This window comes from Arenibacter sp. S6351L, from assembly GCF_023016025.1.
In the GTDB taxonomy this organism is placed as follows: Bacteria; Bacteroidota; Bacteroidia; order Flavobacteriales; family Flavobacteriaceae; genus Arenibacter; species Arenibacter algicola_B.
In genome coordinates this window covers 1-57,671 of sequence record NZ_JALKBB010000018.1, presented here as the reverse complement: position 1 = coordinate 57,671, position 57,671 = coordinate 1, and the positions used below count along the sequence as shown (strand labels likewise).

56 protein-coding genes and 1 riboswitch (1 of these 57 running past the window's edge) are annotated in these 57,671 nt (G+C 37.8%); of the genes, 43 read left to right on the top strand and 13 right to left on the bottom strand.

Annotation, left to right across the window (positions count from 1 at the left end; genetic code table 11):
- Window positions 1-89, bottom strand: the 5' portion of a protein-coding gene (locus MWU82_RS14910; RefSeq protein ID WP_215946637.1) for a DUF4293 domain-containing protein. 322 nt of this gene lie to the left of the window's left edge; the window shows 89 of its 411 coding nt (coding positions 1-89); the start codon lies at window positions 87-89; its stop codon lies off the left edge, out of view.
- A 197-nt stretch (window positions 90-286) separates the two neighbouring features.
- Between MWU82_RS14910 and rho the strand changes: the two genes are divergently transcribed.
- The 4 genes from rho to MWU82_RS14890 all read left to right on the top strand — a co-directional run bounded on the left by rho (window position 287) and on the right by MWU82_RS14890 (window position 4,787).
- The gene (rho, locus tag MWU82_RS14905; RefSeq protein ID WP_247096995.1) at window positions 287-1,975 is read left to right on the top strand and encodes a transcription termination factor Rho; all 1,689 of its coding nucleotides are present in this window, start codon (window positions 287-289) and stop codon (window positions 1,973-1,975) included.
- A gap of 198 nt (window positions 1,976-2,173) precedes the next feature.
- Window positions 2,174-2,866: a hypothetical protein gene (locus tag MWU82_RS14900; protein ID WP_247096994.1), complete on the top strand. Its 693-nt coding sequence runs from the start codon at window positions 2,174-2,176 to the stop codon at window positions 2,864-2,866.
- 40 nt (window positions 2,867-2,906) lie between these two features.
- A complete protein-coding gene (locus MWU82_RS14895; RefSeq protein ID WP_247096993.1) occupies window positions 2,907-3,587 on the top strand; it encodes a hypothetical protein in 681 nt (226 codons plus the stop codon).
- A 582-nt stretch (window positions 3,588-4,169) separates the two neighbouring features.
- Window positions 4,170-4,787, top strand: a complete 618-nt coding sequence (locus tag MWU82_RS14890) for a nitroreductase family protein (RefSeq protein ID WP_247096992.1) — start codon at window positions 4,170-4,172, stop codon at window positions 4,785-4,787.
- 24 nt (window positions 4,788-4,811) lie between these two features.
- Here MWU82_RS14890 and MWU82_RS14885 read toward each other — a convergent pair whose 3' ends face one another.
- Window positions 4,812-6,173, bottom strand: a complete 1,362-nt coding sequence (locus MWU82_RS14885; protein ID WP_247096991.1) for an NAD-dependent succinate-semialdehyde dehydrogenase — start codon at window positions 6,171-6,173, stop codon at window positions 4,812-4,814.
- Window positions 6,174-6,278: 105 nt separating this feature from the next.
- Window positions 6,279-7,562 carry a DUF2254 domain-containing protein gene (locus MWU82_RS14880; protein ID WP_247096990.1) on the bottom strand — a complete coding sequence of 428 codons (1,284 nt, stop codon included), beginning with the start codon at window positions 7,560-7,562 and terminating at the stop codon, window positions 6,279-6,281.
- Between the two features lie 484 nt (window positions 7,563-8,046).
- On the opposite strand from MWU82_RS14880, the gene MWU82_RS14875 reads away from it, so the two are divergent.
- The 9 genes from MWU82_RS14875 (at window position 8,047) to MWU82_RS14835 (ending at window position 15,695) form a co-directional block, all read left to right on the top strand.
- Window positions 8,047-8,931: a mechanosensitive ion channel family protein gene (locus MWU82_RS14875; protein WP_215946630.1), complete on the top strand. Its 885-nt coding sequence runs from the start codon at window positions 8,047-8,049 to the stop codon at window positions 8,929-8,931.
- A gap of 140 nt (window positions 8,932-9,071) precedes the next feature.
- Complete coding sequence (locus MWU82_RS14870) at window positions 9,072-9,233, top strand: DUF1328 family protein (protein ID WP_072862602.1); 162 nt, start codon at window positions 9,072-9,074, stop codon at window positions 9,231-9,233.
- A 71-nt stretch (window positions 9,234-9,304) separates the two neighbouring features.
- Complete coding sequence (locus tag MWU82_RS14865; RefSeq protein WP_215946629.1) at window positions 9,305-9,496, top strand: hypothetical protein; 192 nt, start codon at window positions 9,305-9,307, stop codon at window positions 9,494-9,496.
- 211 nt (window positions 9,497-9,707) lie between these two features.
- Entirely contained in the window at window positions 9,708-10,028 is a 321-nt protein-coding gene (locus MWU82_RS14860) for a hypothetical protein (RefSeq protein ID WP_215946628.1), read from the top strand.
- A 250-nt stretch (window positions 10,029-10,278) separates the two neighbouring features.
- Window positions 10,279-10,842: an AraC family transcriptional regulator gene (locus tag MWU82_RS14855; protein WP_215946627.1), complete on the top strand. Its 564-nt coding sequence runs from the start codon at window positions 10,279-10,281 to the stop codon at window positions 10,840-10,842.
- 12 nt (window positions 10,843-10,854) lie between these two features.
- On the top strand, window positions 10,855-11,301 hold the full coding sequence (locus tag MWU82_RS14850) for a response regulator (RefSeq protein WP_215946626.1): 447 nt from the start codon (window positions 10,855-10,857) through the stop codon (window positions 11,299-11,301).
- Between the two features lie 13 nt (window positions 11,302-11,314).
- On the top strand, window positions 11,315-13,894 hold the full coding sequence (locus MWU82_RS14845; RefSeq protein WP_247096989.1) for an ATP-binding protein: 2,580 nt from the start codon (window positions 11,315-11,317) through the stop codon (window positions 13,892-13,894).
- 397 nt (window positions 13,895-14,291) lie between these two features.
- Window positions 14,292-14,432, top strand: coding sequence for a hypothetical protein (locus tag MWU82_RS14840; protein ID WP_247096988.1), 141 nt, complete (start codon window positions 14,292-14,294; stop codon window positions 14,430-14,432).
- Between the two features lie 231 nt (window positions 14,433-14,663).
- Entirely contained in the window at window positions 14,664-15,695 is a 1,032-nt protein-coding gene (locus MWU82_RS14835) for a helix-turn-helix transcriptional regulator (protein WP_215946622.1), read from the top strand.
- Between the two features lie 238 nt (window positions 15,696-15,933).
- Here MWU82_RS14835 and MWU82_RS14830 read toward each other — a convergent pair whose 3' ends face one another.
- Together MWU82_RS14830 and MWU82_RS14825 are read right to left on the bottom strand one after the other, a co-directional pair.
- On the bottom strand, window positions 15,934-16,422 hold the full coding sequence (locus tag MWU82_RS14830; protein WP_247096987.1) for a DNA starvation/stationary phase protection protein: 489 nt from the start codon (window positions 16,420-16,422) through the stop codon (window positions 15,934-15,936).
- 379 nt (window positions 16,423-16,801) lie between these two features.
- Window positions 16,802-18,373 (bottom strand): hypothetical protein, encoded by a 1,572-nt coding sequence (locus MWU82_RS14825; RefSeq protein WP_247096986.1) that lies wholly within the window; start codon window positions 18,371-18,373, stop codon window positions 16,802-16,804.
- Between the two features lie 196 nt (window positions 18,374-18,569).
- On the opposite strand from MWU82_RS14825, the gene MWU82_RS14820 reads away from it, so the two are divergent.
- The 7 genes from MWU82_RS14820 (at window position 18,570) to MWU82_RS14790 (ending at window position 26,111) form a co-directional block, all read left to right on the top strand.
- Window positions 18,570-19,040 (top strand): hypothetical protein, encoded by a 471-nt coding sequence (locus tag MWU82_RS14820; protein WP_247096985.1) that lies wholly within the window; start codon window positions 18,570-18,572, stop codon window positions 19,038-19,040.
- Between the two features lie 237 nt (window positions 19,041-19,277).
- The gene (fabG, locus tag MWU82_RS14815; protein WP_247096984.1) at window positions 19,278-20,021 is read left to right on the top strand and encodes a 3-oxoacyl-ACP reductase FabG; all 744 of its coding nucleotides are present in this window, start codon (window positions 19,278-19,280) and stop codon (window positions 20,019-20,021) included.
- Between the two features lie 59 nt (window positions 20,022-20,080).
- The gene (locus tag MWU82_RS14810) at window positions 20,081-20,869 is read left to right on the top strand and encodes a glucose 1-dehydrogenase (RefSeq protein WP_247096983.1); all 789 of its coding nucleotides are present in this window, start codon (window positions 20,081-20,083) and stop codon (window positions 20,867-20,869) included.
- A gap of 55 nt (window positions 20,870-20,924) precedes the next feature.
- Complete coding sequence (locus MWU82_RS14805; RefSeq protein WP_247096982.1) at window positions 20,925-22,259, top strand: enoyl-CoA hydratase-related protein; 1,335 nt, start codon at window positions 20,925-20,927, stop codon at window positions 22,257-22,259.
- A gap of 87 nt (window positions 22,260-22,346) precedes the next feature.
- The gene (locus MWU82_RS14800; RefSeq protein ID WP_247096981.1) at window positions 22,347-23,525 is read left to right on the top strand and encodes an acyl-CoA dehydrogenase family protein; all 1,179 of its coding nucleotides are present in this window, start codon (window positions 22,347-22,349) and stop codon (window positions 23,523-23,525) included.
- A 5-nt stretch (window positions 23,526-23,530) separates the two neighbouring features.
- Complete coding sequence (locus MWU82_RS14795) at window positions 23,531-24,613, top strand: phosphotransferase family protein (RefSeq protein ID WP_247096980.1); 1,083 nt, start codon at window positions 23,531-23,533, stop codon at window positions 24,611-24,613.
- A 76-nt stretch (window positions 24,614-24,689) separates the two neighbouring features.
- Window positions 24,690-26,111, top strand: coding sequence for a sulfatase (locus tag MWU82_RS14790; protein WP_247096979.1), 1,422 nt, complete (start codon window positions 24,690-24,692; stop codon window positions 26,109-26,111).
- A gap of 59 nt (window positions 26,112-26,170) precedes the next feature.
- On the opposite strand, the gene MWU82_RS14785 is transcribed toward MWU82_RS14790, so the two are convergent.
- The 3 genes from MWU82_RS14785 to MWU82_RS14775 all read right to left on the bottom strand — a co-directional run bounded on the left by MWU82_RS14785 (window position 26,171) and on the right by MWU82_RS14775 (window position 29,111).
- Window positions 26,171-27,160, bottom strand: a complete 990-nt coding sequence (locus MWU82_RS14785) for a bile acid:sodium symporter family protein (protein ID WP_247096978.1) — start codon at window positions 27,158-27,160, stop codon at window positions 26,171-26,173.
- 205 nt (window positions 27,161-27,365) lie between these two features.
- Window positions 27,366-28,457: a DUF2157 domain-containing protein gene (locus tag MWU82_RS14780; protein WP_247096977.1), complete on the bottom strand. Its 1,092-nt coding sequence runs from the start codon at window positions 28,455-28,457 to the stop codon at window positions 27,366-27,368.
- 204 nt (window positions 28,458-28,661) lie between these two features.
- Window positions 28,662-29,111 (bottom strand): hypothetical protein, encoded by a 450-nt coding sequence (locus tag MWU82_RS14775; RefSeq protein ID WP_247096976.1) that lies wholly within the window; start codon window positions 29,109-29,111, stop codon window positions 28,662-28,664.
- Window positions 29,112-29,269: 158 nt separating this feature from the next.
- On the opposite strand from MWU82_RS14775, the gene MWU82_RS14770 reads away from it, so the two are divergent.
- From MWU82_RS14770 to MWU82_RS14760, 3 genes are all read left to right on the top strand, one after another.
- Entirely contained in the window at window positions 29,270-30,112 is an 843-nt protein-coding gene (locus MWU82_RS14770; RefSeq protein ID WP_247096975.1) for a universal stress protein, read from the top strand.
- 343 nt (window positions 30,113-30,455) lie between these two features.
- Window positions 30,456-32,834 carry a TonB-dependent receptor gene (locus MWU82_RS14765; RefSeq protein ID WP_247096974.1) on the top strand — a complete coding sequence of 793 codons (2,379 nt, stop codon included), beginning with the start codon at window positions 30,456-30,458 and terminating at the stop codon, window positions 32,832-32,834.
- Between the two features lie 21 nt (window positions 32,835-32,855).
- Entirely contained in the window at window positions 32,856-34,010 is a 1,155-nt protein-coding gene (locus MWU82_RS14760) for a PepSY-associated TM helix domain-containing protein (RefSeq protein WP_247096973.1), read from the top strand.
- 46 nt (window positions 34,011-34,056) lie between these two features.
- Here the strand turns inward: MWU82_RS14760 and nhaA are convergent, their stop codons facing one another.
- Together nhaA and MWU82_RS14750 are read right to left on the bottom strand one after the other, a co-directional pair.
- Complete coding sequence (gene nhaA / locus MWU82_RS14755; protein ID WP_215946606.1) at window positions 34,057-35,364, bottom strand: Na+/H+ antiporter NhaA; 1,308 nt, start codon at window positions 35,362-35,364, stop codon at window positions 34,057-34,059.
- Between the two features lie 230 nt (window positions 35,365-35,594).
- The gene (locus MWU82_RS14750) at window positions 35,595-37,829 is read right to left on the bottom strand and encodes an FUSC family membrane protein (protein WP_247096972.1); all 2,235 of its coding nucleotides are present in this window, start codon (window positions 37,827-37,829) and stop codon (window positions 35,595-35,597) included.
- A gap of 201 nt (window positions 37,830-38,030) precedes the next feature.
- Between MWU82_RS14750 and MWU82_RS14745 the strand changes: the two genes are divergently transcribed.
- The 11 genes from MWU82_RS14745 (at window position 38,031) to MWU82_RS14695 (ending at window position 45,880) form a co-directional block, all read left to right on the top strand.
- Complete coding sequence (locus MWU82_RS14745; protein WP_247096971.1) at window positions 38,031-38,930, top strand: MerR family transcriptional regulator; 900 nt, start codon at window positions 38,031-38,033, stop codon at window positions 38,928-38,930.
- A gap of 286 nt (window positions 38,931-39,216) precedes the next feature.
- A complete protein-coding gene (locus MWU82_RS14740) occupies window positions 39,217-39,873 on the top strand; it encodes a TetR family transcriptional regulator C-terminal domain-containing protein (protein WP_247096970.1) in 657 nt (218 codons plus the stop codon).
- Window positions 39,874-39,882: 9 nt separating this feature from the next.
- A complete protein-coding gene (locus MWU82_RS14735; protein ID WP_215946602.1) occupies window positions 39,883-41,193 on the top strand; it encodes an AarF/UbiB family protein in 1,311 nt (436 codons plus the stop codon).
- Between the two features lie 43 nt (window positions 41,194-41,236).
- Entirely contained in the window at window positions 41,237-42,661 is a 1,425-nt protein-coding gene (locus tag MWU82_RS14730; protein ID WP_247096969.1) for an SDR family oxidoreductase, read from the top strand.
- A gap of 113 nt (window positions 42,662-42,774) precedes the next feature.
- Complete coding sequence (locus MWU82_RS14725) at window positions 42,775-43,206, top strand: hypothetical protein (RefSeq protein ID WP_247096968.1); 432 nt, start codon at window positions 42,775-42,777, stop codon at window positions 43,204-43,206.
- The gene (locus tag MWU82_RS14720; RefSeq protein WP_215946599.1) at window positions 43,203-43,475 is read left to right on the top strand and encodes a TIGR03643 family protein; all 273 of its coding nucleotides are present in this window, start codon (window positions 43,203-43,205) and stop codon (window positions 43,473-43,475) included. Before MWU82_RS14725 ends, MWU82_RS14720 begins: the two co-directional genes overlap by 4 nt.
- Window positions 43,476-43,529: 54 nt before the next feature.
- Complete coding sequence (gene folE / locus MWU82_RS14715; protein ID WP_247096967.1) at window positions 43,530-44,228, top strand: GTP cyclohydrolase I FolE; 699 nt, start codon at window positions 43,530-43,532, stop codon at window positions 44,226-44,228.
- A 4-nt stretch (window positions 44,229-44,232) separates the two neighbouring features.
- Window positions 44,233-44,463: a hypothetical protein gene (locus tag MWU82_RS14710; protein WP_215946597.1), complete on the top strand. Its 231-nt coding sequence runs from the start codon at window positions 44,233-44,235 to the stop codon at window positions 44,461-44,463.
- 14 nt (window positions 44,464-44,477) lie between these two features.
- The gene (locus MWU82_RS14705) at window positions 44,478-45,161 is read left to right on the top strand and encodes an SDR family oxidoreductase (RefSeq protein ID WP_247096966.1); all 684 of its coding nucleotides are present in this window, start codon (window positions 44,478-44,480) and stop codon (window positions 45,159-45,161) included.
- A gap of 3 nt (window positions 45,162-45,164) precedes the next feature.
- Window positions 45,165-45,707, top strand: a complete 543-nt coding sequence (locus tag MWU82_RS14700; RefSeq protein ID WP_247096965.1) for a glutathione peroxidase — start codon at window positions 45,165-45,167, stop codon at window positions 45,705-45,707.
- 2 nt (window positions 45,708-45,709) lie between these two features.
- Complete coding sequence (locus MWU82_RS14695; RefSeq protein WP_215946594.1) at window positions 45,710-45,880, top strand: Lacal_2735 family protein; 171 nt, start codon at window positions 45,710-45,712, stop codon at window positions 45,878-45,880.
- Window positions 45,881-45,976: 96 nt separating this feature from the next.
- Here MWU82_RS14695 and MWU82_RS14690 read toward each other — a convergent pair whose 3' ends face one another.
- The 3 genes from MWU82_RS14690 to MWU82_RS14680 all read right to left on the bottom strand — a co-directional run bounded on the left by MWU82_RS14690 (window position 45,977) and on the right by MWU82_RS14680 (window position 48,744).
- The gene (locus MWU82_RS14690) at window positions 45,977-46,993 is read right to left on the bottom strand and encodes an acyl-CoA dehydrogenase (protein ID WP_247096964.1); all 1,017 of its coding nucleotides are present in this window, start codon (window positions 46,991-46,993) and stop codon (window positions 45,977-45,979) included.
- Window positions 46,962-47,564 carry a nicotinamide riboside transporter PnuC gene (pnuC, locus tag MWU82_RS14685; protein ID WP_247096963.1) on the bottom strand — a complete coding sequence of 201 codons (603 nt, stop codon included), beginning with the start codon at window positions 47,562-47,564 and terminating at the stop codon, window positions 46,962-46,964. The genes MWU82_RS14690 and pnuC overlap by 32 nt, the downstream gene beginning before the upstream one ends.
- Window positions 47,565-47,623: 59 nt before the next feature.
- A riboswitch (TPP riboswitch) is annotated at window positions 47,624-47,735 on the bottom strand.
- A gap of 139 nt (window positions 47,736-47,874) precedes the next feature.
- Window positions 47,875-48,744 (bottom strand): DMT family transporter, encoded by an 870-nt coding sequence (locus tag MWU82_RS14680; protein ID WP_281502440.1) that lies wholly within the window; start codon window positions 48,742-48,744, stop codon window positions 47,875-47,877.
- Window positions 48,745-49,326: 582 nt separating this feature from the next.
- Here MWU82_RS14680 and MWU82_RS14675 point away from each other — a divergent pair.
- The 9 genes from MWU82_RS14675 to MWU82_RS14635 all read left to right on the top strand — a co-directional run bounded on the left by MWU82_RS14675 (window position 49,327) and on the right by MWU82_RS14635 (window position 56,858).
- The gene (locus MWU82_RS14675; protein WP_247096962.1) at window positions 49,327-49,785 is read left to right on the top strand and encodes a DinB family protein; all 459 of its coding nucleotides are present in this window, start codon (window positions 49,327-49,329) and stop codon (window positions 49,783-49,785) included.
- A 186-nt stretch (window positions 49,786-49,971) separates the two neighbouring features.
- The gene (locus MWU82_RS14670) at window positions 49,972-50,589 is read left to right on the top strand and encodes a hypothetical protein (protein WP_247096961.1); all 618 of its coding nucleotides are present in this window, start codon (window positions 49,972-49,974) and stop codon (window positions 50,587-50,589) included.
- Between the two features lie 294 nt (window positions 50,590-50,883).
- The gene (locus MWU82_RS14665) at window positions 50,884-51,456 is read left to right on the top strand and encodes a Crp/Fnr family transcriptional regulator (RefSeq protein WP_247096960.1); all 573 of its coding nucleotides are present in this window, start codon (window positions 50,884-50,886) and stop codon (window positions 51,454-51,456) included.
- 355 nt (window positions 51,457-51,811) lie between these two features.
- The gene (locus MWU82_RS14660; RefSeq protein WP_247096959.1) at window positions 51,812-52,963 is read left to right on the top strand and encodes an FAD-dependent monooxygenase; all 1,152 of its coding nucleotides are present in this window, start codon (window positions 51,812-51,814) and stop codon (window positions 52,961-52,963) included.
- Window positions 52,963-53,676 (top strand): CPBP family intramembrane glutamic endopeptidase, encoded by a 714-nt coding sequence (locus tag MWU82_RS14655; protein WP_247096958.1) that lies wholly within the window; start codon window positions 52,963-52,965, stop codon window positions 53,674-53,676. Before MWU82_RS14660 ends, MWU82_RS14655 begins: the two co-directional genes overlap by 1 nt.
- Before the next feature lie 28 nt (window positions 53,677-53,704).
- Window positions 53,705-54,871, top strand: a complete 1,167-nt coding sequence (locus MWU82_RS14650; protein WP_247096957.1) for a hypothetical protein — start codon at window positions 53,705-53,707, stop codon at window positions 54,869-54,871.
- Window positions 54,872-55,002: 131 nt separating this feature from the next.
- Complete coding sequence (locus MWU82_RS14645) at window positions 55,003-55,434, top strand: ester cyclase (RefSeq protein ID WP_247096956.1); 432 nt, start codon at window positions 55,003-55,005, stop codon at window positions 55,432-55,434.
- Window positions 55,435-55,510: 76 nt separating this feature from the next.
- Entirely contained in the window at window positions 55,511-55,855 is a 345-nt protein-coding gene (locus tag MWU82_RS14640) for a GIY-YIG nuclease family protein (RefSeq protein WP_247096955.1), read from the top strand.
- 295 nt (window positions 55,856-56,150) lie between these two features.
- The gene (locus tag MWU82_RS14635; protein WP_247096954.1) at window positions 56,151-56,858 is read left to right on the top strand and encodes a hypothetical protein; all 708 of its coding nucleotides are present in this window, start codon (window positions 56,151-56,153) and stop codon (window positions 56,856-56,858) included.
- Window positions 56,859-57,671 lie beyond the last annotated feature (813 nt).

Genomic DNA, 57,671 nt, shown 5'->3' with positions numbered 1-57,671 from the left:
GCATCCGACCATAGATTTACAAAAAACGGTACAACCGCCCCTAATAGTATAACTACGATTAAATAAAGAGTCTGAATTCTTTGAATCATGCTTTATAATACAATTTAGAAGCAAAAATAAGCGTCTTTTTAAAAATTATCACCCTAATATTGAAAATAATTTGTAATATTGCTACGTTATAAGTCAGATTACTTACCAACAGGGGATTTCATTCCCTTTATTATCCAAAAACAAGAACAACATACACTTCATATTTTCGTAATAAGTATAATTTATTCAAAACTTAATGTTTGAGATTTCAGATTTAAAATCAAAAAAGCTTCCTGAGCTTCAGGAAATAGCCCAGGGCCTAAATGTTGCCAAATTTAAAACTTTAAAAAAGCTTGATTTGGTCTATCAAATTTTGGATGTACAAGCATCCAATCCAAAAATAGTTCAAGAAAGAACTACAACTACAACTACAGAGGAAAGTAGCCCAGCAAAGCCAAAAAGGTCCAGAATAATCAAGTCGAAGCCAAAAGAGGCCGGAACAAAAGCCGCTGCACCGGGAAAGCCGGAAATAAAATCTGTTACTCCAACAGAAAAACCCAGCACCCCAGAAGAAACTCCAACTGTGGTCGAAGATAAAAAAGAGGATACTAAACGCGAAAGAAAGCCCCGCCAACACAATAGTCCTGTTCAGGCGAAAAAGGAATTTCAAAAGGGTGCACCACAACAAAATGCATCACAGCAAAATACTCCGCAAGCCAACAAACCTCAACATAAAAAAAATCCACACCATCAAAAAGGCAATGTTGACAAAAACAACAGCAATTTTGATAAGGACCTAAAAAACAAATACAAAGAACCGGAATTTGAGTTCGACAGTATTATAGAAAGTGAAGGTGTCTTGGATATTATGCAGGATGGTTACGGATTTTTAAGATCTTCTGATTACAACTACCTTTCTTCTCCAGATGATATTTATGTATCCCAGTCCCAAATACGATTATTTGGATTAAAAACTGGAGATACCGTACTTGGGAATGTACGTCCGCCAAAAGAAGGTGAAAAGTATTTCCCACTTATTAAAGTGAATAAGATAAACGGGATAGATCCCCAAATAGTTAGGGACAGGGTGTCTTTTGAACACTTGACCCCATTGTTCCCACAGGAAAAATTCAATCTTGCGGAAAGACAAAGTACCATTTCTACAAGAATTATAGATTTATTCAGTCCCATTGGAAAAGGTCAAAGAGGTATGATCGTATCCCAGCCCAAAACTGGTAAGACCATGCTTTTGAAGGATATAGCCAATGGTATTGCTGCAAATCATCCAGAAGTTTATCAAATTATCCTTTTGATAGATGAACGTCCAGAAGAAGTAACGGACATGCAGCGTAATGTTCGCGGTGAGGTTGTTGCCTCTACTTTTGACAAGGAGGCTACAGAACATGTTAGGGTTGCCAATATTGTTTTGGAAAAAGCAAAACGTTTGGTAGAATGCGGTCACGATGTGGTTATCCTATTGGATTCCATTACCCGTCTTGCCCGTGCCTACAATACCGTACAACCTGCCTCCGGAAAGGTCTTGAGTGGTGGTGTGGATGCCAACGCCCTTCACAAACCAAAACGTTTCTTTGGAGCTGCACGTAATATTGAAGGTGGAGGTTCCTTAACCATTATTGCAACTGCACTTACCGAAACCGGTTCTAAAATGGATGAAGTAATCTTTGAGGAATTCAAGGGAACAGGTAACATGGAATTACAATTGGATAGAAAAATATCCAACCGTAGAATATTCCCTGCTATCGACCTTACTTCTTCGAGTACAAGAAGGGACGACCTTTTACTGGATGAAAACACCATTCAGAGAATGTGGATCATGAGAAAGTATTTGGCCGACATGAATCCGGTAGAGGCCATGGAATTTATTGAACAAAGATTTAGGCAAACCAAGAACAACGAAGAGTTTTTGTTGACCATGAATCAATAACCTAATAAGTATAATCCCTTAAAATGGGGACAGTCTTAAAATCCCATTTGGCCTTTGCCAAATGGGATTTATTTTTTACATGATTTTTTTAGATGTACAATAATCAGTACTTTAACATATAATTTAACAAGTGTTTTCCCCCAACGCTTACCACTAAATAATTACTTTAATTAACAACTAATTGTAAAAATTTAAATTATGAAAAACCTAAAAAGAATTCACGCAAACTTGTGCCTTGGAATCCTTGTTGTTTTTGGTCTCACTTCCTGTGAACAAAAAAAGGAAAAATCACCTATGACAGAACCTGAACCTATGGAAATTAATGCTCCCAAGCAGATTGTTTCCGTATCCCAGGCAAAAACTATGTACGATGCCTACGGCGAGCGAAGGGTTGGCCTAATTGAAAAATATGAAAATGAACTGGCCCCTGAGAAGAAATTTGATGTAGCCCGGTTTGGTTATTATGATTACAATACCATAAAGGAATATATGAACTATATTGAACAAGAAGCTAAAAAGGCCAATGTGGAAATTTCCTCCCTACGTTTTTATTTTTCCAATTATCCAGATAAAAAGACCTTTGAAGATGGCAGGGAAATAAAACATCCAAAGCAAAATTCATTTTTTATCATTCCTGCCATTAAGGATAAAAACAATCGGGAATACGGGTACTACATTAGGGAAGAGGACGATGGCAAAAATGTCCCCGTTTTACTTACAGATAATTTGGAACCAAAAAAAGAGGAAGGAATGAACAGGATGCAGTCTAGTGAAAGTAAATCCGAGGCTTCCTTTATGCCAACAGCATCCCCTGCCCCTTTCTATGCCAAAAATAAAAGTATGGTGTTGAACGAGGCCAATATGGTTCCTCCACCATACCATGAGGATTAATAAGACCCATTAACCCCAGATTAAAGCAAAAATGGAAATATTGGATACTATTTTAGAGAATGCCAGTCAACCGCTCTATGCCGTAACCTTATTAATAGCCTTAATAAAATACCCCAAATATTACAGTACACCTTTAAAGTATTTCCCAATACTTATAATGTACACCTTCCTAACAGAATTATTGGGCTATTTTACAAAGAACTATGAGGTATTCCATATTTCCATTTTCTCTGCTTTTGTTAAGCACAATGTTTTTATTTACAATATTTATAACTTAGTTTTCTTTAGCTATTTTTTTTACGTCTATTGGTGCTATATAGAGAACAAAACATATAAAAATTATATATTATTGGCCGGAATATTTTATCTGACCGCCTCGCTGATAAATCCATTTTTTCAAAACTTTAAACTAGAATCACAGGTATTTAGTTATTTGGCGGGAGCTATTGCCATTTTAATATGTATTACCCTCTTTTTCTTGGAACACAGGCATAGTTCAAAAAAATTGGATTATAGGTTTACAGGAATTAAATGGATTAGCATTGGATTGTTAATTTTTTATCTGGGTTATGCCCCCATCAAGGCTTCCAGATTTTATAATTATACCTACCAATTAAATGAATATGTTCATATTAGAAGAATACACCTATCACTGATCGTATTGATGTATATCAGTTTTATTATCGGATTCCTAAGAATGAAACGTAAGTTTTGGATTTAACCTAGGACAAGCTAAAACCCCTTGGAGTTTCTCTGTAGCAGTACCACCTGCCAAATGGCCTACCACATTATCCCTGACGCTATTTCAGGTGTATATACTACAACAACTATATGGACCCCTGCCAATCGTTATTAGCTCTAAAAACCTGTTTGGAAAGAATCAATTATTATTGGTTTTGGGTCAATAAATTATCCCACAAGTTATTATTATTGATATAATTTTTAAAGCCTATACAGTTTAAGCCCCCTGTGGGCCATCCCCTGGGGATGCTACAAACAAACGGATCAGAGGCACACATTGCCCTTTACCAGCGGCAAATACAGCTCAAAATAACCAGGAATAAAGAAGACCCATTTACCGCGTTCAACCAAAGCGGTTGCTCCTTGGTTGGGCCATAACTGCAATACGATCCATTTAATAAAATTAGAAACTAATGATGTTAAACCCTAGAGCAAGTCCCTAAACCCATAAAAAGAGCGGCCAAACTAAAAAAAGCTGCTATGGCAGAAGCATTTATTTTGGCAACCCATTTATTGCAAGAAAAAGAAACGGATTAATAAAACTTTGCTAAAAAAAAGAAACATGACAGCACCGGAACAAATACAATTAGAAAATATCGCCGATTCCGATTATGAAATATTTGCACTCTTAAAACAGCGATATAGCCCTCGGATTTTTAAGGATAGAAAAGTCACTGAACAACATTTGCACCAACTTTTTGAAGCTGTACGTTGGGCTCCAAGTTCCAATAACGAACAACCTTGGCGATTCCTATATGCAGAAAAAGGTTCAAAGGCCTATGGAAAAATCATAGACAACCTAACAGATTCCAATAAGATTTGGGCAAAAAATGCCCCTCTTTTAATGCTTACAGCATATAAGAAAGAAAGCGAAAACGGAAAAGAAAATTTCCATGCCCTTCACGACTTGGGCATGGGATTGGGTGCAATGACCGTACAGGCACAGTACATGGGGATAGCCATGCACCATATGGCCGGTTTAGACTACAAAAAGGCCCAACACATCTTCAATGTCCCAGAAGAATTCCATATTGTTACGGCAATTGCCCTAGGCTACTATGGCGGGGAACTGGATGATCTGCCCCAAAAGCTTCAGAAAAAAGAAATAAGTGAACGGCAACGTATGCCCCAAAATCAATTCGCTTTTAGGAATAGTTGGGGTACAGACCAAAATATATAGCAATAGCAAATTCCCATTAAAATTCTATTTCCTTATATAAACCGTCTTTTTGTTCACAAACTCCAATATACCTTCCATGGAAAGCTCACGACCAAATCCCGAGGCTTTTGTTCCTCCAAAAGGTAATCTTGGATCGGATTTCACCATTTCATTGATAAAAAATGCCCCATCCGGTATATTCCCTATTATTTTCCGTGCAGATTTTATATCCTCTGTGAACAGCATGGATCCTAGACCAAATTTAGAATTTGCGGCCATCTCAATGGCTTCCATTCTATCTTTTGCCTTGACCACAGCTGCCACTGGGCCAAAAAGTTCCTCATCAAAGGCGGGCATACCAGGAACTACACCAGTAAGTACTGTAGGCTCATAATAGGCACCGTCCCGTTTATTTCCAAGCTTAACCTGAGCCCCCTTGTCCAAGGAATCATTTACTTGTTGCGCCAATGTTTTGGCCAAGTCCTCCCTGGCCATTACACCGATATCCGTGTGTTTATCCAACGGATCTCCAGATTTAAGAGTTTGGATTCTATTGGAAAATTTCATTAGAAACTCCTCATATATAGCCTCGACTACTATGAATCTTTTTGCCGCTATACAACTCTGTCCGGTATTCTGCATTCTGGCCATTACCATGGTGTCCAAATGTTTGTCCAAATCGGCATCTTCCCAAACTATACAGGCATTATTGCCCCCTAGTTCCATAACACATTTTTTTAAATGCTTTCCTGCCTGGGCCGCAATAGCCCTACCTGCCTTCTCACTTCCCGTCAGGGTAACACCTTGTACAATGGAATTTCCAATGATAGACTCAAGCTGTTGATGGTCCGCAATAATAGACTGAAAGCTTCCCTCTGGATAGCCTGCCGAAAGAAATAGCTCCTGAAGTGCCATGGCACAACCGGGTACATTACTGGCATGCTTTAATATTACAGTATTACCGGCAGTGAGCGTAGGTGCCGCGAAGCGGACAACCTGCCAAAAGGGAAAATTCCAGGGCATAATAGCCAATACACAACCAATGGGGTCGTAACTTATAAAACTTTCGTCAGCCTCGGTTTCTATAAGATCATCTGCAAGAAACCTAACGGCATTCTTGGCATAAAAATCGCAAGCCCATGCGCATTTTTCAATTTCGGCAATACCTTGATTTATAGGCTTTCCCATTTCCTTGGACATTAACTGGGCATAGGATTTTTTATTTTTCAACAATGCCTTGGCCAGTTTTTTCAACAGTCCCGACCTATGTTCCACGCTTTCAATTTTCCAACTTTCAAAGGCCAGTTCGGCCTTTTCCAACACCCTCTTTATATCACTTTCAGAAAATATTCTATACTTTTCAAAAGGCTTTCCGTTATATGGGTTTACTGACTCTATATATTCCATGTGTTTTAATTTTTATATTGTTACAAAATGCAAGATAAAAGGTTTGTATAAATGGTATAACTCAATACAACAAACCATTTCCAGAATTGCTCCTTAATAATTTTTCTATTCAAACATTGCCAAAACTTTTTCGCGATCAAATTTATTCTCAATATTTCCCTCCACATCTATTTTTAAAGCTTCCAATTCCTTTTTCACATCTTCCTTATTTTCCTTGGAAACCTTTGCATCACGCGCTATAAATTTTAAGGCCCCAAGCAAGGCAATAACAACTGAACTATCCTTTTTTGCATACAACCTGATAGGCTGAATAATTGTCTGAAGTAATTCCTTGGCCATAACGTTATTTCTGACTATGATAATCTTGCCGTCCCTTAAGGAGTTGGAAGTCTTAGGCGGAAATCTCAAAATCTTCACAAATAATGGTGCCAATTTATTAATGGCATCAATGGCAGTTCCAGGATCGTTAATCCCCGGTGACATGGCTTTGACCGCTATTTCCATCAATTTAATAAATCCGTCTATTCCCTCGTTTTGATCACTTCTATTACTGGAAATATTTATACACAACATTAAGTTTTTCAAATCCTCATCCGAAAGCGAATTCTGGGCTCTTATCAATGGCATTCCTTCCCATAAATGACATCCAACGAATGGCAGTATTTCAAATTGATGGCAATTCCCAACTAAGGAATCGCTTAACAAAGAGTCATCAAACCCTCTATAATAGCCCGACTTATCTGAGTTAATGGTTTCAAAATCATCCATCTTAAATTCTCGCAACCCAACCTTTAGGCTACTAGAATCCTCAAAGTCCTTATCCAAATATTTTGAACTGGATCGAAATATATTATCTATTATATTTTGAATTTGAATAGAGACAGAAATGCTATGGATAAAATATACAAACAATCCTGTACAAAATACTCCTGAAATTGCGGCCAACATGGCTGAGAACCCCACCGAATGGGTTTCAATATCATTGGCTCCAAGAACAATGAGAATTATAATACAATACAACAGTGTACCTATATAAACCCCTAAAATTAATTGATGTCTTTTATTGGAGACCAGACTTGGCAATAATCTTGGAGAGAAATTGGAAGAAGCCTGGCTGAGTACCACCATGACCATGGTAAAACTAAATACCGTTAAAGAAAGAATGCCACCAATTAAAGTTGTTAATATGGCCCTAGCCGTTTCATAATCCTCTATAAAGAGGTAAGGAATCTGTTCTTTAAACCTTTTGGCCAATTCCAAACTTTCCAGTTCCAGTATTATAAATGCCAATAGACAATAGCCGAATGAAATGAGCACAGGGTAAAATGCAATGCTCAATAGCACTCTACGATATAATACCTTGACTATTTTAATAGCAGATTTAAACATGTCGCAACCAATTAACAAGTTGATTAAAGGTAGTTAATCCCTTTTACTGCACTAACCCAATACCAATAAATTGTATCACATACCATTGAAATTGAATGAATTGAACAAATCAACCCATGTCATCTACTTTATAGATTAGCAAAAGAGTCAATCTTATTGATATTACAGCACACATATATTGAACGCCTTTGATAATTTTGGTTTATAAGAAAAAGAATATTGCCATTTACGTTTTGGCAATCAGGTAAACCCATAATTTCGGGGGGACATTTGGGTTTAAATGTATTCTTCTTTGAATTACTGTAAACTACAAGAGTAATTCGATTAAGATGGTTAGGTTGGTTGTTAATTAATGGTTCCGATATTTAAGTATATCGGAACCATTTTTATTGGATCAGCGTTTATTATAAACGTATATTTAAGAATCATAGGGTTATTCCTGAAAATCTTCTTAACTTTTAAAACAACAACTAAAAGTACGGTTATGGATTTAGATATAGACGAGGCCTGGGAGGAAATGATCAATAGACTAACGTCTTGGGTAGACAGTTTAATAGTGAATTTACCCAATATTATTTTAGCTCTGTTCGTATTCACCATCGTAATTCTACTTTCCAAATATTTCACCAAACTTACGTGGAAACTATTGGAGAAAAGCAGTCTACAAAAATCCATGAAGAATTTAATTACCAAATTAATTTCAGTTTTGGTAATTCTAACCGGGTTATTTCTAGTGCTTGGAATCTTGGACCTAAGCAAAACGCTAAATACAATTTTAGCGGGTGCAGGGGTAGCAGGTCTGGCTGTAGGTCTGGCATTGCAGGGCGCCCTGGCCAACACCTATTCCGGTATAGTACTTTCCTATATAAAGCATATAAAATTTGGGGATTGGATAGAGAGCAATGATTATGAAGGTGAGGTGATCGATATAGACCTAAGAGCAGTAACCATAAAACAATCGGACAATAATTTGGTTTACATTCCCAATAAATTGGTTTTGGAGAACCCAATAAGAAATTTCTCAACAACAGCACAGTCCCGTGTAATTCTTAAGTGCGGTGTTGCCTATTCGTCCAATTTGGAATTTGTGCGCGACTTGGTATGCAAGACCATTGCCTCCCATTTTGACAACGTAGAAAATGCCAAGGAAGTAATTTTTCTTTATACCGAATTTGGCGATAGCTCCATAAATTTTGAAACTCGATTTTGGATTCAATCCACCTCCTCTCTAGAGGTCTTAAAAGCCAAAACTATCGCCATGATAGCCATAAAGAAAGCTTTTGACGATAACAACATTAATATCCCCTTCCCTATACGAACATTGGACATTCCGGAAAACATCAAATTCACCAACCCTACAAACAACTGAATTAAAACAAGTTACACTAAAACCATCTGTGTTAACCATTAATGTGATAACGTTAATCAAAGTGATTTAATAGCCCGAGATTTGTTTCAGAGATTGTTTAAAGAACAATTTATAGTATTAACCTAAAAAACACATATATCATGCTACGATGGACAGTAACATTTGTAATATTAGCAATAATCGCCGCAATTTTCGGATTCGGGGGAATAGCAGCAGGAGCTGCCAGTATTGCCAAAATCTTATTTTTTATTTTCTTGATTCTCTTTGTAATATCATTATTTACAGGCAGAAGTAAGGTCTAAATAAGACAGCTTTGTAATAATTATCATTAACAACATTAAGTACACAAGTACGTAATCCTAAAACTATAAAAATGAAAAAATCGATAATATACTTTTTATTCGCTCTACTATTTACTATTTCTTTATCCACCTTTACCAGTTGCAGGGAAGAAAAAACTACAGGTGAGAAGATTGAGGACGGAATAGAACAGGTAGGTGATGATATTGAGGAAGGTGTGGAAGAAATTGGTGATGAAATAGATGACGCCACGGACGACAATTAAAAGATTCTCTTTGGTTGGTTAGATTTTGTTATGAACGGACATTTTCCTTTGCGGATTTTGTCCGTTTTTATTTCCCCAGGAAATACATGACAATGCCCAGACCTTATACCCAATAGTATGACCAATGATTTTTGGTTACAAAAAACAAAGGAACCTTTTTCCAAAGATTCAATTAAAAATATAATCCGATATAAATTTAAAAAATATGAAAATGAAGAATGAATTTGCCAAGAACGAAAAAGAAATTATAGATAAATATCAAAAAAAAGGCTTTAATGGCAACTACCGGGTGGAAAACATGAAATTGATCGACTTGAAGACGAAAATTGAATATTCGCCTGAAAATGTTACTATTTTAAAGGAATATCGCTTCGAAGGTATGAGCAATCCGTCCGACATGTCCATTTTATATATTTTGGAAACAAACGACGGCAGCAAGGGAACAGTATTGGCCAATTATAGCCCATCGAGCAATATTGAAACAGCAGAATTTTTTAAGGAAATTCCCGAAGAAAACTACATAACAAACTAAAACCATTTAATCGCTAATAAAGCTACCACAGCATGCACAAGGCATTATAACCACTTCCTAGAATGCGAGTAAGGCTGCACATATAGATAGTAGCAAATATTAGCTACGGTATCAATTAGGTGTACAATGGATAAAAAATTCACTGAGCAGTTTAATTGAAATTAAAAAATCATCATCTTTGTGTATAACGCCTACATTGTTTTCCCTGTTTACGGGAATCCATGTAACAGGCCCATATTATATGCAATTAATGAGAATCTATTTAAAATTTGATTTTAACCTTATCTGTAAAGCTGTTCTACAGGAACAATTGGACGCCTTAGGAATGAAATACACCATTCACGGTGTAGGGGAAATTGAATTTGAAAGAAGGCCTACAGCTGGGGAAGAACAGGAAATGGCATCTCTTTTGGGAAAATATGGTATAGAAATTATGGATGACCAACAAATGGCATTGGTGCAACGTATTAAAGATTCCGTTACAGAATGGATCAATGATGAAGAGAACCCTAAACTTTACAATTTCTCCACCTATCTTTCTGAAAAACTGGACTATTCATATACCTATTTGTCCTCAGTATTCTCTGAAGCGACCTACTCTTCAATTGAGAACTTTGTAATTTTAAAAAAAATAGATATAGCCAAAAGTTTAATCCTTCAAAATGAACTAACTTTAACCGAAATAGCTTATAAGCTTAACTATAGCAGCGTATCACATTTATCGGCCCAATTCAAAAAAACGACCGGACTTACTCCTTCCGCCTTTCAGAAAATAATCCTTAAACGGAAAGAAAGAGCCTTAACCCAAAAATAACCAGACCAAAATATGCCCTTACATACGCTAAACATAGCCTTGGCCGATGATGATGAAGATGACAGAACATTGTTCAAGGAAGCCATGAATGAAATTAAAATTAAGACTAAATTATCTCTTTTCAATAATGGAAAAGAGTTAATGGATTACTTGGTCCTGCCCAATGTGATCTTACCGGAAATAGTATTTCTGGATTTAAACATGCCCGTCAAGAATGGAATGCAGTGCCTCAATGAAATAAGAAACCACCCTAGACTTCAGGACCTACTGGTTGCCATATATTCAACATCTTCTTCCGAAGCCGATATTGAAGAAACCTTTGTAAACGGCGCCAATATTTACATTAATAAACCCAATAGCTTTGGGGCCCTAAAACAGGCAATTGAAAAGGTTTTACAGCTCAATTGGCAATACCATACCTCGGCCTTGAACAAGGATAATTTTTTATTAAGGATCTAAAGGGAGTTAAGGCATGCCGATAAGAAAAATAACATCCTCTCCAAAAGTACTTGCCGTCTCGCTTATTTTGGCCATTGCCCTACTTATGTTTCTTGGGAGCATCAGTTACAAGCAGATCGTACAGCTTGGACAATCGGCAGATATGGTTTCCCATACCTTGGAGGTGGACATGGAAATAAATCAACTTTTTTCCTATTATGCCCAAATGCAGTCTACGGAGCTTAAAAATCTGCTTTCCCAGGACACATTGGGTATTTCTTCCTATGAAAATTACAAACCGCAAGTACAGGAGTCCTTCCAAAAACTTAGGAAGCTAACCCAAGATAATTCTGTACATCAGAAAATTCTACTTTCGGTACAATCCTGGCAGGACAGCCTTTATAATTCCTTAAAGATTATAGCAAATATTCCCTTCCAAAAAACAAATTACTCTTCCAGTGATAGGGAAAAAATAACCAAGGTTTCAAAGTCCATTACCCAGTTGAATTTGCTTAGAAACCAAATGTATCAAGAAAAGCAGATTCAACTTGCAAAGCGCAAGGAAGAATATAGATCGCAAATATTATTTACGCCCCTAATGACTTTACTCTTGGGTATGTTTGCCTTATTTATCTTCATTATCTCATTTCTACAGATAAACTCGCAGCGAAAAAAAACAGTCACCGCAGAGAAATTCCTTCAAAATATTTTAAGTAGTACAGACAATATTATAAGTTACTTCTTGCCCATTTACAATACAAGCGGTGAAATAAAAGACTTTACCATCGTATTTACCAATGAAAAAATTGAATCGGTTCTAGGGAGAAAATCCGACCAAATAGAGCAACGTAAAATGTCCGAACTAGTTCCCGTTAACTTTGAGAATGGCATTTTTGACGAATTATCGAAGGTTATTGCAGAGGGGGGCACCCGTAAATTCGAAAAACATTTTCAATACAATGGCCATGAGTTTTGGTTCAGGACCACTGCTGTAAAAATGGAGGACGGGGTTTTAACCACTTCCATCGATACGACCTCCGAAAGGGAATTTACACGGAATTTAAAGGATTTGAACCAACAGCTGGAAAAGCAGAACCACAATTTGATAGAAACCAAGTCTTTTTTGAACAATATTCTTGAAAGCACCAGTAATACTGTTAGTCATCTTATTACCGAGAGAGATTCGAATGGTAAAATAATAGATTTCAAATATTTATTCACCAACACCGAAAGTGAGAACCTTACCGGAAAACAGGTCGATGAAGTGATAGGAAAATCCATCTCCAAAATCTACCCCTTTGTACATGAAACGGGATTATATGACTTGATGGTAAAATGTGCCAACAATGGCACCATTGAAACACATGAAACCGAATATCCATTAAAAGAAAAACGCGTTTGGGTCCATACTACCATAAATAAACTAAACGATGGTATTACCCTTACTTCCTATGACAGCACTCAGGTAATTAATACCAAACAACGTTTATTGGAGCTTAACGAACAATTAACGGTACAGAATTCTATTTTAAATGATGCGGAGGCGGTTGCCAAAATTGGTAGCTACCGTTGGAATATTGAAACCCAAGAGGCCACCATGTCCGATAATTTTTTCAGGTTATTGGATTGCGAACCCAACGAGTTTAAGCCAGCACCTGAAAATTACAGGCCCTTTGTGCATCCAAAAGACCTTATGGTTTATGACGAAAAACTAAACCTGGCCTTGGAGAAAAAAATAATCACCAATTTCACCTATCGCATTATAACCAAAAAAGGGAAGGTAAAACACCTTCAGAATACAGGCCATTTTTTAAAGACCGAATTTATTGGGGTAGTCAAGGATATCACCAAAGAACTAAAAAATGAACAAAAACTAAAGGATAAGAACCTGGAACTAAAACGCACCAATAGTGAATTGGAATCTTTTAACCGTGTTGCCAGTCATGACCTTCAGGAGCCTTTAAGGAAAATTCAAATGTTCATTTCGAGGATAATGGATTCCAATTCCTCAAATTTTACGGAACAACAAGCGCAATACATTGACAAAGTAAAATCCTCTGCCAACCGGATGCAGACCCTTATAAAATACCTACTATCCTATTCCAGACTTAGCAAAAAGAAAAAGGACTTCCTGCAAGTAGACCTGAATCTTGTTATGGAAAAAGTACAGGAAGATCTGGAGGCCCCAATTAGGGAGTCGGGGGTAGAATTTGTACTTGGCGACCTTCCTGAGGTAAAAGGTGTCCCCTTTCAGTTAGAGCAACTATTCAGCAACCTGATTTCCAATTCCATCAAATATCACAGTATTCTTGATACTCCAAAAATAGAAATCGCTTGCAAAAAAATGCAGCGCACTTCAATTCCTGATGATTTTCATAAAAAAGCCAAGGAATATTACTGTATTTCCGTTAAGGATAACGGTATTGGTTTTGAGCAGGCCAATGCCAATAAAATATTTGAACTATTCCAACGCCTTCATCAAAAAAACGAATATTCCGGCACGGGAATAGGATTGGCTATTTGCAAAAAGATCGTGGAAAAACACAAAGGACATATCGTGGCTTATGGCCAAGTAAACAAAGGAGCTACCTTTTACATCTATTTGCCTGTCTAAATATGACATATACCCCAGAAATATCTTCTTCTAAGCGGGCATCAATCTCAAAAACTACCGCATTAACCATGCTCTTTAGTAGTTGAATCCTCTCCTCTTAATTATAACAAAATCACTTTAAATTAAATATTACCCTAAGATTGGGTACAACCAATAACTTCCTTTTATCAAGAAAAATACCTAGCAAAAGATACTCTAACACAACCAAAAATCCCAATAAAACAGCTACTTAAATTCTTGTTAATCATTGATTCTGTCCATTAAAATCTTACTCTTTTTAATGAAATAGGGGTCATTTCGTGGAATTATATAACAGAATATAAAAATTGTATAACATAAAAGACACCCTCTGTAACGAACTTTGTGGAACACAATAAGCAATATAAAGACAGCCAACATGAAAAAGACAACAGAACCCTATCAACTGAATTCAAAAATTGGAAAAAGTTGGACCTTGGATTCCGAGGACAACAAAAATTATGATCTTCCTGATAATTTTATCATGGGCATGACCAATAGCCATTCAGAATCCAACTAAGTCCAAGACTTAATTAATTGCGAAGGCCATGTGGCCTTTTGATTATGATAAAAAGGAAAATGCCAAAAATGTTGATTATCGCAGCAATAATAATGCTCTTTCTATGGGCTATTGGCTTTTTTATATTCAACGTCGGCATAATAATACATCTATTCCTACTACTTGCCGTGGTATTATTTATTACCAGGGTTATTAGAGATAAATGAAGTACTAATTCTAAAATACGGAAACATGAAAATTGTATATCTTAAAACGAACAATATAGCCAACATATTTAATCAGTTACAGCAAGACTTGGGCGGAAAATTAAAAATTCGACCACAGGAGTATAACCTAGAACTGCACAATAATTTGGTAAGCGGTGTCATTAGCGGGGTTTCCTTTAAGAATAATATATCTTTTATGGAATACGACATTGTCTTCAAGGAAGATATGCTTCTCATCAATAATATGCCGATTACCAACCCCATTCACTTTATGTATTGTGCCAAAGGAAAAATCAGTCACAGTTTCGGAATCAAAGGAGAAAAAAGACTCCTTAACCAATTCCAAACAGGAATATTTTCCTGTGACCCCAGTCAGGATACCACCTTGTTCTTTAGGAAAAATGAAGTTGTAAAACTATCCAATATAATGGTGGACACACATGAACTTGATCAAGATGATGAAAATACCGACCTTCTAAGAAATCAGTTACTAAAAACATTTTTGCCAAAACTAGGACAGAACATTTTTGCCTATATCGGTTCATACAACCTAAAGATTGCCGAAAAAATACAACAGCTGGGTGCTATTACCCAAAAGGGATTGGTTAGAAATCTTTTGATAAAAGGTATTGTACATGTTATTTTGGCCATGGAAATTCAACAACATAAGGAAGATAGAAAAAATGCAAAAAACAATTTCGGATCCTTGACCAAAGATGAAATGGATGATATAAAAGAGTTATCCAACTTCATCAAAAATTATCCGGAAATTCAATACAGCCTAAAATACCTAAGCAAGAAATCGGGTCTTTCACCGGCGAAATTACAGGAAGGTTTTAAACTGTTGTTCGACAGAACGGTCACAGATTACATTAGGAACGTTAGGGTAGAGACCGCAGAACACCTTATTAAGACTACCGACCTCAACATTTCGGAAATAGTGTATAGTGTAGGCCTAACTAGCAGAAGCTATTTTTCCAAAATATTCAAGGAAAAATACAACTGTAGTCCTAAACATTATCAGGACCATCAAAATTTGGTAGCTGTCACAGCCTAATATATAGTTGAGATTATTTACACAACCAGTCTTTAGACTGGTTTTTTTGTTTTTAAAGGCTTGATCAATAGACCTACATCCCTATTAGCCCATCTATGTCCCATTCACCCCTCCTTCAAGGAATACTAAATACCAATTACTGGATGCTGCAGACCGGCCTTAAAATCTCTTACTTCATAAAAAAACGGCAGGAGTTTTTCCTGCCGCTGTCAAATAACTTTCTAAGTCCTATTCCTTATTAAAAGGTTTTTAAGGAAGCCCGTAGCATCCAGGACATCTGCTCATGCAATTGCATAATTCCTGTTATGAAATCGGCCGTACCTTCGTCATTGTGCTCCTCTGCATTTTCACTGATACTTTTTCTAATAAACTTGATAATTGTTTCGTGGTCTTCCAATAAAACTTCCATAAAACTGGAGCTATCGTTCTTTTTTGGACTTTCATCCTTCAAATGTGAAAGTTCCAAAAACTCGTTCAAAGTCCCCGGAGAATAAAAACCTAGCATACGTATTCTCTCGGCAACCTGATCTACAATTTTCTCTATCTTATTGTATTCTTCCTCAAAAAAAACGTGTTTGGTATGGAAATCGATTCCCTCTACATTCCAATGCGCATTTCTCAATTTGGTGTACAGCAAATACTCGTCCGCCAAAAGTTTGCCCAGCATGGCCACTACGGCTTTTCTATTGTCTTTTTTGATTCCGATAGTTGCTTGTGTTGTTTCCATAATATATTAATGATTTTATTTTTTGTTAATAACAACAAGTTAAGGCACTTTGTACGGAAACATTGATCCAAACGATTTTTTGCTTTGCTCTATTTGAGTAAGATCTAAAGAGATGCATTTAAGCAGCTATTTACAAACTAAAAAACAGCCGTTGTGAGACTTTTTGAATGATGCTAAACCTACCTTAGGTATAGCAATGTAAGTGTATATTTGTTTAGGAGAAGCTTAGCTCTTTTTAAGTATTCTGCCCGGATTATAAGAATGCCAATTTTGATTGGTCCTTTAAAAGGATATCCCTATTCTATACAGCGCCAAAAAAGTAACCCCTAAATCAGAATATCCCATCCTATTTTTAGCTTGATCTGATCCTGGTAAAAAATTATTCCTTTTTGCCATCACCGGTAAGTGTATTGACAATGCCGTCCATTACATTGAGCCATAAATAATTAAAGAATGATTTGGTATTATCCCTCTCTGAATATATTTCCCCATATCTGTAGCCCGATTCGTCCGTTTTGGAGCCATCATTGGTGAAAATATTGCCAACAAAGGTCAATAGTTTATTTACACCCATCCTATCCTTTTTAAGCACTGTAAAACGAAAATCCTCATAGTTCATTTTCATATCCCCAGTAGAACTAATTGCATCACCACTAACAGTAAAATAAAGCTCTTGCACATCACCTTCGGCCTCCGTGCGTAGATTGGATCTCAGGAATTGATTAATGCTTTTGGACTTAAAATTAGTGACAACACCAGATACGAAAAATGCATCGTTCTCCTTGTTGGCATCAAAATTCCATGTCAGCTCAATTGGGGCTTCCCCCATAAGTTGGGCCACAGCCTTAATCTCGGTCTTTTCGCCGCTTTCCTGGGTATTGGAAACATTGCTTATTGTAGCGCCAAGATCGGCAAATACAATCTCTCCCGGAACTGTCCCACTTTTCACCAATTCCGAATACGAAATATATCCGTCGTTGACTTTAACCTCTGAAACATTTAAATCTATGGGCAACTCCCGTAACATTCGGCTGTATAGTTTTTTTTGTTCATAATCGTCCTGAACAAGCTTATCGCGATAGATTTCCATTTTTGGGTATTGGAGAACAACCGATTTGGTGTTTAGGAAAAATCGTTCAGCATTAAATCCAAAATCCATATTAGTCATAACAACTTCGGGTATTTCCAAATCAATGTAATCATGCTCTTTGTCCAATTTTCTGGAAAGAGTTATCTTGTTATACTTGGACTTCAAGGATAAATTACTAAGTTGTAATTCTTTGTTCGTGATAGTTGTACCGCTTAGGGTTAGCGCTTCAAATGGTCCAAGATCCGCATAAACCATTCCGGTACTCAAATCGTAATCGCCATAGGCAAATGGAATTATACGTTCTACAATTTCCTTGTCCATTTTTAGATTCTCAAGGGACAAATTCAAGTTTTCCATCGAAAAAACCAAAGTGTCCGGATCCTTTCCAAATATCCTGAATTCGCCATCTACAACGGACAATTGGGCTATGGACAACGTTCTTTCCTTGGCACTGTCAGAGGCCGAAATCCCATCTTTTTCAACTTGATGCCCCCCTTGATAATATTCCCCCTTTGGCCTTAACAATTGAATTTCTCTAACACTTATTGTGTTACCAAATAAGGCCTGATAATAACCTACACCCTTTATATCAATAGCATCCAACCTCATCCCCGCTTTTCTACAATTGGAGTCCTCATCCAAAAAATCCAACCCAACGTCTGTTAATCCCACGGAGCCACTTATCAGGTTTACATGAATTTGGCTATAGGTCAAATGTATGTGGTCAGGTATTTTTTGGCTCAAGAAATTTTCAATATAACTTCTGGCCTTAAATTGCAGGACGGCAAATAAAAGTAGCATCAGGGCTATTGCAATAGCGATGATCCAAAATATTCTATTTTTCGGTTTGCGGTCGGCCATAATCAGTTTAAAGATTGAAAACTACTATCCACAAAGTACGAGCAAACAATTTTAATTAATGCCCCTACAAAATTAAATATTGACTTTTTCAAAAGTTCATCCCTATGGGTACCAATGGAGTTATAATTTGCTTTGATGGGGACAATGGGGAAACCAAAGAATATCTATTCTTGTAAAAAATAAAACAATCATAATCATGAAAATAATACTGAGTACTTTAACAGTTATAACAATGACAATAGCGGCGGCCAATGCCCAAGCAATTTCCAAAAACGCCATTGGTCTAAGGCTTGGGGACAATGACGGATTTGGAGGGGAAGTATCCTATCAAAGAGCGGTATCGGATAACAATAGGCTTGAATTTGACCTAGGTTGGCGCGATTCCAAAAATGTTGATGCCTTTAAGTTGGTTGGACTCTATCAATGGGTGATGCCAATAGAAGGACTATTTAACTGGTATGTAGGTGCAGGGGCAGGATTAGGCTCCTTCGATTCCCCGGGTGGAGATGGTACCTTTGCTTTAGTTGCTGGAGATATAGGCATAGAATGTAATTTTGATTTCCCCCTTCTGTTATCCTTGGACATACGTCCCGAGTTGGGTTTCAATGATAACTATTCCGATGACCTGGATCTGGATATTGCATTAGGTGTTAGGTATCAGTTTTAAAACGATTAAAAACATAAACACCAATTACCCTAGTATCAATTTCCTTGATTTCTAGGGTATTTTCATTCTATAGTTGCTTTTTGGCCAACTAAAAATTATTTCAAACTTTTAATTACCCAGATTGCCATAAGGGCTTACTACAGTTGTCCTCTGCCAATAATACTTGTTACTTCATTAGAGTTTGTCTTCAAAGTTTTTTAAATTACTGAATTAAAACCAGTTAAATAATTAAAAAAAATGAAAAAACTAGAGGGTCAGGTTGTAATCATTACCGGCGGAGCAAGAGGTATAGGTGAAGGAATCTGTAAAGTATTCTGCAATGAAGGCGCCACTGTAGCCCTATGGGATGTTTTGGAAGAAGGCCAGAAAACTGCGGACAAAATTGCCAAGGATGGCGGCAAAATATTTTACCAGAATGTGGATGTTTCCAGCCAAGATTCTGTTGACAAGGCTGTTGCAAAGGTCATCTCCGAATATGGAAAGATAGATGTACTCATTAACAACGCCGGAATAATTCGTGACCGATCTATCCTAAAAATGAGTCGCGAGGAATGGGACCAAGTTATGCGGGTAAATTTAGACTCCCTTTACATAACCGCCAAGGCAATTGTGCCACATATGAAAATGGCCAATTACGGCAGGATTATTTCCGCCTCTTCCGTGAATGCCTTCCAAGGCGCCTTTGGGCAGACCAACTATAGCGCCAGTAAAGCTGCTATAGTAGGCTTTACACATTCCCTTTGCAGGGAAGTTGGCAAATACAATATTACCGTAAATGCTGTTGCCCCGGGATTTATTAAAACTGAAATGACAGATTCAATGCCTGAGGATGTTATCCAAGCAGGGATTTCGATGATTCCCGTAGGCCGGATTGGCACACCGGAAGATATGGGACACGCCTATTTATTTCTGGCTTCCAAGGAAGCCGGATTTATAAGTGGCCACACCTTGCATGCCAATGGAGGTGCTATGCCGGTTTAATTTGAGCATCATACCCATAAGAAATATTTAGAACCTATAACTCTAATAAAATAAGCGGGATGCAAACAAGGATAAAACAAAAATTCGATTTAAAGAACAAAGTGGCCATTGTCACTGGTGCCAGTAAAGGCATAGGAGAATCTATTGCAAGAGGTCTTGCCGAATACGGCGCCAAGGTAGTCATTAGTTCCCGTAGCCAAGAAGCAGTTGACCAAGTTGCAAACAATTTAAAAGCGAATGGATACGATGCCTTGGGGATAGCTTGCCATGTTGGTGATGAAAATCAATTAAAAAAATTGGTTGAGGAAACGGTAAATGCTTTTGGAGGTTTGGATATCCTAGTGAACAATGCCGCTACCAATCCGTTTTATGGACCCTTGGACACCATGGAAAACGCTTTATTTGACAAAATAATGGATATAAATACCAAGGCCCCTTTCCTTTTGGCCAATCTATGTTATTCCATTATGAAAAAAAGGGGAGGCGGAAGTATTATCAATATTGCCTCGGTAGAAGGAATGAAACCAAGTGTTGGATTGGGGCTGTACAGTGTTAGTAAGGCGGCTTTAATTATGTTGACAAAATCACAGGCCGTGGAATGGGGCAAGTTTGGTATCCGTTCCAACGCCATCTGCCCTGGACTTATCAAGACCAAATTCAGTTCGGCCCTCTGGCAGAACGAAAAAATATTGGACCAGGTAACCCGGCATTTACCGGCGGGAAGAATGGCCGTTCCGGACGAAATGGCCGGCCTAGCCTGTTTTTTGGCCTCCGATGCGTCCAGCTATTGTACCGGATCGGTTTTTACAGCTGATGGAGGGCACATGATTGCTGGCGGATTTAATTAGTATTTGAACGAAGCTAGAACATACCAAACAATTTAAAAGAAAAAAAACGAACCGAATGGCAGAAGAAAAACTAATCAACAAGGCGTATTCCACAGAAATTCCACAGCTGTCGGATTTGACCCATTATCAGGGCAAGGAATTGGGGATATCCAATTGGATGACAATAACCCAGGATATGATCGACACCTTCGCCAGAACAACGGACGATAACCAATGGATTCATATAGACCCTGAAAAATCTACCAAATATTCACCCTATAAAAAAACGGTGGCACATGGATTTCTAGTCCTGTCCCTCGCCTCAAAATTCTGCTTTGAAACTCTCAAGATAAAGGATATTGCAATGGGGGTAAACTATGGATTGGATAAAGTGCGGTTCATGAATGCCACTCCGGTAGGCGCCTTGTTAAGGGCTAGAGTGTCTTTAATGGAATTCAGCCCATTTGAAGGCGGGGCCAAATACAAATTGAAGCTTGTATTTGAACTAAAAGGGGAAGAAAAACCCGCATGTGTTGCCGAATTTATAGCCCAAGCCTATTCAAATCCCAATAGTAAGAAAACAACTTCCTCACCTAAAAAAGACACCCCAAGTAAAATTGAAAACAACAATAATGAGAGCGTACTTTTTGAAAAGGAAGGCGATATCGGAATTATTACCCTGAACAGGCCTTCAAGATACAATGCGGTTACCGACGATCTGGTGAACGGAATTACCATTGCCATCAACAAAATCCGCAAGGATGATGACATTCGCGCAGTGGTTATTACAGGGGCTGGAAAAGGTTTTTGTGCAGGTGCGGATATGGCTGTCTTTGGCCAAATTACACCCGAAGAAGGCAGGGCATATATTACCAGCACTTACCAACCATTGATGCGCACTCTCTTTACACTTCGCAAACCCATTATCGGGGCAATTAACGGAACTGCGGCCGGAGTAGGTGCTTCCCTGGCCCTTGCCTGCGATTTTAGGGTAATGTCCGAAAGCAGTGCTTTGTTGTACGCCTTTATTAATATTGGATTAGGCCCCGACGGGGGTGGTAGTTGGCTTTTGGCAAGACAAGTTGGATATAGCAAAGCATTACAAATAGCCGTGGAAGGTAAAAAAATAATGGCTAAGGAATGTTTGGGTCTTGGACTCACCAATAAGTTGGTACAGGACGACTCCGATTTGCTTAAAACCGCCAAAGCCTGGGCACAGGAATTGGCCAAACGCCCAACCCTAGCTTTTGGTGTTACCAAAGAAGATATGTTCTATGCCATGGGACATGATCTATACGACACCATTGCTTATGAAGCGGAAAAGCAAGTTGCCACGTTTGGTAGTCGCGATTTTGCAGAAGGTGTCAATGCCTTTTTGAAAAAGCGTCCCGCTAAATTTATAGGCAAATAATACTTTATTGCATGTAGTGCCGCCGAATTCAAAAGATATCCCTAGCCGATTACAAATGAAGATCAGAACTTCCAAAAAACAAAACAAATGAATTTCGATGATATAAAAAGTAGGATAAGAGCATTTGTTCAGGAGAATCTTTTTCCTTTGGAACCCTGGATTTTAAATTGCAGCTGGGATGAAAAACTGCCAAAACTCAATGAACTACGTCAAAAAGTAAAAGACGAAGGTCTTTGGTTACCGCAGGTTCCAAAGGAATACGGGGGTTTAGGGCTAACCAATACCGAGCACGGGGAAATCAGCGAAATCTTAGGAACCAGTCCCTACGGACATTATTGTTTCAATTGTCAGGCCCCTGATGCCGGCAACATGGAAATATTGATCGAATTCGGAACCAAGGAACAAAAAGAGACATACCTCTACCCTCTTCTGGCGGGAGATATTAGAAGTTGTTTCGCGATGACCGAACCCGATTTTGCGGGCTCCAATCCCGTAAATATGGGTACAATGGCCTTTAAAAAAGATGGCAACTATGTAATAAACGGTCATAAATGGTTTACAACAGGATTTGATGGGGCGGCCTTTGCCATTGTAATGTTGGTAACCAATCCAGAAGCAGCGGAAGCGCATAAAAAAGCAAGTCAAGTTATTGTCCCAACCAATGCCACAGGCATGGAATTTATTAGAAACATTCCCGTTATGGGCCATGCCGGAAATGGCTGGGAGAGTCATTCAGAAATTAAATTCCACAATGTAAAAGTACCATTGACCAATGTCCTTGGGGGTGATGGCGAAGGATTTACCATTGCCCAAAAACGTTTGGGACCAGGGCGTATACACCATTGCATGCGCTGGATGGGTATATGTGAACGCTCTTTTGACCTAATGTGCCAACGCGCCATATCCAGGGAATTGGCATATGGAAAAACATTGGCCGATAAACAGACTGTCCAAAACTGGATTGCCGAATCCCGGGCCGAAATTAATGCCGCCCGATTGTTGATCCAGGATGCTGCCCATAAAATTGACACACAGGGAGCCTTTAAAACCCGAAAGGAAATTTCCATTATTAAATTTTACTGTGCCAACGTCCTACAAAAAGTGGTGGACCGGGCCATACAAGTCCATGGCGCCTTGGGCCTGACGGACGATACCATTTTGGCTTTTTATTACAGGCATGAGCGGGCTGCCCGAATTTACGATGGGGCAGACGAGGTGCACAAAAGCAGCCTGGCCAGACAAATTTTAAAAGAATACAAAATTTAAAAGCTATGTTGGACACATGGAACGATAAATCCACGACCATCCGAAAAGGGGAAGAACTACCAATGTATAATTTGCAATCCTATTTGCAACAATTCTTTGCGAACCAGAGCGATTTAAAAGTAACCCAATTTCCAAGTGGCTATTCCAACCTGACCTATTTGGTACAATTGGGAAAGATGGAATATGTATTGCGAAAACCGCCCATAGGGGCCAATATAAAATCCGGCCACGATATGAAGCGCGAATACGACATTTTAACGGCCTTAAAACCTAACTACGGTAAAGTCCCGGCTCCAATACTTTACTGCCAAGACGAAACCATTTTAGGCTGCCCCTTCTACTTGATGGAACGGGTAGAAGGAGTTATTTTAAGGGCAAAAATGCCTGTTGGGATGATTCCCTCAACAGAACTGATGACGGGCATATCCAACAGTTTTGTAGATACGTTTGTTGATCTGCACCAACTCAATGTTAAGGATATTGGCTTGGATGATTTTGGTAAACCCCAAGGATATATGCAACGTCAAATAGAAGGCTGGACCAAACGTTATTTCAAATCCAAAACCGATGAAATACCAAGAATTGAGGCTGCGGCCAAATGGTTGGGACAGAATACGCCCAAGGAACCCAAAAACTATTCTCTGATCCATAACGATTTTAAATACGACAATTTGGTACTGGATCCCCAGGATTGGACCAATGTAAATGCAGTGCTGGATTGGGAAATGGCCACCATAGGAAATCCGTTGATGGATCTGGGAACCACCTTGGGATATTGGGTAAACCCCAATGACCCGGACTTTGTGAAGGCCTTAAACCTTACCCCGACCCATCTACCAGGTAATCTTTCGAGGGAAGAAGTGGTGCATCAATACAGTCTAAAAAGTGGGCAAGCAGTAAACGATATTATATTTTATTATGTCTACGGCCTTTTCAAAATAGCAGTAATCATCCAACAAATATACTTTCGCTATAAAAAAGGCTTCACTAAGGACAAGCGCTTTGCAAAACTTATCGATGGAGTAAACCTACTTGGGGAAATAGCACAGCAGGCTATTGCAAAAAAAAGATTGGACAATCTGTTTTGAACCTTTTGTGTGTTCTTAAATCTTACTTTACCATTTTTTGTTATCTTCAAATCCGAAATAACAACAACCAAAAAAAATGATCAAACATTGGCTTAAAACAGGCATAAATTTTAAAACCTTATTCACTCTAGCACTATTATCTTCTTATTGCAGCATTGGCTATAGCCAGGAAAATTTAGGTAAAACCCCTAATTTCATCATCATTTTTGCGGACGATCTAGGTTATGGCGATCTAGGTATTTATGGTCACCCCACCATTAAAACACCGCATTTGGATCAAATGGCGTCCGAGGGTCAAAAATGGACCAATTTTTATGTGGGGGCCAGTGTATGTACCCCTAGTAGGGCGGCCTTATTAACTGGCCGGTTACCCGTAAGAAGCGGAATGACAAGTGATACAAAAAGGGTGTTGTTCCCAAACTCTAAATATGGTTTACCTAGCTCGGAAATAACCTTGGCAGAACAATTAAAAAAAGTAGGCTATAGTACGGCATGTGTTGGTAAGTGGCATTTAGGCCATAAGGAAGAATACCTGCCTACCAACAATGGTTTTGATTATTATTTTGGCATCCCCTACTCCAACGACATGGATTTTGTGGGCGACCGAACAAAATTTAAGGAGGCCAGAGGAAATTTGCCCACCGAAAATTTTAATGTCCCCTTAATGAGGAATACTGAAATTATAGAAAGGCCTGCCAATCAAAATACCATCACCAAAAGATACGCAGAGGAAACCATTTCTTTCATCAAAAAAAATAAGGACAATCCTTTCTTTGTTTACTTGGCCCACAACCTACCCCACATACCCCTATTTGCCTCAGAGGACTTTTTGGGTAAAAGTAAAAGAGGAATTTATGGTGATGTATTGGAGGAAATTGATCATGGCATAGGTCAAATTATTGCTGCCCTAAAAGAAGAAGGATTGGACAAGAATACCATTGTGGTATTTACCTCGGATAACGGCCCTTGGCTTTCCTATGGGGTTAATGGCGGAAGTGCAGGCTTATTAAAAGCCGGAAAAGGGATGACCTGGGAAGGTGGCATGCGTGAACCCTGTATATTTTGGTCACCTACCAACATTAAGCCAGCAGTGATATCCGATTTGGGTACAACCATGGATCTTTTCTCAACCTTTAGTGCCTTAGCCGGTGTTCCAATGCCTAAGGACAGAATTATGGATGGGTTTGACATAAGTGGCACCTTATTGAAAGGCGATCCAACTCCAAGAAAGGGTGTTTTCTATTATAGGGGAACACAATTGTATGCGGCCCGACTTGGAGATTACAAGGCGCATTATATTACTGAGGGTTCCTATGGCCAGTTTGGCGAAAAGGAAGTACATAATCCACCAATCCTATACAATTTAAGTGTGGACCCATCCGAAAACTTTGATTTAGGGGCAAGTCACCCAGAAATTCTTGCCGAAATTGATCTTATGGTCAAGGAGCACCAGTCCAATTTAGTAAAAGGAAAAGACCAACTGGTGGATATTGAATAAATAATTATAAGAAAACAGCCCTAAATTATAATGGATACTTGGTCCATTGTATTTTAGTACTATGCTTCTACGATAGGTTCCTGCTCCTCTGGTCTACTGGCCCGTATTCCGGCAATTATGCTCAAAATTAAAATCTGGGTAGCATGGAATATCATTAGGGGCAGTAAAATTATACCTATAGACGCCATATTGCCAAAAAGAATTTTGGAGAAAACGGTCCCATGCACTAAGGATTTTTTGGTTCCGCAAAACTGGGCCGTAATTTGGTCCGCCGTATTGAATTTCAGTTTTTTGGCTACAAAACCTGTTAAAAAGAAAGCTGTATAAAACAAAGCCAATACAGCTACAAATAGTATCAACAAATCCAAATAGGATACCGCTCCAAAAATATTTTCTTCAAACGATCCGGCAAAACTTTTATAGATGATAAGTAGGATAATGGACTTATCAAAAAGAGCTAAGTACCTATTATATTTTTGCGCCAATACCCCAAGAAATCGCTGTAAAAACAATCCGAGTATTACGGGTAGAATAATTTGCAGGATGAGTTTCGTATAGATGTCGGTAAAGTCAAAATCTGTTCCTGTTTCCTGCACAAAGGGCCCCATCCAAAGTGGTGTAATAGCGATGCCAATAATCCCAGAAATACTGGCATTAAAAATTGCAGCCGGGATATTGCCCTTGGCCATTGAGACCATTACTACGGATGAAGATACCGTGGATGGTAAGGCTGCCAAAAAGAAGAAGGCCAACCATAAGGTCTGCTGTTCTGCATTTTGCATGAGCGGATAAAATGCCAAAACAATTAGTGGAAAAATCAAAAACGTAGATGCCTGCACCAATAAGTGCAACTTCCAGTTCTTAAGTCCCGCCTTCAATTTAGAGGGACTCAATTTTAATCCATAAAAAAAGAAGATTAAAGAAATTCCTATTGCACTAATCGTATCGATGGGAACATGACTGTCTGCCGTTCCCCATTGGGGGAAAATATAAGCTATTCCAATGACAGCTATTATGGATAGGACAAACCCATCGATCCTAAATTTCATACTTAATCCCTGTTTTACATTATGCTTATTAAAATAATTGTGGTAGTACCAAGACGTATGGATTTGTGTTAAAACCACGGCCCTTACCATTCAGAATCCGATGTATACGGACTTCTAACAAGCATAAATTACGGTGTCAAAATTAGAATATAATTTTATATGGCAGTCATAGAAACTCCTAAACCTTGCTTATTGCATTTAACAATTACCTATTGGAATCGGAAACATTATAGCTAATATCAACAACCTCAAATTTTCCATAGACAAATTCCCCATCAGGGTAATGCCATGTAGCTTCGCCATAGGATGGCAATTGGTATCCGTTTATATTTTTATAATTACTTACAGGAGTTGAAAAGGGATATGCTTTCATTTCCGAAACGGAATAGCGGTCATTGGAAACAAAATTTACCAGTTGTCCCTTTTCATTAAAATATAAAATAGCGGATATAATGGTTCCATTGTTATTAAAGGTGGCTTTTGCGCTCAAGGTATCCAAGGTTTCCCAGCTAATTCTGTCATCTACAAGGGCTGCCGGGGCAAATAAACATAAATCATTAAAAAAGGTGACCGTTTCTGTAGGATACAATTCCGGCTCCCTCAAGTCCACTACAGAAAAAAGAGATAGGAGTTTTATTTGCATACTTGCCGTTTCGGGGGTATACTTATGATAACCATAAGTGGGCAGGCCCATTACCTTGGCCTTCATAAAAAACAAACGCATTGGAAAAACCATAAAATTGTATTGTTCCGACGTAAAATGGAACCAATCTTTGCCCTTGTCCCGCATTTCGCCTTTGAACACAATTTTCATATTGTAAACCTTGGGCTTTCCTACAGCTCCTACGTAACCTAGATACTTTTGAACGCACATGGGCAAAGGAGCCAAATCCTCTTCACTTAAAACTTCCGGAGTTGTGGCAACCGTGTTCATGGCAGAAGCAACATCTTGTTTAAAACTTCCTTCAAATATCAAGTTGGATTGACCTATGATAGCCGCGCCCAAAATAATGACATTCGCAATTGTTCCATATTTGGCATCCACCCAGGCAGTAAAAATCAGGCCTTGGGAAATAACGACCAATACAATACCAAGTAATGGCCACCAATTTTTACTTAAAAAGAATCCGATTGCTGCCACTATAAAGAGTACGGCAGTCAAAAACCAAAGTATTCCCATTGGCCTTGAAATTTCTTTGGTGAATTGTGCCATCTCCCCAAATTGAAAAGCTTTGACAAAACCCATAAAATGTATAAGGCCATGTAGAATCATTAATAACATTAACAGAATGCGCATGTTCTACACCTTTAAAATTAATAATCAATGAATCCACTCATAACTCATTGGAATTAGTTGAATTTGCCAAAAATTTGCTAATTTGCTCTTCTCCCAAAATCCTTGGCCACTAAAATATTTGCAGTCCCTATATGTTACAAGGGAAAGTATTACTATTAATAATATTGCACAAAAATGCCGCTAGGGTCGGCAAAGTTGTTAATTTCAATTGTCCATCAAATTTGCAAGGGACTCACTATCAATTATAAATTCTGTTATTGCAAAGACCTCTTTCCTATTGCTACGAAACAGCGTTACGAAATTTGCCACCTCCTCTTCAAGATGTTCATGTTCTGTCCTGATTATACTGGCGTCAGCCTTATTATAATCCTCAACCATTTGGCCCAAATGAGTCCCATGTCTTCCTACTTTCTTCAATAAATCCTGGCATTTATTCTTTAAGTCGAACAATCCAACTTTTAACTCTTTTACCATATCCAAATTTTCCGGTTTGGTAATCCACATAAAGTATTTATCTATTAAATGATGTAAAAAGCGAAGGTCGTCCTTATAAAACTCCAAATCAGATTTCCAATGCTCCGTTAAAACATACAATTCGGACCATGGTCCGTCCTTAACAAATTGAAGTTCCTTGTTGTTTTTGGTATGTTCCATGATATTAAATATTAAAGGTTAAAGCATTAAAATTAGTCTAGTCACGGGTCTTTGAAAATGACATATATCAGGTGAGCTATAAGTGATGCATGACAACGGTCATTTTGCACATAGAATTTATACAGTAGTTTAGGAACTGAAATCGAAATCAGCAAAAGATGAAAACCATTCTCTACGCAACGGACTATTCCCAAAATTCGGTCGCGGCATTACGGTTGGCCCACCTCATGACGAAAAAATTTAACGCAAAATTGTTTGTAATGCATGTTTTTGATATTCCGGTAACCCTGAGCACAGTATCTATAAGCCACATAAAAAAGGAGAAAAGATTAATGATAGAAAACCACTCCAAGCTGAAAAAGTTTTGCACGGAACATTTAGGGGATACCTGGGAAGGTGGTAATATTAATTTTTTAGTTGAAGAAGATGTTTCGGTAGTTCAGGGCGTCTTGGAGAAGGCTACAAAACTTGAAGTTGATCTCATTGTTGTAGGTACCAAGGGTACTAGTACCATCAAGGAATTTCTTATGGGAAGTGCAACCACAGCTTTGATCAAAAAGGCGCCTTGTGCTGTTTTGGTAGTTCCTGCCATGTCCTCACCCGAAAATTTCAAAACCATGGTTTATGCCACTGATTTTGAACAGGCCGACATTTTTGCCATCAATAGACTTGTGGAAATTGCCAAGAAATTCAACTCGAAAATAAGTATCGTTCATATATCCACCAGCCGGGAATATGCTGGTGATCAGCAGATGGAATGGTTTAAAGAAATGCTAAATCAAAAAGTGACCTATGACAAAATGGAATTCGATCTGATCTTGGACGATGACATTTTTGAAGGATTAAATAGGTATTTGGAGAAGTCCAATGCCAGCCTGTTGGCAATGTTGGAGAGAAAGGACAACTCCTTTTCGCAAAAATTCCTGCAAACAGATATGATCAATAAAATGGTATCGGGTATTACCATTCCCCTTATTAGTTTTAATATTGGGGGACTATAAGCCGTGCTTCAAATTACCGAGCTTGTAAAATTCTCCTTTGCAGAGTCTTAACAATAATTACACAATAGACATCAATCCTGAAGTTCTGCCCATTATACCTTTTTTCCGTGCCTTTTCTAGGGTTCTAACTATGGAAACCCATTTACATTTGCTCATAAAATTATTTTAAGTTGATGGATTTAGGAATTTCTTTATAAGAGCTATAGCTTGCCCAATCCCATAAAATGAGGACTCAACAATCATTTTTACATTCTTATTTAAAATTATTCTAAATAGTTTTGGACAATAAAAATTTCCATTCTATTTTAGCGCCTTATTTATAACCAGTCTAATTTAAAATAAGATGAGAAATTTATTGTTATTTATTAATCTGTTAATAACCACCTCCATATTTGCCCAAAATTATGGAACCGTTAGTGGAACTATACTGGATAGTGACAACAGTCTTGTTCCATTCGCCAATATCTATATAGAAAACCTAAAAAAAGGTGGGATGGCCGATGAGTTTGGCCATTATACCATAACCGAAATACCTTATGGCGAATGGCAGATTAAAGTTAGTTCGGTTGGGTTTAGAACTATAAAATTTCCTTTGAACCTGTCCTCTCCACAAATCAGCAATATGGTTATTAAACTGAATATGGACAATGCCCTGAGCGAAGTAGAGGTATTCGGAAGACGAATGTCGCACCCAGACAAGATTGAAGCCCTTACACGTCTTCCATTGGAGCCTTACGAACAAATTCAGAGTATATCTGTCATTTCCGAAAAATTAATAGCAAATCAAGGTGCACTTACCATTTCAGAAGCTACCAAAAATGTTCCCGGGGTATATACTTTTGCTACCTATGGCAACAAACGTGAGAGTATGTCCTCCCGCGGTTTTAGAGGGATACCCATACTAAAAAATGGGGTAAGGGTACATTCCGATTTTAGGGGTGTTGGTATTTTAACGGATATGCAGGGAGTGGACAACATACAAGTGCTTAAAGGCGCAGCTTCCATAACTCAGGGGGTTGCAACAGATTTGGGAAGCCCGGGAGGGGTTATTAACATTGTAACCAAGACCCCGATCTACCAATTTGGAGGAGCGGTTACACAACGCTTCGGCAGTTTTGGACAGGTAAGGCCCACCTTCGATATTTATGGCCCTCTAGATGACAATCAATCTATTGCCTTCCGTATCAATGGTGCCTTGGAACGGGCCGATAGTTTTAGGACCGGTGTCAGTTCCGAGCGCATCTACATTAACCCTTCGCTACAATGGAAAATAGACGACAGGACGAAGATTACCCTGGAGTTTGATCATTTTGATGATAGCAGAACCCCCGATCTCGGTACGGTAAATCTGGCCTCCAATGATGTAAGTGCCATTTACGATCTTCCTGCCGATCAGTTTCTAGGGTTCGAAAACGACCGTTCACTTACTAAAAACACAACCTATTCGCTGCGGTTCGATAGACAACTGAACGATAAACTTACTTTGAAAACCGCTTTTTATAAATCACATCTAAAACTGGACGACAAAGGAGCAAGCCTTGGAAGCGTGGTTTCCATAGATGATGTGGAACAATTCAATCTGCGTACCAGAGGCTACTCTACCTCTACCCGAAACGATGATAACGGTGTATTACAGATTGATCTAATTGGCGATGATTTTAAAACCGGAAACATAAAACACACATTTCAGGTAGGGTTCGACTACAGAACTTCCAAATATGCTACAAGCAGCCAATCCCTTAGCGCCATAGACACCATCAATGTTTTTGAGAACAATTCCAATACTTTGCCCAATGTGGCACTCAGCAGTGGGAATCCTGGAGGTGCCGAAAGTAAATCCTTGGGCCTTGTGGCACAGGACGTGGTTTCCTGGACGGACTGGTTCAAGACATTTTTGGGAATTAGATATAGTACTACGGAAACCATTACAGATGTAGAAAATGACAAAAGTGATGCCTTTAGTCCTCTCGGCGGCATTATAGTTAATCCTTTTAAAAATATTAACGTTTTTGCTTCCTACACCAATAGTGCTTATCCCAGAACCGCTGCACGCTTAGGTGTCAATGGCGAAGCCTTAGGAAATGAAAGATTTGATCAATTGGAAGCCGGAGTAAAAACTAGTTGGCTTGCCGACCGTCTACGATTTAACCTTACCCTTTTTAAAATAAACAATAAGAACATTAACCTACCCGTGTACGATGAAAACTGGGTAGCCACCGGATATTACCAAAAAGGTGGTAACGACCAAAGACAGGGAGTTGAAGTGGAACTAACCGGTCGAATTCTGGAAAACTTGACCGCAGTTGCCGGCTATTCCTACATTGATGCTCAATACAAGGAACACACCTCTTACGTTTATGGTTCTGCCCCTCTTAACACCCCCAAACATACGGCCAATGTATACCTGGACTATAAATTTCAAGGTCCTCTCGAGGGACTTTCATTGGGAGGTGGCGTATACTACACCGGTGAAAGACCCATCAACGATTGGTCGTCGGGCGCAGTTACCCACGAAGGTATAGTCCCTAATGAAAAACCTTTCAATGTGGAAGCTTATACCTTGACCAATTTTCAGGCCGGATTTAAGTTCAACCATCATTGGGATGTTCGGCTAATGGTGAACAATGTCTTTGATCAAATTGGTTACAATGCCTATCGCACCAGCTATATTAACCAGACCGATCCAAGATCCTTTGCAGGAATATTAAGATATACTCTTTAACAGCTCACAAATAGTCCAAACATGTCCAAAAAGAATAAAAAATATACGTTAAGAAAATTCATCAACGATGTGCATCTTTGGTTGGGGATAGGCAGTGGAATTATTTTATTCCTTGTCTGTTTAAGCGGCACCATATTAACGTTTGAAGAGGAAATAAAAGACCTGTTTGCCAAAGAATTTGTAGTTGCCGATGCATCGGGAAGCCGCCTTTCCATGAAGGAACTATCGGAATCTCTGTCCAAGGAAGGCATCGTTGGCAACGTCACCATCCCGGCAGTTAGGGACAAAGCCCTAAATTTCAGTGTAAAAACCTCCCCGAAAGAGAGAAGGGGTACAACCTATTATGTTGACCCGTATTCCGGGGAATACCAAAAAGTTCAAAAATCCAATTTGGACGGATTCTTTATGACCATGTTCATAATGCACAGGTGGTTATTGTTGGATACGGAAATAGGAAGACCTATTGTAGGTGTTGCCACCATAATCTTTCTGTTCTTGTCCATCAGTGGTATTATCCTTTGGTTTCCAAAAAAAATGAAATGGAAGAATTTTAAACCAGGCTTCAAAATTAAGCTTAAGGCAAACTGGAAGCGGATCAACCACGATTTGCACAACACCCTTGGATTTTATGCCTGTATCTTTTTGGTTATCATGTCCCTTACCGGGCTATTTTGGTCCTTTGAATGGTATCGGGACGCTGGGAGCAAGGTATTGGGCACCAAAGTTTTTGGAAATCGCGGCGGTGGGCCAAAATTTGAATCGGCACTAAAGCCCGGTACAACGGAGAAAACCTTTGAGGAGATACTACAGATTGCTTCAACGGAGCTGAATTATGAAGGCGAGACCACCATTACTATCCCGTCAACGGACAAAGAGGTCTATACCATAACCAAAAACAACAATTCAAGATTTTCACCTGTCATAACCGATAAGCTTGTGTTTGACAGAGATGGCACCCTGCTACATAAAGAGCTTTTTGCCGATAAGCCATTGAACGTTCAGATAGCCTCTTTGATCAAACCTATACATATGGGCACCATTTACGGCAACTTTTCTAAAATAATTTATTTTATTGCCTGCCTTATCGCCACAAGTTTGCCTATTACGGGTACCCTTATCTGGATCAACAAACTGAAAATAAAAAAGTCGAAAAAAAAACAACCTGCATTTGTTTAAACCTATTTCCTTGAGGTTTCAACATATTGGCGTACACAGAGGGCCTTTATTGGCCCTTTTCTTTTCTCCCACTCCATCGCAATACAACAAATCCGACCAAACCTGAAACAACAGACCCTATTAGGATACCCACCTTGGCCGAATCAATAAATACTAAATTGTTTGCAAATGCCAAGTTGGCTATAAAAATGGACATGGTAAAGCCAACGCCGGCCAAAATAGCTATTCCAGAAATCTGGAGGAAATTAATATCATCTGGCAATACCGCAATCTTTAATTTAACCCCTATCCAGGATAATAATGTAACACCCGCCAATTTCCCAAAAAACAAAGCTATAGCAATGTTCAACATTAATGAGGTATTCAATTCCATATTAGTACCAAAGACAACTCCTGCATTGGCCAAGGCAAAAATGGGCATAATAAAATAAGCTACCCAACCATGAAGTCGATGTTCCAATTTTTGTAATGGCGAGGTAAATTTATCGGTCAAATCTTCCAGATCGTCCATATGCCCTATTTGTTCATTGGACAGCACCGGAACATTCTCGTTATTGGATTGGGCAATACCTGTCATTATTTTGGATAAGTTCTCCTTAAAATAATGCATATCGATCTTTTGCCGAATAGGCACGGTAAAGGCTACAAGTACACCCGCTATAGTTGGATGTATACCCGACTTTAAAAAAAGCACCCAAATTATGACTCCAAGAATTACTGTCCAGTACTTGGAATAAATGCCCTTAAACCCAAGAAAAGAGAGTATCAACAAAGGAATCAATGCATATAAAATTAATAGCCAATCCACCCCGCCGCTATAAAAAATGGCAATGACCATTACGGCTCCCAAATCGTCCACTATGGCAAATGCAGTAAGGAATATTTTTAAACTTAGGGGAACCCTATCCCCTAATAGTTTCAGGATTGCCAAGGAAAAGGCAATATCGGTTGCCATGGGAATACCCCAGCCCTGGGCCGTTTGTGGAGAATCATTTAAGAAAAGAAACAACAACAAAGGAAAAATCATTCCCCCAATTGCTGCAAAGAGTGGAAACATTGCTTTTCGAAGTCCGTTGAGTTCCCCGATCAGAAGTTCCCTTTTTATTTCCAATCCGATCAGAAAGAAAAATAAAGCCATTAATCCGTCGTTGATCCATAGAATAAGCGGTTTTGTTAGTTGGAAAGTTTCAGAGCCAAAACCTATTTTATATTGCCATAAGGAATTGTAAGATTCACTAAACCCGGAATTTGCCCAGATCATGGCAACTAGCGTAGCACTAAATAAAAGGATACCACTTAAACTCTCAATTTTTACGAATTTTTGAAAGGGTGTAAGAATAATTCTTTTGATCATATAATTTAAATGTGAGTGAACAAAAATGTCATAAATGTAAAAATACACAAATGCTTCAAACTGCCAAGAACCAGTAATTATTAATGGATTTTGTTTAATAGGGAAGTTGCAACCTCAATGATTAAAGGTCAATTCCTTCAGATGCCTATCAGTATAAAGTAAGGAGTTATCCGTCACCAATTTTCGCCTCTTAATCAAGAAACAACAGCCAAAAGTCTACTGTGAATCTTCTATTCAAACTCAATTTTCGAGACCAGCCTTAACATTTTTCCACTCAAGGAAAACAGCCAGTGCAATTGTTCAGTGACCAAGTGGGCTTCCTGAAGTTCGCGCTCCAATTTTAAGTCTACCTTAGGGGAGAGCTCAATATTCTGCGGTACAAAGGTGGGAAGCTGTTCCTTGGGGAATTGATCGCCTTGTTGGTCCATAGGTGCCTTATCAGAATAAGAGCCCTCCAAAGCAAGAAGTACCTGCGCCAGATTTTCATCAATTTCAGAAATAAAATTTTTAAATTTTAACGAAGCCTCTGTGGTAGGATTGTTCTGTATATAAGTACTAAATGATGCCAAAGACGAAAGGAAGGTATGGTTCAGCACTACCAGTTCATATATTTTATCCAGATTTTTTTGCTTGGATACAGGTTCTTGTGCCATTCTTTGAAAGGCCGAACTAAGGTTGGACGTTTCCACAAAAGCCTCTTTACGCGACACCTTATAGGTCGTAGTCACCTTTCCCTTTTGTTCGTAATATTTGGCAATTTGGGCAAGAAACTCTCTATTGGCCTTGACACTTTTTTCTATTTGCTCCCTGATCTCCATAAATCCCCAAGCCGGCAAAATCCACAACATGGCCACAAAGGACAGTCCTGCTCCAATCAATGTATCCAGTATTCTGTACTGTATAACGGTTATCACATCTGGACGAATAATGGCATAGACAAATACTACTGTAAGTGTTATGAATGTTGCCCCTGCCCTATAATTTTTCTGGACCATTGAAAAGGCAATAACCAAAGACACCACTCCCAAGACCCCAAACACATAGGGGTTCTGTATTAAAAAAACAAAACCGGTTGCAATAGCACCTCCTAAAAGAGTTCCTATAATTCTATCTTTTGTACGGGATTTGGTAAGGCCGTAACTGGGCCGCATAATTACAATAATAGTTAAGAGTATCCAATACGGATTTTGAAAATCGAAGAAGTTACCTAGGGCATACCCTATCATTACAGTCACTGCCAATCTTAACGAATGTTTAAATATGGCAGACTTAAAACTAAAGTTGCTCAGCAGTAATTTGGGATCATAATCTTGGGCAACTACAAAACGTTTGGCTGCAGCCTGGTCTACCAAATCCACCGAACCCATATCCGGATTCCCCAGGAGCCATTTTATCTTTTTGAGCTTTTCAAATTGTTTTTCCAAATATTCCAAAAGGTTTTGAAGCATGAGAAATCCCTCATAATCTTCAGTGTCCGTCTCCTTCCTAAAATTGGATATTTCGTGTTCAACTTTTTCAAAACATATGCCCAATTTGGAATTTTTGGGAAATTTGCTATGGTCGGTTCCCACTTCGGCTATTATCCTTAATTGACTGGCCATTTCGAATATTAGATTCTGAAAGCTCTCTACAAACTCCGGGTGGTCCCCAAAAAGAGCATCCATTTTATCATAATTGACCGGATTGGCGATTGCGGTTTCAAGCATATCTATCAATTCAACAAAAATCAACAGTCTCTTGGCCTGATAACTGGATCTCCCAGAGCTCTTCCTTGAGAGAAGTAAAATTTCCCTTAAGGTTTCATGATGCTCAATTAACTTACTTTGTATTTCATATAAATGGGATTGCAATTCCAATCGATCCGTCTTCGGACCTACCAATTTACCCCGTGTTTCCAAAAATTCAGCAGTAAGCCTATACGTCTCCCAAAAAAGTTCTTCGGTTTGCGCTTTGGGGTTTATTCGGTACCAAAGTATTGCCAAGAGCAAATACCAGAGTCCACCAGCACCTATTAAAAGTGCGTATTCATAAATTTCTAGTTCCTGCGATTCATGGGCAAAACTCAATACCAGGGCCAACAAACCTGAAAAACTGATTAGGGAAGCCCGAAACCCATAGACCGAAATAAATGCGATTGCAAAAGTTAGAAGCCCCAAAAAAGGAACCAGCAGCCAAGTTTCCAACTTCAAATACCCCCCAATAAAACTTACCACCATTACCAATATTGCAGAAAATAAGATCCCAAACGTTTTGTGGCGAAAATTGCCGCTCACATCACTGGGCGAACTCCAAAAGGCCCCAAAGCAAAGCGCAAGTCCAATTTCTAAATGTCCCCATCTAATGGAAAGTAAAATAGGTACCGTAACTGCAATGGCAATCAGAATGGCCTTAGAGAAATTGGTGCTTTTTAAGAAGTGAAGCAGTTCCCTAAAATTATTGAAAATGATTTGGCTGTATGCTTTCAATACATAATTGTTCAACCATAAAGATACGATTTGCCATGGCTATGACAAATATTGGAATAGTCTGTTTTTAGGAAATATTCCTTAGGAAAGTAACTCCCTCATGATTAAATCACAAGCCCGCACCCCGTAAATTAAACGTCTGTAGAAACTTTGAAATAAACTATAAAAATGATATTTTTGTTTAACCTTTTTTAAAAATTAATGAACAACGTTAAGAGTACCTTTAGCATTAAAGACCTTGAGAATCTTTCTGGTATAAAGGCCCATACCATTAGAATATGGGAAAAGCGCTACAATCTTTTTCAGCCTAACAGAACGGACACCAACATAAGATGTTATGATATTGAGAACCTACAAAAACTTCTTAATGTTACTTTTCTGTACAATAACGGTTATAAGATTTCCAAGATCTCGCAGCTAGGGGAAGATAAAATTCCGAGCGTTGTTAGAAATTTGGTTTCAGAACAAAGCGATAACGGACATGTTTTAAATTCCTTTAAAATGTCCATGATGAATTTTGATCAGGCACTATTTTTTAAAACGTATAATGCCCTTTTAAAGGAAAAGTCGTTTAGGGAAATCTTCTATGAAGACTTTATTCCTTTTTTAAACGAAGTAGGACTGCTTTGGCAAACTGACACCATAAAGCCCTCCCATGAACATTTTATTTGCGCCTTGATCAAACAAAAGATCTTGGTAAATACCGAAAAGTTGCAATTCAGCACACCCACCAATAACTCCAAAACATTTGTACTGTATCTTCCGGATAACGAAATTCACGAGTTGGGCTTAATGTTCCTTAATTATGAAGTCCTGTCCAAAGGCTATCAAGCCATTTTTCTTGGACAAAGCATCCCTATATTTAGCTTGAAGGATTTAATACGATTGTATGATAATATTGTATTCGTTTCCTATTTCACAGTACAACCGGACAAGGAAAACATTATGCCATATCTAAAGGATTTTCATGACTTGCTGCTGAAAAATACTACTTCCGAGCTTTGGATATCGGGGAAAATGCTCCAGGAAATAAATCAAAAAAAATTGCCCAAAAATGTTGTTGCCTTTTCCCAGATAGATCAATTGGTCCAAAATCTTTGACAACCCAAGGCTTAAATAGTTTTTGAACCTTCTTTTCAAGCTGAGTACCATCATTACTCCGTAAACCGGTTTGGGAAGAAATCCCAGCGAATCCTACTTACATCCAAGATTGTAAACCCACCTCCCTTAAATAGTAGCGCTTTTATTGAGTTCTAAAATTATATGCAAATAATAATGCCGTTATAGGCTTTGTAAGCAAGGACAGCATAAATCCAAGTTAAATTTTGTTTAATATTTAAACTAAAACGTTAAACATTTTGTATCTTGTACCATACAATTTAAAGTCATGGCAAAAAAGAAATCAATTACAGAAAACGACATCATTTCATCTTATATGGATTATGTCCTTGAACATAATGAAAACCCCAAATCGGTTTACGCTTTTGCAAAAGGCAACAATTTTGAAGAGTCTAAATTCTATGATTTTTTTGGTTCGTTTGAAGCCCTAGAAAAACATATTTTCGAAGCTTTTTTTAAGAACACCCTTTCCGTTTTGGATAAAAGCGAAGATTATAAATCCTTTGATGCGCGCAATAAACTGTTAAGTTTTTACTTCACCTTTTTTGAAAATTTAACGGCCAATAGGAGTTATGTAACATACTCACTGCATCGCTACAAAAACGGCCTCAAAGGACTAACAGTCCTTTCAGAACTTAAAAAGTCCTTTACCTCCTACATTGAGGATTTAGACATAGAAACCCTGGACATAAAACATGAGCAAATAGATAAAATTCAAAGGCGCGCGTTACAAGAATCGGCTTGGTTACAATTGTTATTGACCATGAAATTCTGGATGGAGGACACATCGGCGGCCTTTGAAAAGACCGACATATTTATAGAGAAAGCGGTAAACACTAGTTTTGATGTTTTAAGCATTGCGCCTCTTAAAAGTGTGCTCGACTTTGGAAAATTCATTTTCAAGGAAAAAATGAACATGAATTAAAAACATTGGATGAAAACAATAGACAATATACCGGTTTCAAAAATACATCGTGCCTCAAAATTAGTATCCACGGGCGCCAGAGTTGGCGTTAACTATCTCAAGTACTATGGAGATAAACTTACAAAAACTGAGCTTGAGGCAAGATCACGGCTCAACGAGAACAATGCCGAGGACATATATGACAGTCTTAAACAGCTTAAAGGAAGTGCTCTAAAAGTAGCTCAAATGTTGAGTATGGAAAAAAGCATAATGCCCCAAGCATATGTGGAAAAATTTTCTTTGGCCCAATTTTCCGTTCCCCCATTATCGCCTCCATTGGTCATTAAAACCTTTAAAAATTATTTTGGCAAACTGCCTAATGAACTATTTGATTCCTTCAACACTACTTCAGTCAACGCTGCCAGTATTGGACAGGTCCATGAGGCAGCAAAATATGGGAAAAAACTTGCTGTGAAAATCCAATATCCTGGAGTTGCCGAGAGTATAGCCTCCGACCTTGCCCTTGTTAAACCCATTGCAATTAAAATGTTTAACATAAAAGGCAAAGATTCGGACAAGTACTTTAAGGAAGTTGAAGGAAAGTTAAAAGAGGAAACAAATTATGTGTTGGAAATGGAACAGAGCAAGGAAATTGCCAAAGCCTGCTCATGCATTCCCAACCTTTTGTTTCCTCAATATTACGAAGAATTGTCCTCCGATCGAATTATTACCATGGACTATATGCAAGGCGAACACCTTTCGGAGTTTACGGCCTACAATACCGATCAAGAAAAAGCCAATGAGCTAGGGCAGGCATTATGGGATTTTTATATGTTTCAAATGCATAAGCTGAGAAAGGTACATGCAGACCCACATCCCGGAAATTTCTTGGTGTCCAAGGAAGGTAAATTGATTGCCCTGGATTTTGGCTGCATGAAAATAATTCCCAATGAATTCTATGTTCCATATTTTGAACTGGCCAAACCAGAAAATATTACGGACCAGAAATTCTTTGTCTCCAAATTATACGAACTGGAAATTTTACGTGAAGACGATTCAAAAGAGGAAACAGAATTCTTCACGAAAATGTTCCATGAATTGCTAAGCCTTTTCACCCAGCCGTTTCAGGTGGAAACCTTCGACTTTTCGGATGGTGAATTTTTCGGAAAAATCACGGAACTGGGGCAGCGCTACTCCAAGAGTACGGAACTGCGCAAAATGAACGGCAATAGAGGTTCCAAACATTTTATCTATATCAATAGGACCTTTTTTGGCCTATATAATCTTATGTTCGATTTAAAAGCCGACAACATTAAGATCAATAACTTCAATGGATTTTAATGTTACAGTGAAGTTGAACAACTTATCCTTAACTATATAACAAATGAAAATTCTCGTAACAGGCGCCACAGGGTATATCGGCAAACGATTGATCCCTATTTTAACCAACGAAGGGCATCATGTGGTCTGTGCTGTACGTGACACATTAAGAGCTGATAAAAACTACCTTGATGATGAAAATATTAGTATTGTAGAGGCCGATTTCTTAAAACCAGAAACCCTAAAATACATTCCTAAAGATATAGATGTGGCGTATTATCTAATACACTCCATGTCTAACTCTTCCAACAATTTTGAGCGCTTGGAAGCAGCTTGTGCAGCCAATTTCAAAGCCTATTTTTCCACTACCAACCTAAAGCAGGTTATCTATTTAAGTGGCATTACAAACGAAGAGCAACTTTCCAAACATTTACAGTCCAGAAAAAATGTGGAAGAAATTTTAGCCTCGGATTCCTATGGACTTACCGTTTTTAAGGCAGGTATCATTGTTGGATCGGGAAGTTCTTCCTTTGAGATTATTAGAGATCTAGTAGAAAAACTCCCCGTAATGGTAGCGCCAAAATGGCTTAATACCAAAACACAGCCCTTGGCGGTAAGGGATGTATTGGCCTTTTTATCACGGGCAAAGGGAAGGGAAGAGCTTTATAACACCTCATTTGACATTTTTGGGCCGGAAATATTGACCTATAAACAAATGCTCTTGGAGTTTGCGAAAATAAGGGGGTTAAAGCGTTATATTCTAACTGTACCGGTCATGACACCAAAACTTTCTTCGTATTGGCTGTATTTTGTAACCTCGACCTCCTACAAGTTGGCAACAACATTAGTGGATAGCATGGGCGTCCAGATTGTTGGGAAACCCAGCAATATCAATCAACTCCTGGATGTAGACCCTATAACTTATAAAGAGGCCGTGCAATTGGCTTTTGAAAAAATTGAGCAAAACAGCATTGTATCCAGTTGGAAGGATTCCATGATTAGCAGCGGCCGCTTAAAGAATAACCTGCACAAATACATCAATGTTCCCACATACGGATGCTTCAAAGATTATAAAGAACGTAAAGTCAACAATGAGCAAGCTACTATCAACAAAATCTGGTCTATTGGTGGTACAACCGGATGGTACTACGGAAATTCACTCTGGAAAATAAGAGGATATCTAGATAAATTGGCAGGGGGTATTGGACTACGTAGGGGAAGAACCCATGTTTCCGAATTGGATGCCGGTGATGCCTTGGACTTTTGGCGCGTTATTTTCAGTGACAAAAAAGAAAAAAAACTTTTGTTATATGCCGAGATGAAACTTCCGGGAGAGGCATGGCTCGAATTTAAAATTGAAAAAGGACTTCTAAAACAAACAGCAACCTTCAGGCCCAGGGGACTCGCTGGCCGTTTATATTGGTACAGCGTGTATCCCTTCCATGGCATTATTTTCAATGGCTTGATCAATAAACTGGTTTCCAAATAGTATTTTCTATAACCATAGCCTATACCATCATAGGAAAATAGAATCCAAAACTGTTTAACTTATTTTAAAAACTCTTAAACATTATGTAACTTTGAGAAGAGTTCAGAAGAAAGATGATTATAGATACCACACATAGAAATAACGATACTTCCCTACTTATAAACGATCTGGTTGGGAAACCTTTCAGCTTTATAAAAACCATTAAAATGAAAGGTACGGTTTCTAAAAAAATGGTCATAGAGGAATCCAGTGAAAATATGAAAGATTATCTCAACAGTATTTTTGATGCTACTTATGCCAATATAGAATTGCGCCCCCTGGGAATACTAGTGGGAATAATTAAAGGATTTACCAATTTCACTTGGGTAATTCCATATTATCAATTGGTAATATATAAAGGTGACTTTAGCAGTCTATATGCCCAAGGACGATTTATCAGGTTCAGAAAGGATGAAAGCTTTGATAATAGTAAACCTTTTCTACATAAGTTGATAAAACTAAAAGCGAGATATGAATCTAAATATGATTTTTTAAATTTTAAATGAATTTAGGCGAAAAAGATATTGACCGTATTATTGAAATGGCATGGGAAGACAGAACCCCATTTGAAGCCATTACCTATCAGTTCTCTATGCCCGAACAAGAAGTCATTAAGCTTATGCGCCGGGAAATGAGACCAAGTAGTTTTAAAATGTGGCGCCAACGTGTACAAGGACGTGCCACCAAGCACCAAAAATTAAGGACTTTTGAACAAGGGCGCTTTAAATGTTCTCGACAAAAACAGATTTCAAATAACTCAATTTCAAAACGATAACGTTGCTTTGACTTATAGTATGAGTACATAAGTACAGCACATAAAAAAGATTTTATGAACATAGAAACCTTAACTACAAATAATAAGAATGGCCATAAATTAAATGGATTTAGCCATGGGGAAATTGGTGACGACCATCTATATACAGGTTTGGAAACCCCAATGAAACCGGATGCCTTTAAACTGTCGGACTCCGAGAAAAAACAGCGTATTGCCGTATTATATGAGGAAATTATGGACGTAATGGGATTGGATCTTACAGACGATTCCCTGAAAGGTACTCCAGAGCGAGTTGCCAAGATGTACATCGATGAGATTTTCTCTGGATTAAATCCGGCAAACAAGCCAAAAATAGCATTATTCGACAATAAATATCAGTACAATCAAATGTTGGTGGAAAAGAATATTTCCTTCTATTCCAACTGCGAACATCATTTTGTACCGATAATAGGGAAAGCCCATGTAGCTTATATCTCCTCGGGGAAAGTAATAGGTTTGTCCAAGTTGAATAGAATTGTACAGTACTACGCAAAACGGCCACAGGTACAGGAACGCCTTACCAATCAAATCGCAGAAGATTTGAAAGATATTTTGGGCACTGACGACGTTGCGGTAATTATAGATGCCAAACACCTGTGTGTGTCTTCAAGGGGCATTAAAGATGAAACATCCGCAACCGTAACCTCCTATTACGGAGGAAAATTTAATACTCCATCAAAAATAGCAGAATTACAAAACTACATTAAACACTAAAATTATGGACCTCATCAACGAAGCATTGGAATTTGAGCAAAGGAAATTAAGATCACTTTCAACAAGCGACAGAATTGAAATTTCAAGAAAGGCAAAAGAACTGATCTTGGGCTTGAATGAAATTTATAAAAGTAAGAAGGATGATAAGATTATGGATATCATGAAGCGTTTAACCGCTATAAAACGTAAAGTAGAAAAAAGGTTAAAGGGCAAACATTTGGTTACCAATATCTAAGACCATTAAAAAAAATGAAGACAATAGTCATTGTAGGAGGCAGTAAAGGAATAGGTAAGGCTATTGTAGGTAATATGGTGGATTCCCATAAAGTAATCAACCTTAGTAGGTCGGCGCCCGAATATACCCACGCCAACCTAACACATTATAATGTTGATATTCTTAGTGACGATTTACCGGAAATTACGGCCATGGATGCCTTGGTATACTGTCCCGGAAGTATTAATTTAAAACCTTTTGCACGTTTAAGTTTAGAGGACTTTAGGGAAGATTATGAAATCAATGTTATTGGGGCCGTAAAGGCCATGCAAAAGTATTTGGATGTGCTCAAAAAGGCTGATCGCCCCTCTATTTTACTTTTTAGCACTGTGGCCTCCAAATTAGGAATGCCCTACCACGCCAGTATTGCTGCAGCCAAATCCGGCGTGGAAGGTTTGGTAAAATCCCTTGGTGCGGAATTGGCACCCAACATACGTATTAATGCCATTGCACCAACTGTTACGGATACCCAATTGGCTTCGAAACTTCTGCGCAATGAGAAGATGATCGAAAATATTAAAGAGCGTCATCCCTTAAAGAATTTCCTAAACCCCAAGGAAGTAGCGGAAATGGCCGAATTTCTATTGTCTGAAAAAGCATCTTCGATCTCAGGTCAAATATTTGAAATGGACTATGGAATTGTAACGTTTAAAATATAATGTATGAATCCTCTCAAAACATTTGCCGCAACCTTATTCACTAGTTCCAAACCCAAGGAAAAGATGGATTTGCAATCTATATATGATATCAAAATAAATAGCTTAAGTGGCAGCCCCATTTATTTGAAAGACTTTGAGGGCACGCATATCCTATTTGTAAATGTGGCTTCAAAATGTGGCTTTACCCCCCAATACAAGCAATTACAGGAACTACAAGATTCTTATAAAAACAATTTAGTAGTTATTGGATTGCCCTGTAATCAATTTGGAGGCCAAGAACCGGGCACCGCTGCCGAAATTGAGACATTTTGTGAAGTAAATTATGGGGTAAAATTCCTAATAACCGAAAAAATCGATGTTAAAGGAAAAAACCAACATCCTTTATACAGTTGGCTTACAAACAAAGCTGTAAATGGCCTTAAAAATTCTTCTGTAAAATGGAATTTTCAAAAATATCTCGTGGACGAAAGAGGTAGTTTGGTGGATTATTTTTTTTCCAACACCAATCCCATGAGTTCTAAAATTACTCAACACTTAAAAAATTAGTCATGTTCGGAATATTCAAAAACAAATCCAAGGAAGAAAAGCTTCAAGAAAAATACAACGGACTTATGAAGGAGTGGCACACACTTTCCAGCATCAACCGGTCTGAAAGCGACAAAAAATATGTAGAAGCTCAGGAAACCTTGGAGGAACTCGTGGCTTTACAAAAGAATTAGGCAAAACATTTATATTACTAATGGGATTAGTTCTAAAATAATATTCAAAATCACACAAAACCCTTGAAACATGAATATTCGTTACAACTAGTTCAGCTACTTTGTAAAAATGTGGTGTTGGGTGGCCGTAAAATAATCACAGAAAATTTGGTTTAACTTATGGCCCTTTGTACTCGCCTTCACACCCAAACTTGGGAAGATTTCTATTATATTCCTAGAAATTCCTTTCACGGATATTACAGCCACATTGTGTATGCCTTCCAAATAACCCTCCTCAAAATCTCTTTTTTCAATAATCCTTTTCTCAATTTCACTGGCGTATAGGAATATTTTACGATCGGACTCTAGAATAATATTTTCCAAAACGTTCAACTTCCCTTTATCTATATCCGCACGGGCTTCTTCCAATAAATGTTCGGCTATACCAATATAATTTATCCAAAGTGTTAAATCGGCAAAAAGAGCAAAGGGAATTTTAAAAATAGGGTGAGGCAGATAGCGATCATTATAGCTGAAACTACAGCTCTTATGGGCCATATAACCTTTAACGGCAAAAGAATGGGTGGCGGTAGCTTGAAGGCCCATGGTATTCCAGTCTTCAATTATCTGCACCGCATCTTTCGGAATCACAAATGACCGTACCCTTGGCGACCCGTCATCATTACGTAATTGGATACCATTCTCCAAAATTTCCGCATTCAATGTAAAATGTGTGAGGTAGGGAGCGCCAGTGGCATAGCGCCATTTTCCAGAAATTCTGTATTGGTCATCAACCATTTCAGCCGTACCAAAAACCCCTCCGCTTCCTCCCAAACAAGGGGAGACTCCTGCCTTCATAAAAATTTCCTGGGCCTTGGACGGCTGTAAGTTACCTATGAAATAATTGGCTCCGCTACATAGGGTGATGGTCCATCCCAAGCTGGCATCAATCTTGGCCAATGCCCTAAGCCTGGACAGTCCCTCTGTTAGGGATAGTTCCAAACCTCCATAAGTTTTAGGAACCCATATGTTCCATAGGTTTTCATTGTTGATCCAATCCAAAACATCTTGTGGAAATACATCAACTCCCCAATTTAGTCTTCTAAGCTTGTGCAGGTTGTCCACTTGTGTCATCTATAATTAATTTTCTCCATTTAAAATATCCCGACGTCCCCACTATAAACAAGAAAATGGTCAAGCCCGCATAAATATAAAGTTCTTTGTACAAGAGCAAGGGAATTGAAATAATATTACTAATATTTAAGTAGATCCAGTTCTCCATCTTTCTTTTTGCCATGAGCCACATTCCGGCCCAGGCAAAGGCACTTACAGCCGCATCCCAGATAGGGACATCCGAATTGGTATAAAACCTTAACCAATAGACCATCAGAGCAAAACAGGCAATCACAATCCCAACCGCCTTTATTTGTTCTGTTTTTTCCGAGTAAGTAATAGGGGTTTCTTCTTTTTGCCTACCATACTTCCAATAAAGCCAACCGTAGATACTCATGAACAAATAGTATAGATGTAGTACAATATCCGCATACAGTTTAGTTTGGTATAGTACCCAAATGCCAATTAGTATGGAAACAATTCCAAATAAATAGTTGTGGATATTATTATTCCTTGCCAAAAGCACTTGCGCTACTCCAAGGACTGTTCCCAATGCCTGCAACCATGTAAGGTGTGTAAAAAAATTCTCCATCGATTCCCTAACTTTATTTATGAAATGGGAAGATGAAGAAAGTACCGACTTGCAGTGGTGCAACATCGAACTAAAATCCCTACGCCGGCATTATCCGGATCAGGTTCGGAGCCAAAACTCCTGGGTATCATCTCAGCCCACCCTTAATGGCAAGCACCCCATTTCAAAAACAAAGCTAAAACTTATTTGCGATTTGTAGTCTATTTTTAGATATGTATTTAAAAAAGAAGACTCATAAGCTAGATAATCCCATTTGTAAGTGAAAGTATAACTATATACTTCTATCATCAAGGTTGCGAAACGCGGATATTTAATCCTTCTTCACCAAAGTATTCAACACCAAAGCCGAAATGATCATAAATAGCCCTATGAAACTATAAATAGTATACGCCTCACTGAACCATAAAACACCAATGGAAATTGTAAAAATCACTTCAATATATTTTAATGGGGCAACAAGGTTTGTTTTTGCAATTTGAAATGCCTTGGTCATATATAATTGCCCCATGAAACCAAAGACACCCAACAGGATTAAAAATACCCATTCGTAACCCATGGGCCGTACCCAAACGGCAATAGCCAAAAGTCCGCCTATAACGGTTCCTACAAACATAAAATAATTTACTACAACTGCAGGATGATCTGAAACTCCAATTTTTCTAATAACCACGTAGACCATTCCACTAAAAACAGAAGCAGTTAAAATTAAAGTTAGTCCTGTGGTATTAATGTTGCCGTCAAATCCTTTTAAAACCAATACCCCTGCAAAGGCCGTAAGAAAGAAAACCCACTGAATATTTTTCAACTTTTCCCTTAACAGGAAAACCGCAAAAATAGCGGCAAAAATAGGGGCTATATAGCGTAATGAAACTGCTGTACCTACATTTAAGTATTTTAGAGAAAGAAAGAACAGACTCATAGCCGTTAAGCCGAGCCCAGCCCTTAACAACATTAATCTTCGTTTGTTACCAAATATTGGAATCCCTTTGACCAAAATAAAAGTGGTAGCCAATACGAACGAACCAAAACATCTAAAAAATACAATTTGGAATGTTGGGATACGGGCCAAATATTTTACGGAAACATTCATCAAGGCAAATGAAAAGGTGCTGATGACCATAAAAAGTACCGCCTTTTTAAAATCCAATCCGGAAGATTTACTCCATTTAATAGGTAACAAAATAGCGTTGTTGATTTGCCAAAGCCAATATTCATGGGCTTAAAAGTGCTAAGGTATAAAAACACGGGCCATAGTTGGCGTAAGAATGGTACGAATTGCCCATATTTAATAATTCCTGTTTTGTGATGTCCTCCGCACAAGTACCCGGTTACAATGCACATTGGAAACAAAAAAACTCAGTTATACCCATCAAAAAAATTGTGTTCCATAATTAAGAGCACCGTAAAAAGAAAAGATATTTCAATCACAAGTTTTTATAAAGTATGGTTAGGCTACCTATTAATTAATTTCTTCGGGAATTTTAGAATTGTAGTCTTCAGTCCATAAATTTTGCTGCCAAACAAAACCACAGATAGCCGACTTGATTATTTCTGTGTTTTCCGGGTACTCTCAAAATCCTGAAGATTACCTTTTATTATATTTTCTTTTACTAATTTAGTTCTATCCATTTGCAAATATTAAGAAGGAATCCCTTAAAAGAGATGTCAGCACCTTAGTAATATCACGATTAAAATAAGGTTTTGGAAACACAAAAAATATAGGTTCGAAAATCAAATCGTTTATATGTTTAATTATTGTCCAATGAAACCCTTTGTCCAGGAGCTATTTCAATACACCAACCATCAAAATAATGCTATTATTTCGGCAATAACCGAAAATCATAGCCAAATTTCCGCAAAAACCATTAAGCTTATCAGCCATATTATAAATGTCCATCAAATCTGGAATGCTAAATTTAATTTGAACAATACAGAATTGTTTGACGCATGGACAATACATGAAGTCTCTGATTTGGAAGGGTACGAAAGGTTAAACTTTGACCAATCCATAGAAATACTGTCCATATACAAGTTAGATCAGTTGATTGACTGGAAGACTACAAACGGCAAATATTTCCAGAACAGTGTTTTGGATATTTTGTTCCAAATTATCAATCATTCAAATTATCATAGAGCACAAATAGCCACTGAATTCAGAATGAGTGGAATTCAACCAATAATGACTGATTTTATTCTTTTCAAAATGACAAAACCCCAATAAAACTAATTAGATAACATATTTAAAAGATAAGTATTCAACACAATTTAACCTATGTTAAATGCTTTGCTTTGGCATTGTCACAAATTTGCATTTTACTACTTTACTTGTGCTATTTTCACAGTAAAAAACAGTAATAATAATTCTAAAATTATTCCGATAGACTGTTGTTTGCCACAACCCAATAATATGAACATAAAAAAACTACATTATTATTCTGGAATTATAATTTCAATTTTCGTGGGAACGCATCTATTTAATCATTTATTTGGTCTTTACGGAGCAAATGCCCATATTGAAATGATGAATCATCTAAGGGTGGTTTATCGAAATCCCATCGCTGAAACTATCCTACTTGCCACAATTGTAGTTCAAATTTTTTCAGGAGTAAAACTTTTCCTAAAAAAACGAAAAAAGGTCTCCGACTTTTTTGAAAAATCGAAAATTTGGACTGGGCTTTACCTCGCATTTTTCTTATTGATACATTCAAGTGCCGTACTATTTGGGAGACTATTTTTAAATTTGGATACTAACTTTTATTTTGGAGCAGCAGGTCTAAATGTATTCCCTGTAAATATATTTTTCATACCATATTATGGTCTTGCCATGATTTCATTTTTCCTTCATGTTTCGGCTATCCATAGCAAAAAAATGAAATGGAATATACTCGGAGTTGAACCAAGGAAACAATCTTACCTTATTTTAATTATGGGATTAATAACTATTTTGGTAATATTCTATGGGTTTACAAATGGATTTTCTGGAGTGGTCATACCAGCAGAGTATGGTATTATAATCGGTAAATAAAGGGCAGAAACAGGACCATACTGTACCCCCCCCTACCCCCAAAACCAAGCTAATACACTTTGCAGAGCCCTCACTTATAAAATATAGATGGACTTCCTCCTTTGGGCTTCCTTTAGAACACAAGTAAAATTAAAGGTAATATTACAATCTAGAAACGTGCGGCATCCTTAACAAACTTCAACATTCTATTCCAGGGAATGTAACAATTATCAGTAGAGTATTACTAATAACAAATAATTTGAAACAGTTTTTGCAAATAATACATTTTAAATGCTAAACCTAAATCATTGCCCTATGAATCCCAATCCAATAATCAGTTTGTTTCACTCGCTTTCACCATTAAAAAATGATGTTATTGAGGATTTTGAAAAAATCATTTCATATGACCTAATTCCAAAAAATACAGCTTTATTGGAAATTGGTAAGTATGCCAAATCCATGTTTTTTGTTCAACGCGGATTGGCACGTGCATTTTACTTTCATGATGATAAAGATGTAACAGATTATTTTGCAATAGACGGCCAATTTATTGGGGCAGTTCCAAGTTTATTGACCGGGCTTCCGAGTGATAAAGGCATCCAATTAATTGAGGATTCAGAAATATTTCATTTTTTGTCAGCTGATTTTGAAAAACTATGTGCAAAGTACCATGCTTTGGAACATAATGCGAGAAAACTCATGGGATTGGCCTTACTGGAAGAACAACAACGTATAGCAAGCCTTCGATTCTACAGTATGAAAGAGCGTTATGAAATCATGGAAAAAAAATACCCCGGGATTATGAACAGATGCCCTCTTCATTACATAGCTTCCTACCTAGGCACTACCCAGGTTAGTATTAGTAGAATTAGGGCCGGTATTCAATAGTGCTTATAAAAATGATATATCCCACTTAACCGGAATTCCATACGGTACTTATTCCACAACCGATCATTTTTTGAACTTGGTGCTCCTTCTTCCTATTTCACGGCGATTACTATACCAATGTTGCCATTCTCTAGCTTCCAACCATATAAACAGCAGCTACACAATTTATTTATGGATAGCTACTTTTTTGTAGAATGCCTTTATACCGCATAATATTCAGCAAGTCTTTCGGTAATTTTTAAGTTCACCCTTAATTGTCTACGACTTCAACAATAAAACAGTTCGCAGTAAGGGAGGTGTTTTTTAACATATGTAAAGATATGTTTTACGGAAGTAACCCAAATTTGCATTCACTATGGAACATCAAACAGTAACAATTATAGGAGCAGGTATAGCCGGACTTACCACCGCTATAGCACTCAACAGAATCGGAATTAAGACTCAAATTTTTGAAGCAACCAATAAAATAGAGCCTGTAGGGGCAGGATTAGGGTTGGGACTAAATGCCATGAAGGCTTTTAAGGCACTTGGCATATATGAAGAGGTTTTAGGTCAAGGTAAACTTTTGCCCTCTTTTTCCATTTATGATCCATTTGGAAAAATAATCTCAAAAACAAATTTCGATAAGGAATTAGGCAGTAGAACTTTTTCAATACATAGGGCCACCCTACATCAGTTATTATTATCAAAACTTGATCCGTCAACAATTCACTTGGGCAAACGAATAGAATCTTTTGAGAGTACGGATTTTGCTGTTAAACTAAAATTTGAAGATGGAAGCACATATCTTTCCAACTATGTTATTGTTGCAGACGGCATACACTCCGTTATAAGGCAACAGCTGGTCCCTGACGCCAAAATCAGATATTCGGGATATACCTGTTGGAGAGCAATCATTAAAAATCCCCAGCTGCTAGTAAACGAAGCATCAGAAACTTGGGGCGCAAATGGTAGGTTCGGTATAGTGCCCCTTGCAGATAATTACCTGTATTGGTTTGCCTGCGTCAATGCAGCCGCTGAGGAGCCTCATTTTAAGTCCTATCAAGTTGTGGATATCTACAATCGATTTAAAAAATACCATTGGCACATACCTAAAATTCTAAAGGCATCCATTAATGCCAACTTAATTCAGAATGATATATGTGATATAATACCATTGAACCATTTTGCTTTTGGACGTATCGTACTGATTGGGGACGCTGCCCATGCTACAACACCCAATATGGGGCAAGGGGCACGCCAAGCTATAGAAGATGCGGTAATAATTGCAAAAAGTATGTCCGAGATTTCAAATTATGAACATGCTTTTTTAAGGTTCGAAAAACATAGGCTCAAAAGAACAAAATGGATTATCGATAAGTCAAGACAAATTGGCAAATTGGCACAATTGGAAGCGCATAATCTCATAGCAATACGAAATACCCTATTGCGATGTATGCCAGACGCATTGGGAAAAAATCAAATAAAAAAAATAGAAGAAGTTGACTTTGAAAATATAAGTAATTAATGAAAGTTGTAAACCCTCTACAGTGGAAGGATTATATTTTTTTCTGTGGCTTACCAACCCTTTTGAATTATATAGCCTGCCAATTGATAATCCCCCTATTTGAAACCAATAGTCTATTGCCCATTGAGGTCATCTATTTCATTAGCGTTGGTGGAATTGCGTTAATTCCAATGTTTATTATGTCAATTTTCTTATCTAAAAACGAAAGTACTTCCAATAAAATTAAAGCTATTTTTTTTAGAATGAGAATCAATAAATTATCTAAAAAAGACTGGGTATATACCATTATTACCTTTATTATACTATGCACCTCCTCTTATTTGACAGCCAAAATAATAATGCCAAAGATGGGGATTGATGCAATGCCATTTTTTTTTAGAAATATGCCCCTTGTGAGTCATAACATTTGGATTCTTTATGTTTGGACGTTATTTTTCTTCTTCAATATTTTGGGTGAAGAATTTCTTTGGAGAGGATACATACTACCGAGACAGGAATTGCAACTGGGAAAATGGGCATGGTTTGTTCAAGGTATATTCTGGACTTTATGGCATCTACCCATGGGGCTCGATTTAATCCTTGTGTCCTTTCCCATCTTCTTCATTTTGCCCGCTGTTGCCCAATTAAGACAGAATACCACCATTGCTATACTGATCCATACTGTTTTTGGTGCATTTGGTTTTATGGCCCTTGCTTTTGGATTTGTCAATTAATATCATCAATAACAATAAAAAACAACAAATGAAAACAACATTATTAACGCTAATTTTATTATCAACAGGTCATGTATTTTCCCAAAAATCCACCTCATCGGTACTTGGAAATGCAGATTATTATGCGCTATTGAATGCAGTACCAGTATTACAAACCAGTCCAGAAGCCGCATTTCAATATGTATGCAATAAAAGTATCCACTGCGAAGGTGATTCCAAACTTAAATTGCAATATGATGCCTTTATTAAGCAAATGGAATTATATGCAAACCAGATTGAGTCCCATTACGCTTCAAAAGTCCACGCATATAACAGTAAGAATGGTGGGGATGGATATAAAAATCAAGCCAACCAAAATGAAATGATCCAACGCATGGGAGGCATGGATAGGGTTATGAAAATGAGCGATGGGGAACGTGAGGTTGCCGCTAAAAAAGCAATGGCATCCAATATGTCCTCTTCCAATTTGAGCCCCTTTACGGAAGCGGACCTGCAACGGATGATGAATGATCCCGAATATGCAAAGCAAATGGCGGTCAAATACAATATCATGACAACTCAGGGAAAAGAAGATATTATCAACAAAAAAATAGTTGCAGGTGATTTGGACGATTCCCATGAGGCCCATATAAACCGATTAAAAGACACCAAGATCAATAATAACACCCAGGATATTAACACTTTTGTTAGCAAGACCACGTCCAGATTATACGAGGCCAATGAAACATGCAGTACACGAATCCACCAAGCAAAGAGCAGTTCTGGAAATCACGCGGAATTGAATGAAAGCTATGATCAACTGTATAAAAAAATCCCCCTTATAGTAACAGATTACTGGGGAAAATATCCTGACCCTGAAAAAGTAAAACAGTTAAAAAAAGACTATGCTTTGAAACATAAAAATAGAGCAACAATTGAACTTTCCGAAGTACAAAAAGAACACAAAAAATTAAAATCCATCATTAGCGAGGTCATTTCCGATTATCGATCCTTTTTAGCTACCAATGGACATCATTTGAATGGTGAATTAAGTAACCTATTTGATGGGACAAATACAGAATTATCTTTATTGCAAGTTGAAAAAAGCATTATTGGATCAATAGATAGACTTGCCCAAATTAGTCACGATGAAGACTCGACTGCCTCAGGTTATGAACAAGCATATCAATTGATTTTAAGTGGTGAAACTTTATAACCCCAAATAATCGTCAAGGAACGAATATGAAATTAAACCTTGCAAGTATTTATTCCGATACTTTCTTTTTTGTGTTTTGCAAAAAACTTTACGGAAAATTGATTCAATTATTATAAATGATATAAAAACAAATGGAAAATTCGAATATAGCAACAAGCTTTATTGAGCAAATATGGAATCATAAACATTTTGATGAATTGGATAAGTTCATACATCCCGAGTTTAAAGATTATTCTTTGCCTTCCTCCATGGTAGCAAACAAGGAAGGACTTAAAAAATGGATTTTGGCCACGGATATGGCCTTTAAACATAATACCGTAATAGAAGACCAAATAACGGAAGGTCATAAGAGCGTTGTAAGAATTATAATGAACCTAAAACATATCGGAACCTGGAGAGGTATAGAGGCAACTGGCAAGGAATTGAGCATATCCGGCTTTAGATATTTTAAGATTAAAGAAGGAAAAATTATTGAACATTGGGCATTAATCGATGGGGAGTCCATAGAAAATCAGCTTAAAAGTTTACCGCACGGATGTGAAATAAAGGAAAAGGAAAAATAGAATCTACATATAGTGAATTTGGTAAAATTCTTTTGTGCGGATTTGCAAAACCAATAATACAATTGAAATAGTTGGCATGAAAACCAAAAAAGAACTCAGGGAAGAATATAGGCAAATTAAGAAGCCGATGGGCGTTTTTCAAATTAGAAACAACATCAACAACAGGGTTATGATCGATAACAGTATCGATATGGTATCCAAATGGAATAGGCACAAAATGGAATTAAAATGGGGCAAACACAGAAATAAAAGTTTGCAAAAAGATTGGAACGAACATGGAGAAGTGAATTTTGTCTTTGAGGTTTTGGCGGAAATGGAATACAATCAAGAACAACATATCCGTGATTCTAGAGAACTTAAAACCCTTCAGAATCTCGTAGTTGATGAACTGGATATTGATCATAAAAGTATCTATATGTAAGAAATAGGCAAAATATGACGGCACCTTACTTACTTGAATATGTTTTTTTAAAGGGACCAAAAATCAGAATTCACCTAGGTATATTTCAATAGAAAAATGTAGGGCACTGTTTATAGGAAATACAATTTCCTAAAAAATCCAAATTATCCGCAACTTTGGCTCACAGTGTATAATACAGATATAATCTATCTTAAAATATAGCTTTCGAGCAACAGTAATTTATTTTATAAAGAATACATCCATTATTCACCAAAATCTTTCTACGGATTCCCATAGCATAAAAAAGTCTACAGCAATGAAATCAACAAAATCAATTACTCGCTTTGATAAATCTGGTTACTATTTTATAGGACTCATAGCATTGGTCATCCTCGGTTTTTGGCCTTCATATTTTTCTGAATTTTTTAATGGCACGGGCGACTTTACTTTTTATTTTCATTTCCACACCATATTGATGTCTCTTTGGATGCTGACACTAATCCTACAACCAATACTAATTAGGAGAAGGAAATTGACGATTCATAAATGGATCGGTAAGGGTTCTTATATATTATTTCCACTTATGTTTATATCGATCCTGCTATTAATGCATAGCAGGAATAAATTAAATAACGAAAATTTGGATATGGCATTATTTGTACCATTTAAGGACTTAATAATTCTAGGTACCGCATATTTAATAGCAATTACTTATAGGAAAAACATGGAAATTCATGCACGGGCAATGATTGCGACCGGAATTGTATTTATAGAACCTGCACTGGTAAGGTTCATTAACTATGCCATTATACCACTGCCTGAAGCTTATGCAGTAGCAATGTTTATACTATATTCCTTAATAATCATACTAATCATAAAAGAGCGAAAACAAAAAAAAGGGAGATGGGTTTTTCCGTTAATCTTGGGTTTATACATTATTGTTCACAGTATAATTGTTTTTAATATTCACCTTACAACCTGGGAGTCAATCTCTAAATGGTTCATAGCATTACCGCTAACATAGTTTGATGTGGTCTGACCGTTATTTTCCGATACAGGCTGGCGCCTGTAAGTATTTTTTGTTTTCCTAAGCTTAAGTGCCCAGTGGTGGTGTGCACTGAAATTAGGTCTACACCTTACAGGATTACCTCGCTGTGCTCGGTGAACCTGTTAGGGTTTCGGTGCTCAAAATAATCCGACACAGGCTCGCGCCTGTACGTCTTTTTTGTTTTCCTACGCTTAAGTGCCTAGACGTGCCAACTATAAATACTAGTTGGTTCGAGCTAGGGTTACCTCACTGCGTTCGGTGATCCTGCTTATGAATCGTTGCTCAAGACAATCCGGCACAGGCTCGCGCCTGTACGTCTTTTTTGTTTTCCTACGCTTAAGTGCCCAGTGGTGCTGCGCACTGAAATTAGGTCTACACCTTACAGGATTACCTCGCTGTGCTCGGTGATCCTTTTTAGGGTTCGGTGCTCAAAATAATCCGACACAGGCTGGCGCCTGTACGTATTTTTTGTTTTCCGACGCTTAAGTGCCCAGTGGCACTACGCGTCGGAAAACAAAAAATCCGATCACTTTCGTGATCGGATTTTCTTAGTCGGGGTGGCAGACTTAACCACCTATGCCCAAAGCACTGTTTTACAATTATTTATAAAATTTTATTTCGTTTTGCACACCTATTTGTACACTCAAAACCAAGTCAGAACCCTAAAGATATTATTTGTTGTTCTTTAGTGTTATTGTAGCCTTCCCTAAAAATAGGACAGTATAAAATTCGAATTTATTAATTTTAAATTTTAACTGTCACATGAAGAAAAGCAAGTTTAGCGAAAGC

What these genes read in the sequence shown, in the direction of transcription:
- rho (WP_247096995.1), top strand. Translation starts at nt 287, where the DNA reads ATGTTTGAGATTTCAGATTTAAAATCAAAAAAGCTTCCTGAGCTTCAG.
- MWU82_RS14900 (WP_247096994.1), top strand. Translation starts at nt 2,174, where the DNA reads ATGAAAAACCTAAAAAGAATTCACGCAAACTTGTGCCTTGGAATCCTT.
- MWU82_RS14890 (WP_247096992.1), top strand. Translation starts at nt 4,170, where the DNA reads ATGACAGCACCGGAACAAATACAATTAGAAAATATCGCCGATTCCGAT.
- MWU82_RS14885 (WP_247096991.1), bottom strand. Translation starts at nt 6,173, where the DNA reads ATGGAATATATAGAGTCAGTAAACCCATATAACGGAAAGCCTTTTGAA.
- MWU82_RS14880 (WP_247096990.1), bottom strand. Translation starts at nt 7,562, where the DNA reads ATGTTTAAATCTGCTATTAAAATAGTCAAGGTATTATATCGTAGAGTG.
- MWU82_RS14875 (WP_215946630.1), top strand. Translation starts at nt 8,047, where the DNA reads ATGGATTTAGATATAGACGAGGCCTGGGAGGAAATGATCAATAGACTA.
- MWU82_RS14870 (WP_072862602.1), top strand. Translation starts at nt 9,072, where the DNA reads ATGCTACGATGGACAGTAACATTTGTAATATTAGCAATAATCGCCGCA.
- MWU82_RS14865 (WP_215946629.1), top strand. Translation starts at nt 9,305, where the DNA reads ATGAAAAAATCGATAATATACTTTTTATTCGCTCTACTATTTACTATT.
- MWU82_RS14860 (WP_215946628.1), top strand. Translation starts at nt 9,708, where the DNA reads ATGAAGAATGAATTTGCCAAGAACGAAAAAGAAATTATAGATAAATAT.
- MWU82_RS14855 (WP_215946627.1), top strand. Translation starts at nt 10,279, where the DNA reads ATGAGAATCTATTTAAAATTTGATTTTAACCTTATCTGTAAAGCTGTT.
- MWU82_RS14850 (WP_215946626.1), top strand. Translation starts at nt 10,855, where the DNA reads ATGCCCTTACATACGCTAAACATAGCCTTGGCCGATGATGATGAAGAT.
- MWU82_RS14845 (WP_247096989.1), top strand. Translation starts at nt 11,315, where the DNA reads ATGCCGATAAGAAAAATAACATCCTCTCCAAAAGTACTTGCCGTCTCG.
- MWU82_RS14840 (WP_247096988.1), top strand. Translation starts at nt 14,292, where the DNA reads ATGAAAAAGACAACAGAACCCTATCAACTGAATTCAAAAATTGGAAAA.
- MWU82_RS14835 (WP_215946622.1), top strand. Translation starts at nt 14,664, where the DNA reads ATGAAAATTGTATATCTTAAAACGAACAATATAGCCAACATATTTAAT.
- MWU82_RS14830 (WP_247096987.1), bottom strand. Translation starts at nt 16,422, where the DNA reads ATGGAAACAACACAAGCAACTATCGGAATCAAAAAAGACAATAGAAAA.
- MWU82_RS14825 (WP_247096986.1), bottom strand. Translation starts at nt 18,373, where the DNA reads ATGGCCGACCGCAAACCGAAAAATAGAATATTTTGGATCATCGCTATT.
- MWU82_RS14820 (WP_247096985.1), top strand. Translation starts at nt 18,570, where the DNA reads ATGAAAATAATACTGAGTACTTTAACAGTTATAACAATGACAATAGCG.
- fabG (WP_247096984.1), top strand. Translation starts at nt 19,278, where the DNA reads ATGAAAAAACTAGAGGGTCAGGTTGTAATCATTACCGGCGGAGCAAGA.
- MWU82_RS14810 (WP_247096983.1), top strand. Translation starts at nt 20,081, where the DNA reads ATGCAAACAAGGATAAAACAAAAATTCGATTTAAAGAACAAAGTGGCC.
- MWU82_RS14805 (WP_247096982.1), top strand. Translation starts at nt 20,925, where the DNA reads ATGGCAGAAGAAAAACTAATCAACAAGGCGTATTCCACAGAAATTCCA.
- MWU82_RS14800 (WP_247096981.1), top strand. Translation starts at nt 22,347, where the DNA reads ATGAATTTCGATGATATAAAAAGTAGGATAAGAGCATTTGTTCAGGAG.
- MWU82_RS14795 (WP_247096980.1), top strand. Translation starts at nt 23,531, where the DNA reads ATGTTGGACACATGGAACGATAAATCCACGACCATCCGAAAAGGGGAA.
- MWU82_RS14790 (WP_247096979.1), top strand. Translation starts at nt 24,690, where the DNA reads ATGATCAAACATTGGCTTAAAACAGGCATAAATTTTAAAACCTTATTC.
- MWU82_RS14785 (WP_247096978.1), bottom strand. Translation starts at nt 27,160, where the DNA reads ATGAAATTTAGGATCGATGGGTTTGTCCTATCCATAATAGCTGTCATT.
- MWU82_RS14780 (WP_247096977.1), bottom strand. Translation starts at nt 28,457, where the DNA reads ATGCGCATTCTGTTAATGTTATTAATGATTCTACATGGCCTTATACAT.
- MWU82_RS14775 (WP_247096976.1), bottom strand. Translation starts at nt 29,111, where the DNA reads ATGGAACATACCAAAAACAACAAGGAACTTCAATTTGTTAAGGACGGA.
- MWU82_RS14770 (WP_247096975.1), top strand. Translation starts at nt 29,270, where the DNA reads ATGAAAACCATTCTCTACGCAACGGACTATTCCCAAAATTCGGTCGCG.
- MWU82_RS14765 (WP_247096974.1), top strand. Translation starts at nt 30,456, where the DNA reads ATGAGAAATTTATTGTTATTTATTAATCTGTTAATAACCACCTCCATA.
- MWU82_RS14760 (WP_247096973.1), top strand. Translation starts at nt 32,856, where the DNA reads ATGTCCAAAAAGAATAAAAAATATACGTTAAGAAAATTCATCAACGAT.
- nhaA (WP_215946606.1), bottom strand. Translation starts at nt 35,364, where the DNA reads ATGATCAAAAGAATTATTCTTACACCCTTTCAAAAATTCGTAAAAATT.
- MWU82_RS14745 (WP_247096971.1), top strand. Translation starts at nt 38,031, where the DNA reads ATGAACAACGTTAAGAGTACCTTTAGCATTAAAGACCTTGAGAATCTT.
- MWU82_RS14740 (WP_247096970.1), top strand. Translation starts at nt 39,217, where the DNA reads ATGGCAAAAAAGAAATCAATTACAGAAAACGACATCATTTCATCTTAT.
- MWU82_RS14735 (WP_215946602.1), top strand. Translation starts at nt 39,883, where the DNA reads ATGAAAACAATAGACAATATACCGGTTTCAAAAATACATCGTGCCTCA.
- MWU82_RS14730 (WP_247096969.1), top strand. Translation starts at nt 41,237, where the DNA reads ATGAAAATTCTCGTAACAGGCGCCACAGGGTATATCGGCAAACGATTG.
- MWU82_RS14725 (WP_247096968.1), top strand. Translation starts at nt 42,775, where the DNA reads ATGATTATAGATACCACACATAGAAATAACGATACTTCCCTACTTATA.
- MWU82_RS14720 (WP_215946599.1), top strand. Translation starts at nt 43,203, where the DNA reads ATGAATTTAGGCGAAAAAGATATTGACCGTATTATTGAAATGGCATGG.
- folE (WP_247096967.1), top strand. Translation starts at nt 43,530, where the DNA reads ATGAACATAGAAACCTTAACTACAAATAATAAGAATGGCCATAAATTA.
- MWU82_RS14710 (WP_215946597.1), top strand. Translation starts at nt 44,233, where the DNA reads ATGGACCTCATCAACGAAGCATTGGAATTTGAGCAAAGGAAATTAAGA.
- MWU82_RS14705 (WP_247096966.1), top strand. Translation starts at nt 44,478, where the DNA reads ATGAAGACAATAGTCATTGTAGGAGGCAGTAAAGGAATAGGTAAGGCT.
- MWU82_RS14700 (WP_247096965.1), top strand. Translation starts at nt 45,165, where the DNA reads ATGAATCCTCTCAAAACATTTGCCGCAACCTTATTCACTAGTTCCAAA.
- MWU82_RS14695 (WP_215946594.1), top strand. Translation starts at nt 45,710, where the DNA reads ATGTTCGGAATATTCAAAAACAAATCCAAGGAAGAAAAGCTTCAAGAA.
- MWU82_RS14690 (WP_247096964.1), bottom strand. Translation starts at nt 46,993, where the DNA reads ATGACACAAGTGGACAACCTGCACAAGCTTAGAAGACTAAATTGGGGA.
- pnuC (WP_247096963.1), bottom strand. Translation starts at nt 47,564, where the DNA reads ATGGAGAATTTTTTTACACACCTTACATGGTTGCAGGCATTGGGAACA.
- MWU82_RS14675 (WP_247096962.1), top strand. Translation starts at nt 49,327, where the DNA reads ATGAAACCCTTTGTCCAGGAGCTATTTCAATACACCAACCATCAAAAT.
- MWU82_RS14670 (WP_247096961.1), top strand. Translation starts at nt 49,972, where the DNA reads ATGAACATAAAAAAACTACATTATTATTCTGGAATTATAATTTCAATT.
- MWU82_RS14665 (WP_247096960.1), top strand. Translation starts at nt 50,884, where the DNA reads ATGAATCCCAATCCAATAATCAGTTTGTTTCACTCGCTTTCACCATTA.
- MWU82_RS14660 (WP_247096959.1), top strand. Translation starts at nt 51,812, where the DNA reads ATGGAACATCAAACAGTAACAATTATAGGAGCAGGTATAGCCGGACTT.
- MWU82_RS14655 (WP_247096958.1), top strand. Translation starts at nt 52,963, where the DNA reads ATGAAAGTTGTAAACCCTCTACAGTGGAAGGATTATATTTTTTTCTGT.
- MWU82_RS14650 (WP_247096957.1), top strand. Translation starts at nt 53,705, where the DNA reads ATGAAAACAACATTATTAACGCTAATTTTATTATCAACAGGTCATGTA.
- MWU82_RS14645 (WP_247096956.1), top strand. Translation starts at nt 55,003, where the DNA reads ATGGAAAATTCGAATATAGCAACAAGCTTTATTGAGCAAATATGGAAT.
- MWU82_RS14640 (WP_247096955.1), top strand. Translation starts at nt 55,511, where the DNA reads ATGAAAACCAAAAAAGAACTCAGGGAAGAATATAGGCAAATTAAGAAG.
- MWU82_RS14635 (WP_247096954.1), top strand. Translation starts at nt 56,151, where the DNA reads ATGAAATCAACAAAATCAATTACTCGCTTTGATAAATCTGGTTACTAT.